Annotated in this window: 50 protein-coding genes (2 of these 50 cut by a window edge); 33 read left to right on the top strand and 17 right to left on the bottom strand. The window is 28.2% G+C overall.

Annotated features, from left to right (window positions below):
• On the bottom strand, nt 1–1,561 hold the 5' portion of the coding sequence (locus NT01CX_RS09295; RefSeq protein ID WP_011722815.1) for a glucose PTS transporter subunit IIA. 419 nt of this gene lie to the left of the window's left edge; the window shows 1,561 of its 1,980 coding nt (coding positions 1–1,561); it begins with the start codon at nt 1,559–1,561; the stop codon falls past the left edge of the window.
• A gap of 302 nt (nt 1,562–1,863) precedes the next feature.
• On the bottom strand, nt 1,864–2,703 hold the full coding sequence (locus tag NT01CX_RS09290) for a PRD domain-containing protein (protein ID WP_011722814.1): 840 nt from the start codon (nt 2,701–2,703) through the stop codon (nt 1,864–1,866).
• 224 nt (nt 2,704–2,927) lie between these two features.
• Between NT01CX_RS09290 and NT01CX_RS09285 the strand changes: the two genes are divergently transcribed.
• Complete coding sequence (locus NT01CX_RS09285) at nt 2,928–4,307, top strand: GntP family permease (protein WP_039243229.1); 1,380 nt, start codon at nt 2,928–2,930, stop codon at nt 4,305–4,307.
• Nucleotides 4,308–4,365: 58 nt separating this feature from the next.
• On the opposite strand, the gene NT01CX_RS09280 is transcribed toward NT01CX_RS09285, so the two are convergent.
• The 5 genes from NT01CX_RS09280 to NT01CX_RS09260 form a co-directional block, all read right to left on the bottom strand.
• The gene (locus NT01CX_RS09280) at nt 4,366–4,833 is read right to left on the bottom strand and encodes a hypothetical protein (RefSeq protein ID WP_011722812.1); all 468 of its coding nucleotides are present in this window, start codon (nt 4,831–4,833) and stop codon (nt 4,366–4,368) included.
• 224 nt (nt 4,834–5,057) lie between these two features.
• Nucleotides 5,058–6,242 (bottom strand): ABC transporter permease, encoded by a 1,185-nt coding sequence (locus NT01CX_RS09275; protein ID WP_011722811.1) that lies wholly within the window; start codon nt 6,240–6,242, stop codon nt 5,058–5,060.
• Nucleotides 6,239–6,919 (bottom strand): ABC transporter ATP-binding protein, encoded by a 681-nt coding sequence (locus NT01CX_RS09270; protein WP_011722810.1) that lies wholly within the window; start codon nt 6,917–6,919, stop codon nt 6,239–6,241. Before NT01CX_RS09270 ends, NT01CX_RS09275 begins: the two co-directional genes overlap by 4 nt.
• The gene (locus NT01CX_RS09265) at nt 6,916–8,004 is read right to left on the bottom strand and encodes an efflux RND transporter periplasmic adaptor subunit (RefSeq protein ID WP_011722809.1); all 1,089 of its coding nucleotides are present in this window, start codon (nt 8,002–8,004) and stop codon (nt 6,916–6,918) included. The genes NT01CX_RS09270 and NT01CX_RS09265 overlap by 4 nt, the downstream gene beginning before the upstream one ends.
• 56 nt (nt 8,005–8,060) lie before the next feature.
• Nucleotides 8,061–8,483, bottom strand: coding sequence for a hypothetical protein (locus NT01CX_RS09260; protein ID WP_011722808.1), 423 nt, complete (start codon nt 8,481–8,483; stop codon nt 8,061–8,063).
• Between the two features lie 193 nt (nt 8,484–8,676).
• On the opposite strand from NT01CX_RS09260, the gene NT01CX_RS09255 reads away from it, so the two are divergent.
• On the top strand, nt 8,677–10,629 hold the full coding sequence (locus tag NT01CX_RS09255) for a DEAD/DEAH box helicase (protein ID WP_011722806.1): 1,953 nt from the start codon (nt 8,677–8,679) through the stop codon (nt 10,627–10,629).
• A gap of 195 nt (nt 10,630–10,824) precedes the next feature.
• On the opposite strand, the gene NT01CX_RS09250 is transcribed toward NT01CX_RS09255, so the two are convergent.
• Nucleotides 10,825–11,136 carry a nucleoside triphosphate pyrophosphohydrolase gene (locus NT01CX_RS09250; protein ID WP_011722805.1) on the bottom strand — a complete coding sequence of 104 codons (312 nt, stop codon included), beginning with the start codon at nt 11,134–11,136 and terminating at the stop codon, nt 10,825–10,827.
• Nucleotides 11,137–11,228: 92 nt separating this feature from the next.
• Between NT01CX_RS09250 and NT01CX_RS09245 the strand changes: the two genes are divergently transcribed.
• From NT01CX_RS09245 to NT01CX_RS09220, 6 genes are all read left to right on the top strand, one after another.
• Nucleotides 11,229–13,733: a DEAD/DEAH box helicase family protein gene (locus NT01CX_RS09245; protein WP_011722804.1), complete on the top strand. Its 2,505-nt coding sequence runs from the start codon at nt 11,229–11,231 to the stop codon at nt 13,731–13,733.
• A gap of 130 nt (nt 13,734–13,863) precedes the next feature.
• On the top strand, nt 13,864–14,826 hold the full coding sequence (locus NT01CX_RS09240; protein ID WP_043878477.1) for an AAA family ATPase: 963 nt from the start codon (nt 13,864–13,866) through the stop codon (nt 14,824–14,826).
• A gap of 10 nt (nt 14,827–14,836) precedes the next feature.
• Nucleotides 14,837–15,250 carry a hypothetical protein gene (locus NT01CX_RS09235; RefSeq protein ID WP_011722802.1) on the top strand — a complete coding sequence of 138 codons (414 nt, stop codon included), beginning with the start codon at nt 14,837–14,839 and terminating at the stop codon, nt 15,248–15,250.
• Nucleotides 15,251–15,358: 108 nt separating this feature from the next.
• Nucleotides 15,359–15,649, top strand: coding sequence for a hypothetical protein (locus tag NT01CX_RS09230; RefSeq protein ID WP_011722801.1), 291 nt, complete (start codon nt 15,359–15,361; stop codon nt 15,647–15,649).
• Between the two features lie 166 nt (nt 15,650–15,815).
• Complete coding sequence (locus NT01CX_RS09225) at nt 15,816–16,025, top strand: hypothetical protein (protein ID WP_011722800.1); 210 nt, start codon at nt 15,816–15,818, stop codon at nt 16,023–16,025.
• A 313-nt stretch (nt 16,026–16,338) separates the two neighbouring features.
• Entirely contained in the window at nt 16,339–18,051 is a 1,713-nt protein-coding gene (locus NT01CX_RS09220) for a methyl-accepting chemotaxis protein (RefSeq protein ID WP_011722799.1), read from the top strand.
• A gap of 55 nt (nt 18,052–18,106) precedes the next feature.
• On the opposite strand, the gene NT01CX_RS12340 is transcribed toward NT01CX_RS09220, so the two are convergent.
• On the bottom strand, nt 18,107–18,259 hold the full coding sequence (locus NT01CX_RS12340; protein WP_011722798.1) for a CPC_1213 family protein: 153 nt from the start codon (nt 18,257–18,259) through the stop codon (nt 18,107–18,109).
• Between the two features lie 225 nt (nt 18,260–18,484).
• On the opposite strand from NT01CX_RS12340, the gene NT01CX_RS09215 reads away from it, so the two are divergent.
• The 4 genes from NT01CX_RS09215 to NT01CX_RS09200 all read left to right on the top strand — a co-directional run bounded on the left by NT01CX_RS09215 (nt 18,485) and on the right by NT01CX_RS09200 (nt 20,361).
• Nucleotides 18,485–18,700 (top strand): hypothetical protein, encoded by a 216-nt coding sequence (locus tag NT01CX_RS09215; protein ID WP_011722797.1) that lies wholly within the window; start codon nt 18,485–18,487, stop codon nt 18,698–18,700.
• Nucleotides 18,701–18,890: 190 nt separating this feature from the next.
• Nucleotides 18,891–19,568, top strand: a complete 678-nt coding sequence (locus NT01CX_RS09210) for a YeeE/YedE thiosulfate transporter family protein (RefSeq protein WP_141640111.1) — start codon at nt 18,891–18,893, stop codon at nt 19,566–19,568.
• A 21-nt stretch (nt 19,569–19,589) separates the two neighbouring features.
• Nucleotides 19,590–19,817 (top strand): sulfurtransferase TusA family protein, encoded by a 228-nt coding sequence (locus NT01CX_RS09205; RefSeq protein WP_011722795.1) that lies wholly within the window; start codon nt 19,590–19,592, stop codon nt 19,815–19,817.
• A 16-nt stretch (nt 19,818–19,833) separates the two neighbouring features.
• Entirely contained in the window at nt 19,834–20,361 is a 528-nt protein-coding gene (locus NT01CX_RS09200; RefSeq protein ID WP_011722794.1) for a YeeE/YedE thiosulfate transporter family protein, read from the top strand.
• 46 nt (nt 20,362–20,407) lie between these two features.
• Here NT01CX_RS09200 and NT01CX_RS09195 read toward each other — a convergent pair whose 3' ends face one another.
• Nucleotides 20,408–21,301 carry a LysR family transcriptional regulator gene (locus NT01CX_RS09195; protein WP_011722793.1) on the bottom strand — a complete coding sequence of 298 codons (894 nt, stop codon included), beginning with the start codon at nt 21,299–21,301 and terminating at the stop codon, nt 20,408–20,410.
• Nucleotides 21,302–21,577: 276 nt separating this feature from the next.
• On the opposite strand from NT01CX_RS09195, the gene NT01CX_RS09190 reads away from it, so the two are divergent.
• From NT01CX_RS09190 to NT01CX_RS09180, 3 genes are all read left to right on the top strand, one after another.
• On the top strand, nt 21,578–22,921 hold the full coding sequence (locus NT01CX_RS09190) for an alanine:cation symporter family protein (protein ID WP_011722792.1): 1,344 nt from the start codon (nt 21,578–21,580) through the stop codon (nt 22,919–22,921).
• Nucleotides 22,914–24,614 carry an FAD-dependent oxidoreductase gene (locus NT01CX_RS09185; protein WP_011722791.1) on the top strand — a complete coding sequence of 567 codons (1,701 nt, stop codon included), beginning with the start codon at nt 22,914–22,916 and terminating at the stop codon, nt 24,612–24,614. The genes NT01CX_RS09190 and NT01CX_RS09185 overlap by 8 nt, the downstream gene beginning before the upstream one ends.
• 64 nt (nt 24,615–24,678) lie before the next feature.
• On the top strand, nt 24,679–25,938 hold the full coding sequence (locus tag NT01CX_RS09180) for a YeeE/YedE family protein (protein WP_011722790.1): 1,260 nt from the start codon (nt 24,679–24,681) through the stop codon (nt 25,936–25,938).
• Nucleotides 25,939–26,025: 87 nt separating this feature from the next.
• Here NT01CX_RS09180 and NT01CX_RS09175 read toward each other — a convergent pair whose 3' ends face one another.
• Nucleotides 26,026–26,658, bottom strand: a complete 633-nt coding sequence (locus tag NT01CX_RS09175) for a TrkA C-terminal domain-containing protein (protein ID WP_011722789.1) — start codon at nt 26,656–26,658, stop codon at nt 26,026–26,028.
• A 204-nt stretch (nt 26,659–26,862) separates the two neighbouring features.
• On the opposite strand from NT01CX_RS09175, the gene NT01CX_RS09170 reads away from it, so the two are divergent.
• On the top strand, nt 26,863–28,440 hold the full coding sequence (locus tag NT01CX_RS09170; protein ID WP_011722788.1) for a BCCT family transporter: 1,578 nt from the start codon (nt 26,863–26,865) through the stop codon (nt 28,438–28,440).
• A 43-nt stretch (nt 28,441–28,483) separates the two neighbouring features.
• Here NT01CX_RS09170 and NT01CX_RS09165 read toward each other — a convergent pair whose 3' ends face one another.
• Complete coding sequence (locus tag NT01CX_RS09165) at nt 28,484–28,891, bottom strand: C-GCAxxG-C-C family (seleno)protein (protein ID WP_011722787.1); 408 nt, start codon at nt 28,889–28,891, stop codon at nt 28,484–28,486.
• 274 nt (nt 28,892–29,165) lie between these two features.
• Here NT01CX_RS09165 and NT01CX_RS09160 point away from each other — a divergent pair, with 274 nt between their 5' ends.
• Nucleotides 29,166–29,375, top strand: a complete 210-nt coding sequence (locus NT01CX_RS09160; RefSeq protein WP_011722786.1) for a hypothetical protein — start codon at nt 29,166–29,168, stop codon at nt 29,373–29,375.
• On the opposite strand, the gene NT01CX_RS09155 is transcribed toward NT01CX_RS09160, so the two are convergent.
• Nucleotides 29,372–30,100: a GntR family transcriptional regulator gene (locus NT01CX_RS09155; protein ID WP_011722785.1), complete on the bottom strand. Its 729-nt coding sequence runs from the start codon at nt 30,098–30,100 to the stop codon at nt 29,372–29,374. The two genes, NT01CX_RS09160 and NT01CX_RS09155, sit on opposite strands and share 4 nt — an antisense overlap.
• 406 nt (nt 30,101–30,506) lie before the next feature.
• On the opposite strand from NT01CX_RS09155, the gene NT01CX_RS09150 reads away from it, so the two are divergent.
• The 6 genes from NT01CX_RS09150 (at nt 30,507) to NT01CX_RS09130 (ending at nt 38,318) form a co-directional block, all read left to right on the top strand.
• On the top strand, nt 30,507–32,237 hold the full coding sequence (locus NT01CX_RS09150) for a solute:sodium symporter family transporter (protein WP_011722784.1): 1,731 nt from the start codon (nt 30,507–30,509) through the stop codon (nt 32,235–32,237).
• Between the two features lie 43 nt (nt 32,238–32,280).
• Nucleotides 32,281–33,795, top strand: a complete 1,515-nt coding sequence (locus NT01CX_RS09145; protein ID WP_011722783.1) for a sulfatase family protein — start codon at nt 32,281–32,283, stop codon at nt 33,793–33,795.
• A 423-nt stretch (nt 33,796–34,218) separates the two neighbouring features.
• The gene (locus tag NT01CX_RS09140; RefSeq protein ID WP_011722782.1) at nt 34,219–35,724 is read left to right on the top strand and encodes a sodium:solute symporter family protein; all 1,506 of its coding nucleotides are present in this window, start codon (nt 34,219–34,221) and stop codon (nt 35,722–35,724) included.
• A gap of 1 nt (nt 35,725) precedes the next feature.
• Nucleotides 35,726–35,857 carry a hypothetical protein gene (locus tag NT01CX_RS12545; RefSeq protein ID WP_011722781.1) on the top strand — a complete coding sequence of 44 codons (132 nt, stop codon included), beginning with the start codon at nt 35,726–35,728 and terminating at the stop codon, nt 35,855–35,857.
• A gap of 35 nt (nt 35,858–35,892) precedes the next feature.
• Nucleotides 35,893–37,344 (top strand): sulfatase-like hydrolase/transferase, encoded by a 1,452-nt coding sequence (locus NT01CX_RS09135; protein ID WP_011722780.1) that lies wholly within the window; start codon nt 35,893–35,895, stop codon nt 37,342–37,344.
• Nucleotides 37,345–37,364: 20 nt separating this feature from the next.
• Nucleotides 37,365–38,318: an N-acetylglucosamine kinase gene (locus NT01CX_RS09130; RefSeq protein WP_011722779.1), complete on the top strand. Its 954-nt coding sequence runs from the start codon at nt 37,365–37,367 to the stop codon at nt 38,316–38,318.
• 85 nt (nt 38,319–38,403) lie between these two features.
• Here the strand turns inward: NT01CX_RS09130 and NT01CX_RS09125 are convergent, their stop codons facing one another.
• Together NT01CX_RS09125 and NT01CX_RS09120 are read right to left on the bottom strand one after the other, a co-directional pair.
• Nucleotides 38,404–39,528 carry an anaerobic sulfatase maturase gene (locus tag NT01CX_RS09125; protein WP_011722778.1) on the bottom strand — a complete coding sequence of 375 codons (1,125 nt, stop codon included), beginning with the start codon at nt 39,526–39,528 and terminating at the stop codon, nt 38,404–38,406.
• 28 nt (nt 39,529–39,556) lie between these two features.
• Entirely contained in the window at nt 39,557–39,877 is a 321-nt protein-coding gene (locus NT01CX_RS09120; RefSeq protein WP_223316948.1) for a DUF202 domain-containing protein, read from the bottom strand.
• A 215-nt stretch (nt 39,878–40,092) separates the two neighbouring features.
• Between NT01CX_RS09120 and NT01CX_RS09115 the strand changes: the two genes are divergently transcribed.
• The 6 genes from NT01CX_RS09115 to NT01CX_RS09090 all read left to right on the top strand — a co-directional run bounded on the left by NT01CX_RS09115 (nt 40,093) and on the right by NT01CX_RS09090 (nt 46,041).
• Nucleotides 40,093–40,821 (top strand): GntR family transcriptional regulator, encoded by a 729-nt coding sequence (locus NT01CX_RS09115; RefSeq protein WP_039225893.1) that lies wholly within the window; start codon nt 40,093–40,095, stop codon nt 40,819–40,821.
• A gap of 93 nt (nt 40,822–40,914) precedes the next feature.
• Complete coding sequence (locus NT01CX_RS09110) at nt 40,915–42,093, top strand: SIS domain-containing protein (protein ID WP_011722775.1); 1,179 nt, start codon at nt 40,915–40,917, stop codon at nt 42,091–42,093.
• 31 nt (nt 42,094–42,124) lie between these two features.
• Complete coding sequence (gene nagA / locus NT01CX_RS09105) at nt 42,125–43,276, top strand: N-acetylglucosamine-6-phosphate deacetylase (RefSeq protein ID WP_011722774.1); 1,152 nt, start codon at nt 42,125–42,127, stop codon at nt 43,274–43,276.
• Nucleotides 43,277–43,300: 24 nt separating this feature from the next.
• Nucleotides 43,301–44,155 carry a tagatose bisphosphate family class II aldolase gene (locus tag NT01CX_RS09100; protein WP_011722773.1) on the top strand — a complete coding sequence of 285 codons (855 nt, stop codon included), beginning with the start codon at nt 43,301–43,303 and terminating at the stop codon, nt 44,153–44,155.
• Nucleotides 44,156–44,165: 10 nt separating this feature from the next.
• The gene (gene pfkB, locus NT01CX_RS09095) at nt 44,166–45,095 is read left to right on the top strand and encodes a 1-phosphofructokinase (protein ID WP_011722772.1); all 930 of its coding nucleotides are present in this window, start codon (nt 44,166–44,168) and stop codon (nt 45,093–45,095) included.
• A gap of 85 nt (nt 45,096–45,180) precedes the next feature.
• Nucleotides 45,181–46,041 carry an aldose 1-epimerase family protein gene (locus tag NT01CX_RS09090; protein ID WP_011722771.1) on the top strand — a complete coding sequence of 287 codons (861 nt, stop codon included), beginning with the start codon at nt 45,181–45,183 and terminating at the stop codon, nt 46,039–46,041.
• 107 nt (nt 46,042–46,148) lie between these two features.
• Here the strand turns inward: NT01CX_RS09090 and NT01CX_RS09085 are convergent, their stop codons facing one another.
• Nucleotides 46,149–47,240, bottom strand: a complete 1,092-nt coding sequence (locus tag NT01CX_RS09085; protein ID WP_011722770.1) for a glycerol dehydrogenase — start codon at nt 47,238–47,240, stop codon at nt 46,149–46,151.
• A 344-nt stretch (nt 47,241–47,584) separates the two neighbouring features.
• Between NT01CX_RS09085 and NT01CX_RS09080 the strand changes: the two genes are divergently transcribed.
• Together NT01CX_RS09080 and NT01CX_RS09075 are read left to right on the top strand one after the other, a co-directional pair.
• Nucleotides 47,585–49,744, top strand: a complete 2,160-nt coding sequence (locus tag NT01CX_RS09080) for a YhgE/Pip domain-containing protein (protein WP_011722769.1) — start codon at nt 47,585–47,587, stop codon at nt 49,742–49,744.
• Nucleotides 49,745–49,848: 104 nt separating this feature from the next.
• On the top strand, nt 49,849–51,195 hold the full coding sequence (locus NT01CX_RS09075) for an MATE family efflux transporter (protein ID WP_039243223.1): 1,347 nt from the start codon (nt 49,849–49,851) through the stop codon (nt 51,193–51,195).
• 69 nt (nt 51,196–51,264) lie between these two features.
• Here the strand turns inward: NT01CX_RS09075 and NT01CX_RS09070 are convergent, their stop codons facing one another.
• On the bottom strand, nt 51,265–52,449 hold the full coding sequence (locus NT01CX_RS09070) for a pyridoxal phosphate-dependent aminotransferase (RefSeq protein ID WP_011722767.1): 1,185 nt from the start codon (nt 52,447–52,449) through the stop codon (nt 51,265–51,267).
• Nucleotides 52,450–52,713: 264 nt separating this feature from the next.
• Here NT01CX_RS09070 and NT01CX_RS09065 point away from each other — a divergent pair, with 264 nt between their 5' ends.
• Together NT01CX_RS09065 and NT01CX_RS09060 are read left to right on the top strand one after the other, a co-directional pair.
• Nucleotides 52,714–56,085 (top strand): insulinase family protein, encoded by a 3,372-nt coding sequence (locus tag NT01CX_RS09065; protein ID WP_011722766.1) that lies wholly within the window; start codon nt 52,714–52,716, stop codon nt 56,083–56,085.
• Between the two features lie 66 nt (nt 56,086–56,151).
• On the top strand, nt 56,152–57,671 hold the 5' portion of the coding sequence (locus NT01CX_RS09060; RefSeq protein ID WP_011722765.1) for a GTP-binding protein. It continues 481 nt past the right edge of the window; only the first 1,520 of its 2,001 coding nucleotides appear in the window; its start codon is at nt 56,152–56,154; its stop codon lies off the right edge, out of view.

The following is a 57,671-nucleotide window of genomic DNA, read 5'->3' as shown; positions in this document are numbered from 1 at the left end:
TTTTTCCTGAAATAGGAGATTTTAGAGTCTGCGAATTATTAATATTCTGATTATTGTTAAAATTATCGCTATTTTTTTCAGGTGAATCATCTTTTGTTAAATCATCTAAGTTTTCACAAGAAGAAACATCTTCAGTGGAAACTATTCCAGAAGCTATTATAGATTTTATTTCATCTTTTATTCTTTCAGCTTCAGTTCCGAAAACAGCTTGAACATTATTACCACTTTCAAATACTCCAGCAGCACCTAAGGCTTTTAAAGTAGATTTGTCTACCATAGAAGGATCTTTAAGAGTGAGTCTAAGTCTAGTAATACAAGCGTCTAAAACTTCAATATTATCTTTTCCGCCAATTGCAAGTAAAACAGCTTTTGACTTTTCCATACCTTTTATATTTTCAAATTTTTTATTTGTGGAAGGATCATCATCTTCACGACCTGGAGTATGTATGTTTAGTAGTTTTATTGTAAAGTAGAAAACTACAAAATATAATATGAAGAATCCTAAACCTACAATCCATATAAGCCATGGTCTACCAGCAAATTTAAATCCTAAAACATAGTCTATAAAAGATGCTGAGAAGGTATAACCAAGTCTTATTTTTAGAAAACTTGTTAAAAGACCAGATAAAAAGGCTGCGGCAACATGAAACACAAATAATATAGGAGCTACAAATATAAATGAAAATTCAATAGGTTCTGTAATACCTGTTAAGAAAGCTACAAAAGCAGCTGAAATCATCATTGATGATATTTTTTTTCTATTTTCTTTTTTAGCTGCTAAAATCATTGCAAGTGCTGCTGCTGGAAGTCCAAACATTAATATTGGATATTCTGCTGCCATAAAGAATCCGGCAGTAGGGTCGCCATGGAAGTACCTTGCAGTATCACCTAAGTATTTAACACCATTTGAAGTAAATTCACCAAATTGATATAAGAATGGTGGATAATACATATGATGAAGTCCTAAAGGTATAAGTAAACGTTTCCCAGCTGCATAAAATGCTGGACCGAGTATAGAAGAACTAGCCCAATGAGCAAATATGTTTATTTTAGTTTGTATGAAAGGCCAGATTGATGCACCAATTACTGCAAATATTAAAGAAAATACAGAAGTTATAATTGGAATAAAACGTTTTCCTCCGAAGAAACCAAGTACCTGAGGTAACTTTATATCGTGAAATTTCTTATATAAAATTGCAGCGATAAGTCCAATCATAATTCCACCAAATACACCCATATCTATAGAAGTGCCAAGTCTTTGGCCAGTAGCTGCAAGAACAGCTTGAAGTATTAGTTGTCCAATAACAGCAGCTAAAGCTGCAACAGATTCACCACCGGAAAAACCAATAGCAACACCTACGGCAAATATAAGTGCTAGATTATTAAAAATTGCATCACCAGCAGTACCTAAGTTTTGAAATATAGGGCCGAATCTTCCAAGTAAGTCATTTTGCCCAAATCTTAATAAAAGACCTGCAGCAGGAAGGACTGAAACTGGTAACATTAAAGATTTACCGATCTTTTGTAAAATACTAAATATTTTACCTTTATTATTGTTCATAATAGATTCTCCTTTCTAAATATATTAAATTACGTTACCAATTAGGGGAGAATTAGTAACGTAATTAATAGTTAGCTATGACGTAACATAGTAAATTGTTCAAAATATATAGTAAATTGTTAACGCTATAGTAAATTATTAGACGGTTACAATGTTGTGGGAAATCGGTCAATAATATTAGGGGTATTTTGACAAAAAAAGGCATGAACTAAAATTTAGGTAACAAGATAGAACATAAATAAAATATATTTATGAAAAATCTTTACTAAATTTTAGCTCATGCCTGATAATTCAGTAACACGCTAACAATTTACTATGCTATTTAATTTCATTATATGGATAGTGATGTATCCAATTTCATCTTCTGGTACGGAGATTTGTAAAACGTTTTCTATTATTTTCGAAACGTCATATGCTATCTTGTATTCAATTATATTCCTTTTTTTCAATTCTGTCAACAAATTATTTTTCAAAATTTTATTATTTTTTATTCTATTAAGGACACCTCTTAGATGGTTTACAAATCCTTTATATTCAAAAGAATGCGGATCTAGTGTTATATTAAGTTTTTTAGAAACAAAATTTAATATAGTATTAATTAATTGTGCATTTTCTAAAGCATCTTTTTTAGATTTTTCGTTTAATCCGCCACATATATGAAGTGTTATAAATCCAATTTCAGCATCAGGAAAGTGCATATTTAATCCTTTACTTAAAATTTCTACGGCTTTTTCTGCAACAGCATATTCTTTTGGGTATAGAAGTTTTGTTTCAGTTAAAAAGGGATTTTCTAAAATCATTCCACTTTTTAATCTTTTTACAGTGAATTGAATATGGTCTATTAAGTTGACATGTACGTTAGGGTTTAAAGGTCTGGAGAATTCTTCTGATATTATTTTTAAAATGTCTTTAGTTAATTCTGCGATTTTAGGATCTAAGTTATTTGTGAATTGTAAAGAAGCATTGATGTCTAATCCTTGCAGGGAGATAAATTTAGATTCTATTCCAGAAAAATCTTTTATAATTTCACCGGATTTTTTGCCAAAACCGATGCCTTTGCCCACTAATATATATTGAATACATTCAGAATCTACAAGAATAACATTATTATTTAGAACTTTAATAATTCGACATTCTTCCAAAAGAAAAGCCTCCTTTTTAATAAGATTTACATATTTAATTATAATGAATATGATTATTTAACTCAACTATAAATTGTTTTAGCTAAGATTTACACATTGTTAAGTATTTGACATTGAGTTTAAATTTTTATATTATAAATTAGCAATAAACTTATATTTATGTTAATAAAAAGAAGTAAATTAAGAAACACAAGAAAAAAGTTAATGTGAGATGGGGGAAAAACGTGGGAGTAATTAGTATTTTAATTTCTTTGATTCTTCTTATGTATTTTGCATATAGAGGAGTTTCTATTGTTATCTTATCAATAATTTTAGCAATGTTCGCAGTAGTAATGAATGGTGAGAGTCACATTATGATTATGTATACGGAAACCTTCATGATGGCTTTTGCTATGTATGTCAAGCAATATTTCCCAGTATTTTTATTAGGTGCAATATTTGGCAAAATAATAGATGATTCAGGATCAGCTAAAGCCATAGCAAATGTTATTGCTGAAAAACTAGGAGTTCAAAGAGCAATTTTAGCTGTTGTTTTATCGGTAGGTGTATTAACATATGGGGGAGTTTCTGTATTTGTTGTAGCATTTGCAGTATATCCAATAGCTGCACAGTTATTTAAAGAAGCAGATATACCTAAAAAATTAATACCAGCATCAATAATATTAGGGTCTTTTACATTTACAATGACGGCTCTACCAGGTACGCCACAAATACAAAACACAATACCAATGCCATACTTTGGAACGGATGCATATGCATCACCTATACTTGGTATTGTAGGTGGAGTAATTATGTTTATTGCAGGAATGATGTGGTTAACTTATAGAGCTAAAAAAGCCAAAGCAAATGGTATAGGATATGGAGATTATAAAGATGAAACAATTGAGGTTGACAATAATAATACACCTCATATAGGTATTGCCTTTTTACCTATAATATTAGTTTTAGTATTAAACTTCATATTATCTAAGTTCGTATTAGTTGCTGGAAGATATGATGCTTCATATTTAGAAAAACAACCATATATGATAAAGTTATCAAATGTTTCAGGTACATGGAGTTTAGTTATAGCTTTAAGTATATCAATAGTTGTTTCCGTAGTACTTAACTTTAAAAGAATGAAAAGTGTAGTAAAAAGTCTTAACGAAGGAACAGCTGGAGCGCTTTCTGCAATAATAAATACATCTTCTGTAGTAGGGTATGGAAATGTAATAAAAGTGTTAGCAGGTTTTGTTATAATTAAAAATGTAATTGTGAATGTTTCAAGTAATCCTTTGATTTCAGAGGCTATATCTGTAAATATATTATCAGGTATAACAGGTTCTGCATCAGGAGGAATGAGTATAGCATTAGGTATACTAGGAAAACAATACTTAACTATGGCAACTCAAATGGGGATAAGCCCTGAAGTTTTACATAGAGTAGCAACTATAGCAAGTGGAGGACTAGATTCACTTCCACATAACGGGGGAGTTATTACATTGCTTGGCGTATGTGGAATGACACATAAAGAAGCATATAAAGATATTGCTGTATGTTCTGTAATAATACCAATATTAGCATTAATTGTTGTAGTTGTATTAGCTAATTTTGGAATAGTTTAAAACTTTATATTAAATTTGTTTTAAATAAACTCCAAGAAAGTTTAAACTTTCTTGGAGTTTATTTGCTTGCTCTATAAATCATGCCTCTTACGATTTTTTTGTAACTTTCAGAAACATCAGGACAAGCTTCAAGTATAGAATCTATTATAAGGTCTATATTAGAGTCATCTACTTTTTTAGATTTTATATCTGAATTAACAATTTCTTCAGTATCAAGTGCATCATATATTTTTTTAACAACAGGAGATTCCATAACAGTGTCTTTTTCTAAACATTTTTCAGAGAAATATAAATCATCATTAATCACTAAAAATTGACCGTAAACATACTCTTTATTAGAGTCATTTTTTAAATGTTCAACGTGTTTTATATCAAGTCTGTGATTATCTTTATCCCTTGTTAGAACGCATCTTATTTCTAAATCTAGTAATCTTTCTTTTATGTGTTTAGAAAAACTTCCTCCAAGTTCAGAAATAAATCTTTTTGTCGATATAGTTTTACGAATTTTATAAATTTGTCTTGCCATATAAATTCTCCTTTTTATTAGTATTTTTGTGTCAATTAAAATTGGACAATAAAGCATAACATAAAAACCACCTTTATAAAGGTGGTAAAATTATTTTATGATTTTTATTTTTAGTTAGAATATAGAGTTATACAAAAAAGTTTAATAGCTTGTTGGTATATAATAATTAATATGTTACTTATAGTATACCATAATAATTAATAATTAACAAAAAAATATATTTTTTACTCATAACTTAAAGCATCAATTGGATTAAGTTTAGCTGCCTTCATTGCAGGGCTTATACCAAAAACTACTCCCATAAAGGTTGCAGTACCAAGTCCTAAAGCAATAATTGAAATAGAGGTTTTTGCGTGAATTTTTATTATTGCAGCTATTAAGTGAGCAATTCCAATTCCAAATAGAACTCCAATAATTCCTCCAATTAAACAAATAACTATAGATTCAATTAAAAATTGAAAAAGTATATTTTTGCTTGTAGCACCTAAGGCTCTTCTTATTCCTATTTCTCTAGTTCTCTCTATTATTGCCATATACATTATATTCATAATGCCAATACCACCTACAACTAGTGAAATACTAGCAATACTTGCTACAAAGCCAGTTAAAATAGAACTAACTTTTCCTATGGATTTTGCGATTTCCTCCATATTTAAAACTTCATAAGTACCATCTAAATTTGATGTATTATTAAGCTTGTCTACAATTATCTTTGAAACTTCCTTAATATCATAATCTTTTGCTATACATATTTTTAATTGTTTTGCAGAGTCGTCTCCAAAGGTTATGCTCCAAGTAGGGCGTGGAATATATATTGAGTTAAAACTCATAAAAGAAGCACCGGATTCTTCCATGACACCAACTACAATCATAGGTTTATCGGACACTTGAACTATTTCTCCTATAGCATCATCGTCTTTAAAAAGTTTATCTTTTAATGTTTTATTTATAATACATACTCGTGATACATTAGAAAATTCTTTTTTGTTAAAGGTTCTTCCACTTATGATTTTCTCTTTACCAATATTACTATTTTCATTACTACAATTTATACTTATCATTTCTGACTTATTATCAATTTCCATTTGAGTCATAGATGAAAACTCTTTTTCTACACTATCAACACCTTTAGTGTTTTTGATTTTACTAATAACAGAATCATTAAATGCATCTAAATTTTGTTCCTTTGAGGAATCTTCTCCTGGAGTAAACATTAAAGAAATAGAACGAGTACCATCACTACTTATTATGGATTCCTTAATATCATCTCCAACACCATTTCCTAGGGAAACGATGGCAATTAAACTGCTAATTCCAAGTACAATGCCTATAAGAGTTAAAATGTATCTAAGCTTATTGTCTATAATAGAGGAGAAGGCCATCTCTAAAATTCCTTTTAAATTTTTCATTTTAACACCTCATCTTTAAGAATTGTTCCATCTAATATAGTTATTAATCTATCAGCATAGCTTGCAATATTTTTATCATGTGTAACTATAATTATGGTTTTACCTTCACTGTGAAGTTTTACAAACAATTCCATAATAGATTTTCCTGTTTTAGAATCTAAAGCACCAGTAGGCTCATCTGCTAGTATAAAAGAAGGTCTGTTTACTAATGCTCTAGCAATGGCTATACGTTGTTTTTGCCCTCCTGACATTTCCTTTGGAAGGTTATTTTTATGGCTTATAAGTTCAACATTTTCTAGTGCCTTTAATACTCTATCCTGTCTTTCGGATTTACTTATTCTAGGACCATAAAGTAGTGGAAGTTCAATATTACGAAATGCATTAAGTCTAGGTAGTAGATTAAAACTTTGAAATACAAAACCTATGGATTCATTTCTATATAGAGAAAGTTTTTCATCGTTGTAATCTTTAACTTCAACGTCATTTAACTTATAAGAACCATCAAAATTTTTATCTAAAAGTCCTATTATATTCATTAAGGTAGATTTACCGCTACCAGAAGGACCCATAATAGCGACAAATTCACCTTCTTTTATTTCAAGGTTAATATCTCTTAGAGCTTGAAATTTATCCTTACCTTTACCGTAATATTTACAAACATTGGTGATTTTTATCATTGTTTTAAAGTCACCTCATCCTCTTCTTTTAAGTTTTTAGGAGCATCTACAACTAAGGTTGCACCTGCATCTAGTCCACTTACAAGAGTATAGTTTTTTTCATCTTCTTTAACTTCAATATTTTTTGAATAAACTTTTTTAGCTTTTACTACCCACACAAGTTTATGAGTACTATCTACATCTTTATACACAGCATTTTTAGGAATAGTTATTTTTTCATCAACAGTTCCCATCTTAATTAATGCGTGGAATCCATTTTGTATTTTATCCTTAAAATTATCTGGAACTTTAAACAAAATATCATAGTTAGATACTTTAGGGGATGCACCAATTCCGTTTGGCATACCAGTAGAAGCATCATTTGAAGGATTATTATTGATTTTTAATATTTTGCTAGTGTAATATTTTTTATCAATTGCTTTAAAATTCACTTTACATGGTGTACTAGTTTTAATGTTAGGTAATTCATATTCTGTTAAGGAACCTTTTATTATTTTATCAATACTTTCAATTGTAATAATAGGGTTAGAAGGATTGTTGTTGCCTAAATTAATAGTAGCGACTTTTCCATCTATAGGGCTTTTTATAGTTAAGTTTTCTTTTTGTTTTTTTAATTCCTTTAGCTCAATTTCAGAAGTTTTTATAGTATCTTTTATTACTTTAATTTTTTCTTTAATACTTTCGTTTGCGGGAGATGGGATTTTCTTATATTCTGACTCTAATAAGTTAATTTGATTTTTATTGTCTTTGATTTGAGATTCAGAAAGAGAAATTTTACTATTTAAAGTATCTCCATTATAGGTTATTAAAGTATCTCCTTTTGATATAGTGTCACCTTCTTTAACTTTAATTGAATAGTCATTTCCTTTAGTTGGATCTAAATATATATGTTCTGTTTGTTTTGAATAAACAACACCATTTATTATAGAGCAATTATCCGCATTGTTAGATATAGTATATGTAGTTACTTTATTTTCTCCTTTTTTACTAACTAAAAAGGAGATTAGTGGTACAGTTATTAAAAAAATTATTAATGCAATTATTAAAATTAGTTTTTTCTTTGATTTTTTAGAGTTATTACTCATTTAATTTCACCTCTTTTAAAGTTTTATAATAAAAAATAACCTATAGAGAATATGTTCTATAGGTTTATATCATCTTTTACTGGTTCAGCATCTTCATTGGAACATTGAATTTCTAGCTTTTCAAATAATCTAAAAAGAGCATAAGACGCCCATAAGTTTAGTAAAACTCCTATTAAAGCACCAATAAACATAGAAATTTCAAATTTTTGACCTATAAATGCAGTAACAAAGCTAAGTAATGTAGCCCCTATATATCCATAGGTAAAAACTTTTTTCCAGCGAAGAATTCCAATAATACTTACAAAAAATATTATGTTTATAATTGTTGAAAGTATTTGTTGCATAGAAGATGCTTCAGGAACACCAGGAAGCTTTCCAGAAGGTATAAACAAGGTTATAATTATACTTATGAAACTTCCGATAAGTTCTAACCACAGCCAACCAGATAATATACAGCCTCTTTTTAATTTTTCCTCCATAATAACACTCCTTTTTAATTTTGTAGAAAAGTAAATTTTTTTGGATATTGTTAATTAAAATACAATATAATAACAATTAAAATTATATATTAAAAATATTATAAGAAATGATTTCTTTATAAATTCTTTATAATTTATTGTGTTATAATATTCATAAATAGGTATTATATGTTTAGGAAAAGATGGTGATATTATGGCAACAATGATTCCAGAAAGCATTAGTGCTTTAGATAATGTTACAAGTGGAGAAAAAAAGGTATTTAAAATATTAAAAGATTTATTACCAGAAAATAATATTGTATGGTTTGATTTAAGAGTAAATAGAAGATATCCGGATTTTATAATTTTATCTCCTAAATTTGGAATTGTAGTGCTTGAAATTAAGGATTGGGAGAGAAAATCTATAGAATCAGCAGATATAAACGAATTTAAATTAAAAACACTAGGAAATTGCGTAAATCCTATAAAACAAGCTAGAACATATATGTTTAATATTATAGATGAACTAAAAAAGGATAAAAAATTAATTAATAATCAGGGTAAGTATAAGGGAAATTTAAATTTTACATATGGACATGGGGTTATATTTACTAAAATCACTAGAAGTCAGTTTAATTTTGAAGGAGTATTGGATGAAAAGTCTGTTATATTCCAAGATGAATTAAATTTAATAGAAAAAAATCAAGATAAGGACATGCTAATATCTAGGCTTGAAGCTATGATACCTATAAAATTTGATTTTGATGAACTTAAATTAAATACAATAGATAGAATAAGAGGAAACTTATTTAAGGAAGTAAAGTTATCAAAGGATAATGATGAAATTTTTAAGGTTATGAATTTAGAACAAGAAAAGTATGCTAAGGGACTTGGATATGGACATAGAGTAATAAGAGGGGTAGCTGGAAGTGGTAAAACTGTAGTATTAATATGTAGGGCTAGATACTTAAAAGAAGTACATAAAGATTGGAATATATTAGTGCTTTGCTATAATAAAACTTTAGCTGCATTTTTGAGAAAATCTATAAATGGTGATGACAAAGATAGCAAAGTTGATGTAATTCATATTCATGGATTAATAAATAAAATATGTAAAGAATTTGGAATGAAAACAGCAATATATGATAATCAAGTTACAGAGAATATTTCAAAAATAACAGATGAAATGATGGAAAAACTTAATAAATATGATGCTATTTTGATTGATGAAGGACAAGATCTTGAAGCTGAATGGCTACAGTTTATTGTAAAAAATTTAAGAGACAGGGAGCATAGTCATTTATTACTTGCATCAGATGGGGCGCAAAATTTATACAGTAGAAAATATACATTAAAATCTGTAGGTATAAAAGCAGTTGGAAGAACAGTTATTATGAGAGAAAACTACAGAAATACAAAGGAAATTTTAAAACTTGGAAATGATTTGTTGTTAGATCATGAGGTAAATAATAATAACGAAGATGAAAATGAATTTATAATAGAAGCCAATTCAGTTTTAAGAAGTGGACAAATACCAAATGTTATAGAAGTAAAAAGTTTTGATGAAGAAGTAGAAAATATAATAAAAGGAATTAAAGATTTGAAGTATAAGGGGCTTGAGTATGGAGAAATTGCAATTCTTTATCCTTATGGTAAATATAAAGGACTTGAATATGTAAAAATAATAAAAGAAAAATTAAAAGAAGTTTCTATAGATTATGATATTTTAAATAAAGATTACAATAAATATGAATTTAAATATGATAAGGATAGAGTAAAAATATCTACAATATACAGTTCAAAAGGATTAGACTTTAAAGCAGTATTCATATGTGGAATTAATGATGGACTTATGAAAAGAAAAGAAGAATCTAAAAAATTACTATATGTAGGTATAACAAGAGCGAGAGATATTTTAAATGTTACATATAGTGTAAAAAATGAACTTACAGATGTAATGATGAAAAGTTATAAAGCAATGATAGAAGATAAATCTAATGAAATTTCAAAATCAATTCCTTCAAAAGAAATTGAAAAAGAAACTAATCTAAATAATATAAATTCAAAGGATATAGAAACATCTCAAAATCAAGATGCTCAAACTGTAGAAGAAAGTCCAGAGAAGAAGGGATTTTTAAGTAAGTTCTTTGGTGGAATTTTTAAATAAAAAAGTAGTGTAAAATAAATATGTTATACGAATGGGTTAAAAAATATGATGTAAAAATTCCCCTTACTATAAGATAGTAGGGGAATTTTTATATATTTATGCAATATGCTAAGTACTACTTTTGTAAACATATAGAATAAGAAAAACAAGTTATAATATGGTAAAATGTATTAAAATAGGAATATTGGAAGAAGGTTATTCGTAAACTTTATCTAAAACAATATTTTGGTCAAAACCACCACGAGCTTCACGTTTTTCTAATCTTTTATTTAAAAGATCATCTTCAGTATAGCCAAGCTTTTTAGAAAGTGCGAAAATAACTTCTAGTATGTCTGCTAATTCTTCTAAATTTTTATCAGCGTGAAATTCTGCAACTTCTTCATCTAATTTTTTATGAAGTAGTTCAAGCACAGTTTCATTATCAACTATATGAGAATCAAAATTTTTATTATCGTCTCTTATTATTTCAGGAATTTTATCACGAACAAGTTTATTATATATTTTCATTTTACACGCTCCTTTATATGTAATATATATAAATTCTAACCTTAGAAGAAGTTAGTGTCAAAAGTATTAAATGATAGTTATGAGGTAATTATATGAAAATACAAAATTTAAAAGTTGAAAAACAAAATTTAAATGAACAAATAAAAATAAAAGAAATACAACAATTATCTAAAAATTGTATTACTGGAGATAAAGATTTTTTATATACAAGACTTAAAAAATCCTTAAAAGAGGCAAAGAGTATTGATATAATAGTGGCTTTCTTAATGGAATCGGGAGTTAGATTATTAGAAAAAGATTTAAAAGAAGTTAAGAATAAAAATATTCCTATAAGAATTTTAACAGGTAATTATTTAAATATAACACAACCATCTGCATTATATCTTTTAAAAGATATTTTAGGAGATAAGGTGGATCTTAGATTTTATAAAGAAAAAAATAGAAGTTTTCATCCTAAAGCATATATTTTTGAAAATGAAAATGGGGGAGAAATATTTATTGGTTCTTCCAATATTTCAAGATCAGCATTAACTACTGGAATAGAATGGAATTATAGGATTGATAAAGATAAAAATAAGGAAGATTTTAATTATTATAAAAGTGTTTTTGAAGATTTATTTTTAAATGAATCAATAATAATAAATGATGATGAACTTAAAAAATATTCAAAAGAGTGGAAAAGACCAAGAGTATATAAAGATGTAGAAAATTTAGATGATGATAACAAGGAAGAAGAAAAAATAATCACATATCCACAACCAAGAGGTGCGCAAGTTGAGGCTTTATATGAATTGAAAAAAGCTAGAATAGAAGGGTTAGAAAAAGCTATTATAGTTGCGGCAACAGGAATAGGAAAAACATATCTTGCTGCATTTGATTCACAAAGCTTTAAAAAAGTTTTATTTGTAGCACATAGGGAAGAAATTCTAACACAGGCTGAAAGAAGTTTTAAAAATATAAGACCAGATGTTAAAACAGGATTCTTTATGGGAAACAGAAAAGAGGCGGACAATGATATAGTATTTGCAACAGTACAAACTCTTGGAAAAAAAGAATATTTAAATCAGTATTTCAAAGAAGAAGATTTTGATTACATAATAATTGATGAATTTCATCATGCAGCAGCAGGAAATTATAAAAATATAATAAATTATTTTAAGCCTAAATTTTTATTAGGGCTTACTGCAACGCCAGATAGACTTGATAATAAAGATGTATATTCTATTTGTGATCACAATGTAATATATGAAGTTCGACTTAAAGATGCAATAAATAAGGGATGGCTTGTTCCTTTTAGATATTATGGAATATATGATGAGAGTGTAAATTACGAAAATATTGAATATAAAAACGGAAAATATAATGAAAAGGAATTAGAAGAGGCTCTTAATATAAATAAAAGAGCAAAACTTATATTCAACAACTATAAAAAATATAAAAGTACAAGGGCATTAGGATTTTGTACATCTAAACAACATGCAAAATTTATGGCAGATTATTTTAATAATGCAGGGGTTAGGGCTTGTGCAGTTTATAGTGGAAGTGAAAGTGAAGAATTTGATAGAAAAGAAGCAATATCAATGCTTGTAAAAGGAGAAGTGCAAGTTTTATTTTCTATAGATATGTTTAATGAAGGATTGGATATACCTTCTATAGACATGGTTATGTTTTTAAGACCTACAGAATCTCCGACAATATTTCTTCAACAATTAGGACGTGGACTTAGAAAATATCAAGATAAAAAATATCTTAATGTACTAGACTTTATAGGAAATTATAAAAAAGCAAATTTAGTACCATTTTTATTAACAGGAGGTAAGCCACCATCAGTAAATAAAAATGGGAAAAGAGGTATGCCGTCAAATGAAGAATATCCAGATGATTGTATAATAGATTTTCAGTGGCAGTTAATTGATATATTTAAAAAGATGGATGAACAAAATAAAAAGATTAAAGATAAAATAGTTGAAGATTTTAAGAGAGTTAAAGAGGAGTTAGGAAAAGTACCAACAAGAGTGGAAATGTTCACTTACATTGATGAAATTATATATGAAAATATGAAAAATAATAAGAAGAATAATATATTTAAAAATTATTTAGGATTTTTAAATGAAATAGATGAATTAACGGAAGAAGAAAAAGAATTATTAAATACTGAAGCAGAACAATTTATAAATATGATAGAAGAAACGAGTATGACTAAAACTTATAAAATACCTATTCTTTTAGCTTTTTATAATAACGGAAATTTTAGAATTAAGATAAGTGAAAAAGATATTTATGAAAGTTTTAGAGATTTTTATAATTACGGTTCTAATGGAATAGATCTTTTAAGACATACAGGAACTTCAGATTATAAAAGTTGGGATGAGAAAAGATATTTGAAATTAGCTTTTGATAATCCAATTAAGGCATTTTTAAACACACATGATAAGTTTTTTTATAAAGATGGCAACTATTTTTGCATAAATGCTGATATAGAAAAATTTAAAGATAATAAAACTTTTTTAAAACATCTAAAAGATGTCATAGAATTTAGAAAGGTACAGTTTTATAAGGAGAGATTTGAAAAAGAGATAAATAAATATAATGAATAAATAAAAGTCATCTAAATCCGAGGACTTTTATTTATCTTAAATCATCTTTAACCCCTAACCACCTTAAAAATCTATTCTATAAAGTTTTATACATTAATATGAATAATAATGTAAGAGATTTTAGGGGGAGATTTTTACGGCAAAAGTAATTAGTATTATAAACTGGAAGGGTGGAGTAGGAAAAACAACACTTACTCATCATTTAGCAACAGGTATACAACATATGAAACTAGAAAAAGTTGAAAAACTGTTCAAAGTTAAAGGGTTTCCCAGAATATTGTTGATTGATGCTGATGCTCAATGTGATCTTTCAAGGTTGTGCTTAGGGGAAGATATTTTTGAAGAAAAAATAATGGGGCAAAAGGATGGTACATTGAATGAACTAATAGCAAAAGTATTAGTAAGTGAACAGCCTGATTTATATGTGGATAAACACATTATAAAACGATCAGTAAGAATAGATGAAAAAAACACTTACAACAATATAGATATAATTTCATCACATCCTAATTTAATATTTACAGATATGGACATTGCTGAATATTCAAGAGATAAACTAAAGCGTAGTAGTCTTGTTAATGATGAAATGTATAAGTTTCAAATAATAGATAATATTTTATGGGCTATAAAGGATAATTATGATTTAGTGTTTATAGATTGTCCGCCTAATTTATATTACATTACTCAAAATGCTTTATATGCTAGTGATTATTATTTAATTCCTACTATACCAGATAGACTTTCATGTTATGGAGTGCCATCAATATATAAAAAAGTCAATGAATTAAATGAAGTTTTTAAAAGAAATTACCACAGCTATGTGGATACAAAATTATGTGGAGTTGTTGTAAATAAAGTTACTGAATATAGCAAAGAACCAAAGAAAACTCAAGCTAGAGCACTTACAACATTAAAAGAAAGCTTTGATGATAAAGTATTCAAATATTATTTAAATGATGGCGATGGAATTCCTATGGCATATGAACATGGATATTCTGCATTTGAACTAAAAAATAAAGGTTCAAGTGTTAAAAAGCAGAGAAAGCAAATCATAAACATAATTGAGGAATTTGCATCAAAAATATATTTATGAGGTAAAGTGTATGAAAGTAGAAGAGTTAATTAATATATTATGTAAAACTGAAAAGATTATGAAGTTATATAAAAAAAGCACTATAAATGAGATGTTAGATGATATATATGAGAAAGTTAGTATAAGAAATGCAAAGGATAAAATACATAAAAAACCTACACAAAATATAGATAAACAGTATTATGAAAAAATAATTAACAGAATAAAAGGTAAAAGAAAAGATGAAATAGTAAAATTACTACAAAGATTAAGAAAAAAAGATATTTTAACTATAGCAAGTTTAATTGACTTAAAAGTTGATAGTAGCAGTACAAAAAAGAGTTTGAGTGAAGTTATTGCAAGTCATTTTATATTTATTAATAGGGTTAACAGTAAAGATAAAGATAGTGTCTCTGAACTCACAGAACTTCTAAAGTTAAAATAAATACTTTATAAAGGGTGAATTATATTGAAAAAAAGTTAAAAGCAGTATTATCAATATTATTTATGAATTTAAAGATAACAAATTAAAAAAATTTCAACAAAATTTAAATTGACTAATTATAGTAACGAAAAAAAGGAATTTTATATAAATATAGATAGTCCGTTTTATAGAAAAGAAGGAACTAAACCTATTGAATTTTACGATAAGCAAGATGAACCAGTGAAATTTGTCTTAGAAGGAAATGAAAGTAGGGACTTTTTATTAACTTCAGATGAATTTAAAATTGTAGGTGGAAGGCAAAGATTTACTGGAAGTGATTATGAAGGTATTAGTGAGCTAATATTAAGTAATGATTTAGGACATAGATTTATATTGAGATGGGATGAATTTTTAAAATAAAGAGATAAATTTAAATGTTATGAAAATAATCATGTAAACCTTACAATTCATAGTAAAGAACTCGGGTTAACGTATTCATGATTAAATACCAACTTTGTAATAATAATACATTGAAGATACAATGTAACTGTAAAGAAAATAAAAAACAAATAAGGAGCTGGTATTTATGGCATTATCAATTAAAAACAAAAAGGAATTTAAAAACTATGTGGTTAATTCACTAGTAGAAAGATTTAGTTTAAATAAGGATGTTGCAAAAGATTTAGTTTTTAAAAGTGGAGTAATACAAGATCTTGAAAACAATCCTGATAAAGTGATGAATTTTGATGCAGAATTTATAGCAGAAAAATTAGTAGCAAAGAGCAAACTAAATTAAAAACTAGTAATACAAACTAAATAGTATTATTAGTTACCAAGCACTTGAGAATAGAGAATGTGTTTGGAACTAATAATTTTTTTTATTACCTTGAAAATCAAGGTTTTTTTATTTTTTGAGAAGTACATATACTATATAAAAAAACTCTGTTATTTTACAAAGACTTTTAAAATTTGCTATATTTTGATATAATAAACTGAGTAATGCAAAAATTTTCTAATAATAAATTATGACATTAAATAATATTCCAATAAAGTAAAAATAATGATTTATTAATTATTAGATTATATTAGAATGCTGAGGGGGAATATATGTGAATTTTTATAAAAACTTGAAGTTATCTACCCGTTTAATAATTGGTTCTTTTATAGCTATATTTTCAATGGTGATTATAGGTTCTATGGGAATACTTAATATGAATAAAATTAATAAATCTACTAATTATTTATATTACACTACTATAAAATCAATTAATTCCATTAACAAAATAGATAAGAACTTATTAAATATTTATGAAGCTGAAAAAGTAATGATGTATATTAAAGATCAAAATGAAATAAGTAAATTAATAAAAGAAATAGATAACTTTATGCAAGAAAATCTCAAACAAATTGAGATTTATAAATCGACTATTGATGATAATGAAGAAAGAAAGCTTTTTACTGAATTTGAAAATAAATTACATAAATATAGAGAATCTGGACAAGCATATGAGAAGTTAATTCTTAGTGGAAGAGCAGATGAAGCTATGATTAAATCTTCTAATATTGCAAAAGAAAGAAATGATATGAGGACTAAATTAGACAAATTAGTACAATTAAATGAGGAATGGGCAAAAGAAGTTATAGAGGATAATACAGATACTTACAAGAAGTCATTTTTAACGATTATAAGTATTATTGTTGCTTTAGTTATATTAAGTGGTTTAGTTGTTGGTTTAATAGGAAAAAATATAAAGAAATCTTTAGCTAGTATAAAAGGATTATCAGATAGATTATCAAATTATGATTTATCAGAACCAATTATAATAACTAGTAATGATGAATTTGGACAAATAGGTAAAGGATTAAACAGGGTACAAGAAAATATTAGTTCTCTTATAAAGAACATTATAGATAGTACCCGAGAGATGAATGCATCAAGTGATGAATTATCATCAACTGTTCAAAAAATGGCTTCAAAATTTCAAAATATAAATACATCAACAAAAGAAATTAACTCTCAAGTACAAGAAACAAGTGCAACAGCAGAACAAATATCTGCATCGGTGCAGGAAGTAGATTCAAGTGTTTCAGTATTATCAGGTAAAGCTATTGATGGAAGCAATAGTGCAATTGAGATAAAGACAAGGGCAGCTGAAGTTGAACATAATAGTAAAATTGCATCTGAAAGCTCAAGGGATTTATATATTCAAATGGAAAAAGAAGTTTTAAAAGATATTGAGCAGGGAAAAGTTGTTGAGCATATTAAAGTTATGGCTGATACTATTGCTAGTATAGCAGAACAAACCAATTTATTAGCACTTAATGCCGCTATAGAAGCTGCAAGGGCTGGAGAACAAGGAAAAGGATTTGCGGTAGTTGCTGAAGAAGTAAGAAAGTTAGCAGAGCAGTCTTCTGCGGCAGTTGGAAATGTAAAATTCACTATAGAAAAGGTACAAGAGTCTTTTGAAAATTTATCCAGTAATAGTAGTAAATTACTAAAGTTTATGAATGATAGAGTAGTTTCTCAATTTGAAACTTTTGTACATGTAGGAGAGCAATATGAAAAAGATGGAGTATTTGTAAACAATATGTCTGAAGAATTGGCTACTATGACAGAAGAAGTTTCGGCAACAATAAATCAAGTTAGTGAAGCAGTTCAAAGCATGGCAGATATGGCTCAAAAGTCATCGGAAAATTTAAATAGTATACAACAAAATGTTAATGAATCTACCAAAGTTATGGAACAGGTAGAATACACAGCACAAACTCAAGCAGAACTTTCAGAGAAGCTTAATAATATGGTTGAGAAATTTACAATTTAAAATAAAAGAGCATTTCTAGATTTGTATAAATCTAGAAATGCTCTTTTATTTACTATTATCTAGATCTTTCGCAATCAGAAGGACAACCAAATACATCTCTAGCACTTTCAGCAGGGCCATGCTTTTTGTTTACTTTTTTAAAATGTCCATCTTCTTTTTTATTATTTTGAGTTTTTTTAAGTTTATTATTTGATGACAATAAAACCACCTCTTTAAATATATTAAGTATGTCCTATTAGTATAAGTAATAAAAAGATTATTATGTATTAAAAAAGTTGAAATATTATGATAATAACTGTGTAAACATTTCAATTAAGAGATTGGAAAGTTATGTAACGTATACATTATCATTTACATAAGTTGTTGGTAAATGGAATTAAGGATAAAATATACTTGTAAATAAGATATAGAATAAAAAAAGGAGTGGTTGTTAATGGCATTATCATTAAGAGAAAAAGAACAATTTAAAGTTTATGTAGTAGAGGTTTTAGTTAATAAATTTAACTATGAAAGAGAAATGGCTAAAGATTTAGTATCAAAATCAAGAGTAATAGAAGAATATGAAAATAACTTAGGAAATGAACCTGAATCAGTAATGAATTTTGATCCAGAATTTATAGCAGAAAAATTAGTAGCACAATATAAATAATTACCTTAAATAGATATAAAATATAAGCTAGAATAATACAAAATATAATAAAATAGACATTTAGAGAAACTTGACATCAAGTTTTTTTTTATTTTTTGAATAAGGTATTTGTTACTGTAATTGATTTAAAAAAGTTTATACTATATAATTGTTTAAAATAAAATTTTTTATCCAAAAGGATGATGTCATGATACCAAATGAAATAGATAAGTTAATAAATAAGCGTAAAGTTAATTATAAAAAAAAGAAAAATAATCAAATTATATATGCAATATTATTGATTTTAATAGCTATAATTTTGGGATTAGTTTTGTGGAAAAATAATCATGAATATATAGCTTGTTGGTTTATTGGAATTTTAATTGGAATTACTATAAGATACTCTAGATTTTGTTTTGCAGGTGCTTTTAGAGATCCTTTTTTAATTGGAAATACAAAACTTATAAGGTCAGTATTATTAGGAATGATGATAAGTACACCTGGTTTTGCTATAATTCAATACTTATATCTTAATAAAAATTTTATGATATACGAAAGAATTCCAGGAACGGTTGATCCGGCTGGAATACATGTAGCCATAGGAGCTTTTTTATTTGGAGTAGGTATGATTTTGGCTGGAGGATGTAGTTCTGGAGTGTTAATGAGAATAGGTGAAGGGCATTTATTGCAATGGATTGTGCTTTTAGGATTTTTAATTGGTACAATTCTTGGAGCAAAGGATTTTCCATTTTGGCAAACAAGGGTGATGAATTATGGTAAGGTTATTTATTTTCCAGAATATATGGATTTAAAAGTTGTAACTATAATTCAAGAAATAGTTTTGGTTGTTTTATATAAAGTAGCAAATTTATATGAAAATAGATATTAGTATATACATGGAGGAAGTTTTATGGCGGTAAAAGAACTTGACTGTTTATATGAGGCATGTCCAGTACCTTTAATTAAAGCAGTAAAAGAATTAAAAACAATGGATGCAGGTGATATTTTGATTTTACACTCTGATCACAGTTGTGTGGGAATAAGTGTTGAAGAATGGGGAGAAAAAAATCATTATCCAGTACGTGTAATAGAAGTGGAAGATGGGGAGTGGGAAATTTACATTCAAAAGCCAGAGTAACCATTAAGGGGGGAGTATGGTGTCTATTAAAAAAGCGTTAAAAAGACCATGGCCATACTGGATAGGTGGAATTCTTCTTGGAATACTAAATGTAGTTTTACTAGCATTAAGCGGCATTAGTTGGCAGATAACTAGTGGTTTTTTATTATGGGCTGTAGGTATTTTACAGTGGTTTGGGTTTCAGCCTTTACGATGGCAATATTTTAGTCATTTTAGATATTATTATGATTCTATAATTATAAATAATAATGTGTTTTTTAATAAATATACTATTTTAAATTTAGGAGTAATTTTAGGGGCATTAATTGCCACATTGCTTGCCTCACAATTTAAATGGAAGAAAATAAAAAGCAAAAGACAACTTATACTGGCTCTTATTGGTGGAATTATGATGGGATATGGTACAAGAATAGCCTTTGGATGTACTGTAGGAAGTTTCTTTAGTGGAATACCATCCTTTTCGCTACATGCATGGATTTTTGGCATATTTGTTATATTAGGAGCTTATGTAGGAACTAAGATTTTAATAAAGTTTTTCACGTGATAATTACATATAACAAATATAGGAGGACGCAAATCCTCCTTATTTTTTAACAAAAACCTCTTTTCCTAGAAATTATAAAGTCTACAAACATTTTTTCAAATTCTGTAAAAGAGTAATTTTTTCTAAAAGCAATATAATAATCAAAAGTTACTTTAAAATCTTTTATTTTTATGGTTTTTAAAGTGCCTTCCTTTAATTCTTGTTTAACAACAAGTCTTGGTAAGAAAGAAAATCCTTTTCCAGACATAATAGAGGATTTAATAGCTTCAGGTGAGTTTAAAGAATAAATCACATTTAAATCTTCTATTTTTAAATCATGTTTTGTTAATTCATTTTCTAATAAGTATCTTGTTCCAGAATTTTTTTCTCTCAAAATTAAAGGTAGATTTTTTACTTCATCTAAAGAAATTTCTTCAGGAGTATTATCTAAATTTGCAACTAAAACTAGTTCATCAGATATTATGGTTTTGGTTATTATTTGAGTTTCATCTAATGGGTCATACTGAATGATACCAATATTTATACTATGATCACGTAATTTTTCTATTACTTCACTTGAATTTGATACATCAAGATTTATATCAACTTTTTTATTAAATTTTTTAAAGGTGTATATGCTACAAGGTAGGGCATATTCTCCTACGCTTTTGCAAGAGCCTATAATTAATCGTTGTTGTTCTTCTTGCAAACTCTTTAAATCTCTTTCTATATTTCCCTGAATTGATAGCATTGTATTTGCATAGTCAAAGACAACTTTACCTTCTTCAGTCAGTTCTACGCCTTTATTACTACGGTTTAGTAAACTTACTCCTAGTTCTTTTTCTAAGTTTTGAAGTTGCATACTTAATCCAGGTTGAGTAACATGTAGAGCCTTAGCTGCTTTTGAAATGCTATTACATTTTACAGTCATATAAAATGATTGAAGATATTCAAGATTCACATTCTCACATCCTTGAAATTATAAAAAATAACAATTATATATCTTTACATTTTAACACTATAGTTAGTAAAAATAAATATTATTTACAGTTAAATAACAAGAAAGGTATAGATTTAAGCATAATAACAAAAAATATTGTATTGAAAAAATCTATCTAAAGTTACAAAAATACAGGGGTATAAAGAAGTGTTATGTACCATAACACTTCTTTATTATAAAAAAGACCTACAGTGTATTATAATGACATTGAGAGAAATTTAACAATTAAAATGTCAATTGGGAGGTAATAATATAGTTCAAATACTAGGAAACATAGTCGCATTTGTTAGTAAATATTTATGGAATTTGTTTTTACCGTTAATTATATTAGCATCAATATTCGTTAATTATAAAATGATAAAGTTTAGAGGGATCATAAGTAAAAAGGATAAAACAAAGTGGAAATTATCTAAGATGAAAAGTGCTCTTTCAATATCCCTTTCTTCAAAGATTGGTACTGGCGCTATAATTGGAGTTTTAGCAGCAATGTGGAAGACATCTAATAATGGTGTTGGGGGAGAGAGTATAGTTCTATGGATTTTTATAGGGATGTTTTTATTAGTTCCTTTAACATATTCAGAGGTTTTGTTTTCTCAAGTAACAAGAATGAATCCAAGAAAGTTTATAGACAAATATGTTGGAAAAAAGGCAGGAGCTATGTATGCTATTTGTTTAGTAATATTATATTCCTTTGGATTTGTGGGATTTCAAATGACAGGAATACAAAGTGTTATAAATATATTTTCTAAACAAAATTTCAATTATGAATTTACTCAAAATGGGAGACTTTTATTTATAGTTTTGCCAATTCTTTTGGTGGTTTCAATTATAGTAATAACCAAAAGTCATAAGATTTTTATAAATACATTAGGCTCATTAGTATCAATAATAATTTTACTTTATGGAATATTTTTTATATCATTTGTGTTTTCAACTAGAAGCTTTATACCTAATTATTTTTCAGAAATTTGGAAAGATTTCATTAATTTTAAATCGGCATCTATAGGAATTCCTATAGGTCTCATAATAGGACTTCAGAGAATTATTCAAATAAGTGAAACCGGACTTGGAACCAGTGCACTTGCAAGTTCTGATGCTGAAAATTCTCCAAGACGTGAAGCTTTTATACAGATGTTATCAACTATAATCACAACATTTATAGCGGTTGTAATAACCTCTTATGTTTTCATGTATGGAAGATATAATTTAGGGATAACTCTAACGGGAGATGGATTTCATAGAATATCAGGTTATTTAAGTAGCATAATTACTGTAACTGGATATTTAGGAGAGGGAATTATTATGATTTTCTTTATATTATCTGGACTTACAACAGTGCTTGGTTCATTCCATTTTCTTAATATAACAATAAACGCAAGTGAAAATAAGAGAATTTTATTCTATTTAAGTTTAATAACACTATCAGGAATTTTAAGTATTGCAAATTTTGATGTTATTTTTGATGCATCTGATCTTTTAATGTTCATAGTTGCATCTATAAATATTTTAGCCATGGTCATATTTGTATCAAAGCATATAGATAAATTTAATATAAAAACAGGAGGTATAGATAATGAGTAGAAAATTTTTAATTATAGGTGGAGTTGCAGGTGGAGCATCTACAGCGGCAAGATTAAGAAGACTTAGCGAAGAGGATCAAATAATAATGTTTGAAAGAGGACCTCATGTGTCATTTTCAAATTGTTGTCTACCATATCATTTAAGTGGTGTAGTAGAAGAAGCACAAAATTTGGTTCTTATGAGTCCAGAAAAGTTTTTAGCACAGTACAACATAGAAGCAAGAGTAAACAATGAAGTTATAGCTATTGATAAGGATAATAAAGAAGTAACTGTTAAAAATGTATTAACTGGAGAAGAGTATAAGGAAAGCTATGATAAGTTAATGTTATCTCCAGGAGCAAAACCAATTGTTCCAAATATTAAAGGTATTGAAGATGTAAATGTATTTACAGTGAGAAATGTTGTTGATATAGACAAGCTAAATAATTTTGTAAAGGCAATGGAAACAAAAAATGTATCAGTAATTGGTGGAGGATTTATAGGAATAGAAGTTGCTGAAAACTTAAAGGAAGCTGGATATAATGTAACTTTAATTGAAGCTATGCCTCAAGTTATGAAGATATTTGATTATGATATGGTACAAATTCTTCATAAAGAATTATATGATCAAGGTGTTAATTTAATTGTTGGAGACAAAGTAAGTTCATTTGAAAAAGATACTGTTGTATTAGAATCAGGGAAAAAAGTAGAAGCTGGAGCTGTTGTTATGGCAATAGGAGTTACTCCTGAAACTGAACTTGCAGTTAAAGCTGGTCTTGAACTTGGGGTTACAGGAGCAATAAAAGTAGATCAAAATTATAGAACTAGCAATTCAGATATTTATGCTGTTGGAGATGCTATTGAAGTTTATAATGCATTAACTGGCAAGATGATGAAGTTGCCACTTGCAGGACCTGCTCAAAAACAAGCTAGAGAAGCTGCGGACCATATGCATGGAATGCTTGTTAAAAATACTGGTTACATTGGTTCATCAGTAATTAAATGTTTTGATTATAATGGAGCATCAACTGGTCTTACTGAAGGAATGATAAAAGCACTTAATTTAGATATTAATTATGAAGTTGTAAAAGTAATACCAGGAGATAAGGTTGGTTTAATGCCAGGATGTGAGCCACTTCACTTTAAATTACTTTTCGAAATTCCAACAGGAAAAATTTTAGGAGCTCAAGCAATAGGAAGAGGAAATGTAGATAAGAGAGTAGATATAATTGCTACAGCTATTAAATTTAATGCAAAAATAGATGATTTAAGAGATTTAGAATTATGCTATGCACCACCATTTGGAACTGCTAAAGATGTAGTTAATTTTGCAGGATATGTAGGCTCAAACTTACTTCGTGGAGCATTTAAACAAGTTTCCGAAAGTGATGTGAGAGACTTAGTACAAAGTGGAGCTTTCATAATTGATGTAAGAGAAAAGGATGAATATGAATTAAGCCATATAAAGGGAGCTTTAAATATTCCTCTTAGTGAGTTAAGAGAAAGAGTAAATGAAATTCCAAAGGATAAACCGGTATACTTACATTGCAGAAGTGCACAAAGAAGCTACAATGCGGTAATGGCATTACAACATTTAGGATTTACTAATGTATACAATGTATCAGGTGGATTTATGGGGATTTCTTTCTACGAATATTTCAATGACCAAACAACAGGTAGAGAAAAAATAGTTACAGATTATAATTTCCTATAATAATAAATATCTACAGGGAGCTTAGCTCCTTGTAGTTTAAAAATCAAAAGAAGGGAGTAAATATATGAAGAAAAAACAAATATTTATTGGATTTGCACTTTTAGCACTTCTTATTTTATTTGCGGGTATTCAATATACAAAGGATTATAAATTAGCATTACATTTGATAATTGGATTAACAATAGGTTATGTTATGCAAAGATCAAGATTTGGATTTGCAGGAGGTATAAGAAAACTATATCTAACAGGTGATGGCACATTAACAAAAGCTTTAATGTTCTTATTTTCAATTACTTTAATAGTTACAGCAGCAATTCATTATGGAGCATATGTTAATGGAGCTGAGGTGTTTTATAAGGTTGCAGGAACAAATGCACCTGTAATACCAGGTTCTGATTATGTTGAACCAGCTAACTTAGCAACTATACTTGGAGGAATACTATTTGGTATAGGTATGATGTTTGGTGGTGGATGTGCATCAGGAACATTAACAGATGCAGGAGAAGGACAAGGAAGAGGACTTATAGTATTATTTTTCTTCTGTACAGGAGCGTTATGGGGTGCCCATGATATGCCTTGGTGGAAAGAAAGTATATTCTTTAGAATTCATAAACAATTATATTTACCAGATGTTTTTGGTTATATGGGAACAATAGCAATTTCATTATTAGGATTTTTAATAATTTATATAATAGCTAGTAAGTATCAAGATAAAAGAAGAAGAGAAAACACTCTTGCCCTTGAACAATATGAAAAGTGGGAAGAAGAAATGCCAGAATCTAAGGAATACAAATTCTTTAGTAAGGAAACTTATCATAAATTCTTTGTAAAAAGATGGTCGTTTTATACTGGGGCAGTATGTATTATGTTAATGTTTGTAACAATATTAGTTACAACAGGTACAAGCTGGGGTGTAACAGCTGTATTTGCAGATTGGGCAGCTTGGTTTTATCAAGGATTAGGAATTATAGATGTGTCTAATTGGCCATGGTTTGCATCAAGAATGGATGGAATACGTGGAGGATTCTTTAATGATCCAGGTTCTATGAGAAATGCAGGAATATTAATAGGTGCATTATTATGCCCATTATTAGCTGGACACTATAAGTTTAATAGACACTTTAAGCTTAGAGACGTTATTTATTATGCGCTTGGTGGATTACTTATGGGATATGGTGCAAGAATAGCTTTAGGATGTAACGTTGGAGCATTATATTCAGGTATTTGTAATATGTCATTATCAGGATGGGTATTCTTACCTTCACTAACTTTAGGAGGAATACTAGGAGTTAGATTAGTTAAAAAATTAAAAGTGACAATATAACTAAGAAATATAAGTAAAACAAATTATATAATAATATAAAAAATAAAAATATCTACTTCTAAATTAAATTAGAAAGTAGATATTTTTTTACTTTTTGCAAGGTTTTTTTATGTAATTGTTTATGTTATCTAAAACTTCATCTTGACCTACATAAACTAAAATATCATTTACTTGAATAGTAAAATAAGGGCCAGGAGAGACAAAAATTTCATTATCTCTTTTAATTCCTATTATTGTTGCTTTAGTATTGTGCCAAAAATTAAGTTCGCCAATACTTTTTCCAACAGCAATACTTCCTTCTTCAACAATGCTTTCAAAGTGAATAATATTTTCAACATTTTTAAGTTGAGTTGCAAATTCTACTATGGATTTTATATTGTGTTCGATTTTTTCGTCAATTAATTTTTTTTGCTTTAATAGTTCGTAAGTTTCATTGTTAATAGATGAAAAATCAGATTGGGTTTTAAATTTATCTATAAAAGTTTTAGCATTTTTTCTGCTATTTATTATTATTCCGCTTTTGTCATTGACGTTTACTACGTCCATATCCTTTAAAAGTGCTATTGATCGTCTTATAGTTTCAGGAGATACCTTGTATATACTAACTAAAGTAGTTCTACCTGTTATTTTAGTTCCCTCTAAAAATTCATTACTAACTATTCGAGATGCTATATCAACTGCAATTTTTATATAATTAGGTGTTTTAGACCTTCTTGCCATTTTTAAATACACTCCTTTGCCACATATGATTTTAACACTGTATTAAACAAATGTAAAACGAAAATAGGTTATTTGATTTTTGACAACTTATATGTTATTATTAAGTTGTTATAGTGACAACTTTAAAATGTATAAAAGTTGTCTTTTTAAATCGAAATTGTAACAACTTTAAAAAAAACAAAGGTAGTCAAATGGGGGGAGTTTATGAAAACAAAAAAAGATAATTTTATTTTTAAAAGTAGTATATTAATATCTGCATGTATATTCATTTGGGCATTATTTTTTCAACAAGGATTTAATGATATTGTGAATAGTGCTTTAGATTGGATTTCCGATAATCTATCTTGGTTTTACTCTGGGCTCATGGTGAGTTTCTTTGTTTTCTGTATATGGCTTTTCTTTAGTAAATTTAGAAATATAAAATTAGGTGATGATGATTCAAAGCCTGAGTTTTCAAATATAAGTTGGTTTGCTATGCTCTTTAGTGCAGGTATTGGAATAGGACTTGTATTTTGGGGAGTTTCAGAACCTTTAATGCATTATTTAAATCCTCTTGGAATGACAGGAGGCACCGAGGATGCTAAGATATTTGCTTTTAAAAAATCCTTTTTACATTGGGGGATTTCTGCATGGGCATGTTACTCAGTTTTAGCACTAGCTATTGCTTATATGCATTTTAGACGTAAAAAACCAGCTCTTATAAGTAGTCTTTTAATACCATTAATAGGTGAAGAAAGAGCTAGGGGAACTATAGGAAAGGTAGTAGACATTTTAACTATTTTTGCAACTATATCAGGAATTGTAACTTCTCTTGGAATGGGAACTCTTCAAATAAATAGTGGACTTAATTATTTATTTGGAATACCAGAAACAAAGGTAGTTCAAATAACAATTATAGCTATTATAACAGTCCTTTTCTTAATATCAGCGTGTACTGGAGTTAAGAAGGGGATAAAGTATCTATCAAATTTAAATATGTTTTTTGCAGTTATGCTTTTACTAGCAGCAATGATAGTAGGACCTTTTAAAGAAATGGTTATGAACCTTGGAAGTGGTATGGTTAATTACTTTGTTGCTTTAGTAGGTGAAAATAATAATATATTCTTAAATGGACCTTGGTATAAACAATGGACATTATTTTACTGGGGTTGGTGGATTGCTTGGGCTCCATTTGTTGCTATATTCATAGCTAGAGTTTCAAAAGGAAGAACTATAAAAGAATTTATAGCAGGAGTATTATGTGTACCAGCAGGGTTCTGTCTTATATGGTTTACTGTCTTTGGAACAATGGGAATGAATGTGCCTACAACTGTTGCAAGCCTAGCTATTCAAAAGATAGAAACAGCATTTTTCGTTATATTTAATGAGTATCCTATGGGATTTGGAATTTCAATTTTAGCTGTTATATTACTTTTCACATTCTTTGTAACAAGTGCCGATTCAGCTACCTATGTACTAGCTGTTATTGCATCTAATGGAGATAATAATCCTTCAAATGTAAGAAAAATAATACTTGGAGTTATTCAATCTTCATTAACAATAGTATTATTATTTGCAGGAGGACTACAAATGGTTCAAAATGCCTCTATACTTATGGCATTACCTTTTGGAGTAATAATGATGCTTACAATGATTGCATTTAGAAAAGAACTTAAAACAAGTGAAGTATATGTTAATAGAAAAGTTAGAAGTTCAGATAAGCATTTAGAAAGATATAAAGAAAGATACAAAGAAAAGGCTTATGGAATTAAGGTTACTAAACACAGAGTAAAAGAAGTTTAATATAAAATAAAAATTCTGCTGATAAGATATATCAGCAGAATTTTTATTTTAGCTCCCTAGATACTATTTCATCTAAAACTTCACCAGCAGCAAAGATTATAGAATTACATCCTTCTTCTTCTGTTCTATACATAGGTTTAAGTTCATTACAACTTTGACTTTTTAGCTTTTTTTGAAATTTGTCTTGGAACTCTATAACTAGACTTTTTAAATGAGCGCTGTTGTGTGCTGTTTTATCAGTAAACATTATACCTAAAACAGCCAGGGAACCAGAAATTGCCCCACATGTAGTGCCAGTCCACATACCACCGCTAAAAGGTGCTAAAGCTTTTAGTGTTTTGGTGTCTAAATTTAAATTGTATGCTTCATTTGCAGCATAAATCATACTTTCAGAACAACTTAAATCATACTGTGATTTATCTCTATATTTTTTCATTACATCAATAAACATCAAATACCCCCATAGAATTTAAAATATTATTTTTATATCGTTTTTATTAATATAACTAAAATAATTATATTACATATTAAATTATAATAAAACTATGTAAATTATTCAGTTTAGTCAGAATTTTATAAAAACTCGTAAAAATTAATGTAAAGGTTACAAAAGCAAGATTTTTAGTATATATAACGTATACATAGCTATATTATAAATTGTAATTATTTGTTTTAATAGATAAAATATATTTATATATAACATATAAGTATAAGGAGAGGATATTGTGGTATTATCATTAGAAGAAAAAAATGAATATAGTAGATATATTGTGAATTCTTTAGTGCAGAAGTTTAGATGTTGTGAAGATGATGCAATAGCTATGGTTAAAAATTCATGTATAGTAGATGAAATAGCAAATGATTTTGATAAGGTTATTTGTTTTAATTCTGATGAAATAGCTGCTTTATTAATTTCAAAACATAAAAAAATTTAATTTTTTAAGTCTATAGAATATCTAAATTTTTCGCCTTTTACTAAAGCTATAGTGTATTCAACAATATTTTCATTTTCATAACTAATTCTTTCTACATTCATACATGCTAAAGGTTCTTTTATGTTTGCGTCTAAGTATTTTTTTACTACATTACTAGCTAGTACAGGATAAAAAGTTTGTTTAGCTTTTGAAAAATTCACATTATAGTCATATCTTAATATATCATATAGTGCTTTTTTATTTAAGTCTATAGTTTCAAATTTTTTAAATCTTTTAGTAGGCAAATAAGTTGTTTCAAATAAAACTGGTTCGTCTTCAATTTTTCTGATTATTTCTATTTTATATACCGTATCTTGAGAATTTAAGTTCATAGTTTCAGAGATATTTTTTTTAGGAATGATTATATCTAAACTTATTAATTTATATTTTGGTATTTTGCCATATTTTTTTATTTCATCTGAAAAGTTATATAAATTACTTAAGTTTTGAGAAAATGGACGTACAGATACAAAACTTCCTTTTCCTCTCTCTTTATAAATATATCCATATCTTTCAAGCTCACTAAGAGTTTGACGTACTGTTGATCTACTCACTTCATATTGTTCTGATAATTCATTTTCAGATGGTAATTTAAATCCTGATTGAAGATTACCAGATTCTATTAGTTCTTTAAATATATTATAAAGTTGAATATACAAAGGTGTATTATTTTGTTTATCTAACATAATTAAAAGTCCTCCCTATATTGATAAATAATTTTATTATATCATTTAAATTCATTAAATTTAATATATGTTGTTATTGAATGCACAAAGTCTAATAATTATTAGAAATTTAAAGAAAATAATAGGGAAATATGAAAAAACAGAGAAAAATTATTGTATAGACTGTATTATAAAGAATAATTTATATTGACATAATTTATAAAATAAAGTAATTTATATATAATACAATATTCTAGAAAGTTGTATTTTTTTTAAAATCACTTGTACGTACAAGTGATAAGAAACGTTTCCTTAAAACTGAATATAATTTGTAAAAAAATTTTTTTACAACAACTTGTACGAACAAGTTGTTGAAGAACCTAGGTTAATGTTTATATTTATGATAGTGGAGAGAGGAGAAAATATCATGTTTTTAACTGTTAGTTCTTTTTTATTTTTTACAATTCTAGTAGCGATTATTTCTTATGTAAAAACAAAAGGTAGTGATACTACAGCTAAAGGTTATTTTTTAGCAGGAAGAGGATTATCAGCAACTGTTATTGCAAGTTCTATGGTTTTAACTAGTTTATCTACAGAACAACTAGTAGGGGTTAATGGTGATTCTTATGCATCAAATTTTTCTATAATGGCATGGACGGTAACATCTATAATACCTTTAATTATTTTAGCAGTATATCTTTTGCCTAAGTACCTTAAAGGTGGATTTACAACTATTCCTCAATTTTTTCAAGAAAGGTATGATGAAAAAACAAGAAGATTAATGTCTGTACTATTTTTAGTTGGGTACACATTTGTTATGATTCCAGGTTCATTGTACTCAGGGGCCATAGCTTTTACAAAGATATTTAATGTATCTGAGATGTTTCATTTAAGTTTTTCAGCATCCTTATGGCTTATAGTTTGGATTACAGGTATAATTGGGGGAATTTACGCAATTTTCGGTGGATTAAAGGCTGTTGCTGTATCAGATACATTAAATGGTATTGGGTTATTTATAGGAGGACTACTTATACCTATATTTGGACTTTTATTTATTGGAAAAGGTCATATAATGAACGGTTTAAATATTATTTTAACTCAGCATCCAGAGAAATTAAATGCAATTGGTTCATCAACATCATCAACACCATGGACTACAATATTCACTGGAATACTTATAGTTAACTTTTTTTACTGGAGCACAAATCAAGCTATAGTTCAAAGATCTTTAGCTGCTAAAAACTTAGCTGCTGGTCAAAAAGGAATATTAATGGCAGGAATTATGTTGCTTTTATTACCTGTTATATTAAATTTACCAGGAACTATTTCTTATATAGTATTTGGAGATACTCTTGCAAAAGCAGATTTTGCATATCCGGCGTTAGTTGCGAAAGTGCTTCCGAAATGTCTTTTAGGATTTTTTACAGCAACTATTTTAGGAGCTATATTAAGTACATTTAATTCTTTTGTAAATAGTGCAGCTACATTATTTTGTGTAGATATTTATAAGCCTAAAATAAAGCCTAATGCTACAGATGATGAAATGATTAAAATGGCTAAAATAGTGAGTACAATAATAGCTTTAATATCTATGTTTATAGCGCCATTACTTCAATATGGTACAGACGGAATATTTTTAATACTAAGAAGATTCGCAGGATTCTTTAATATTCCTATAGTAGCACTTGTATGTATTGGGTTCTTGAATAAAAATGTATCAGGAAAAGCAGCAAGAATAACTGTTTATTCTCATATAATTTTATATTATTCATTAGTTTGGGTATTTAAAGTTAAATTAAACTTTACTCATGTAATGGGAGCATTATTTGTATTTGATGTGCTACTAATGTTAACGTTATCATTAAAGTTTAAAAGAAGTGTACCATATGTTCCAAACAAAGTTAACAAATCCAATGTAGATTTACACTACTGGAAATATTCTATACTTACAGGATTATTACTAGCATTTTCATTAATATATATGTATGGTGTTTTATCACCAATAGGAATAGCAACTAAAAATCCTACTGGCAAGTTTAAGATATATTCATTAATTTATTGGTGTGTATGTATAGTATTTTCTTTAATATGTCACAAGAAATTTGTTAGTAGCTGTATAAGAAAGAATAAAAATAAAGTTTCACAAATGGCTGAATAAATAGGCCTTTTAAATATAAATGACATAATTATGAGGTGAGAATATGAAAAAGAAAAATATACTTTTAATTACTAGTGATCAGCAACATTGGAATACTATAGGGGCTTTTAACAAGGAAATAAAAACACCTAATTTAGATAGACTGGTTAAAGAAGGCACAACATTTTCAAGAGCATATTGTCCAAACCCTACTTGTACACCAACAAGATGTACTATGATAACAGGACTTTATCCAAGTCAACATGGTGGATGGTCACTTGGAACAAAGATGCCTGAAAATACTCAAACTATAGGTAATATACTGCAAGATAATGATTATAGAACTGCACTAGTTGGAAAGGCTCATTTTCAACATAATCTTCAAAATGAAAAATATCCATCTCTAGAGGCAATGCCAATTCTTCATGATTTAGATTTTTGGAGAAAGTTTGATGAAGAATTTTATGGATTTGAACATGTAGAATTAACTAGAAATCATACAGTAGAATTTTTAGTTGGACAACACTATGCTATTTGGATGGAGGATAATGGACTTAAAAATTGGAAAGATTATTTTCAACCTCCAATAGGAAATTTAGATCCAAAAGCAAAAAGAGTGTGGGAAATACCAGAAAAATACCATTATGACAATTGGATTGCTGAAAGAACAAATGCGTTATTAGAGCAATATAAGGAAAATGATGAAAACTTCTTCTTATGGTCTAGTTTCTTTGATCCACATCCACCATATTTTGTACCAGAACCATGGGCTTCAATGTATAATCCAGATGATATTACATTGCCACATTATTTAGGGGGAGAACATTTAACTACGTCACCTATACTAAAAAAGACTCAAGAAGAGAATCCTGATTTTTCACAGTATTATGAGCCAAAGGATAAGAATTGGTTGCATGGATGTCATTCACATCTGCAAGATAAGGAAGAATTAAAAAAGGATATAGCTATATATTATGGAATGATTAGCATGATGGACCATTATATAGGAAAGATATTAGATAAGTTAGAGGAACTTGGAATGGCTGAAGATACAATTGTAGTATTTACAAGTGATCATGGACATTTCTTTGGACAACATAATCTTATAGCTAAAGGGCCATTTCATTATGAAGATATGATAAAAATACCATTTATAGTTAGAGAACCAGGAGTTATACCAGCAAATAAAGTTAATAATTCACTTCAATCACTTGTGGATTTAACTCCTACACTTTTAAGTAAAGTAGGTATTGAAGTACCAAGGACTATGGCAGGAAAAGATGAAAGTAGTGTATGGAATGGTGAAAAAGATTTTTTAAGAACTTATGTAACTTGTGAAAATCAACATACGGAAACTACTGTTAATTTAAGAACTTTAGTAAATGACAGATACAAACTAACTGTATATTATAATAGAGAGCACGGTGAATTATACGATTTAGAAAAAGATCCAAATGAATTCAATAATCTATGGAATAATCCTAATTATTCTGGTTTAAAATCACGAATGCTATTGGAATTTATGTGGGCAGAAATGGATAAAGTGCCACTTTGGATGCCTAGAGTAAGCCTTGCATAAATAACAAAAATAATAATAATTACATAATTGTAAAAAAATATTTGACAAGTTAGACAATTAGATTTAATATATAAGTATAAAAATATGTAGCAATAAGGTTACTTACAATGTGGTAATAACAACATTATAAGTAACCCTATATAACTTGTTAAATAAATGATTAATTAATAATCATTTTATTTTTAAATGAACTGGTAATGACAACATTATAACATTGAGCGAAATATAAAATTATGTATTGTCTGTATCAATATTATCACCATTTAAATATAGCTTGACTTGTAATGATGTCATTACTAAATTTTCAATGGCAATATTAGTGTAAAGGTTTACTGGGGTTTAAAAACTAAATAAGGGGTGTGATATTAACTAATAAAATTTTAAGTTATTTAAAGTTATTATTTTTAGAAAGGGGAAAAATGCATGGCAACAAATTTTTTGTGGAAAATTGATGGTACCATTGTTGGAGGATATATCCTTATTACATTGATTGTAGGATTATTAATACGAAAATATGTAAATAACGTTGATGATTATTTATTGGCGGGCAGGGAAGTTGACTTATATGCAGGAATGGCATCTTTAGCAGCAACTGAATTTGGAATAATAACATGCATGTCAGCATCTCAATTGGGTGTTAAATATGGATTTTCAGGAGCTTTAGTAGGTATATTGTTTGCAACTGTAATGGTTATTGTAGGTAAAACAGGGTTTTGTATAAATCCATTAAGAAATGCAGGTGTTGTTACAATACCGGAATTCTTTGAAAAGAAATTTGGCTCAAGAGTTAGGTGGGCAAGTGGAGTTGTAATAGTTCTTGGAGGACTTTTAAATATGGGAGTATTTTTGAGAACTGGTGGAGAATTTTTAGTTTATACGGTGGGGTTAAATCCTAAGTATTTAGAAATAACTATGACAATATTATTGCTTGTAGTAGCAGTATATACAGTTTTAGGTGGAATGTTATCTGTTATTGTAACAGATTATATGCAATTTATATTAATGAGTATTGGACTAATTATAGTTACTATAACAATTATTTTCAAAGTGGGCTGGGGTAATATAATAAATGCAGCTTATGCACATAATGGGGCTGGAGCCTTTAATCCATTTGTAAATGAAGGTCTGGGATGGAAATATGTATTATATACACTTCTATCAGTTTCAGCTACAGTTCTAACTTGGCAAACAATGGTGTCACGTGTACTTTCAGCTAAAAGCACTAAAGTAGCACAAAAAATGTATACAAGAACAAGTTTCTTCTATGTAGCACGTTCAATTATACCAGTGGTATGGGGTATTTCAGCACTTGTAGTATTATCTCCAAGTGAGCTTGCAGGTAATCCATTACATGCTATGCCTAAAATGCTTGCGAAAGTATTACCAACAGGATTAATTGGAATTTTATTAGCAGCTATGCTTGCTGCAGACATGTCTACTGATTCATCATATTTACTTGGATGGGCAAGTGTAATTTATAACGATATATTGGTTTTAATTCACAAAAATTCTTGGGAACAGAAAAAAGCTATATTAGTTAATAGAGTGCTTGTAGCAGCAATAGGAATTTTCTTATTAATATATGGTCTATGGTATCCATTAAAATCTGATTTATGGGTATACATGACTTTAACTGCAACAATATATTCGGTAAGTGTATCTACACTTTTAATAGCGGCTTGTTATTGGAAAAAAGCAAATAGTTGGGGAGCTTATGCGGCTATAATATGTGGGGCAATTTGTCCAGTAGCATTTTTAGTATTGCAACAAGTACCAGCAACTACAGCTTTAGCAGAATCTATTGGACCATATATTTCAGGAATAGCTGGATTTGTATGTGCATGGATAGGAATGATTGTAGGATCAGTATTAAAGAATAAATTAGCACCAAGTAATCCCAAAAATACTTCTGTTAAGGAGGCCATATAAAATGAGAATGTTTTGGACTATATTAACAGCTGTAGCATTGATATGGTATGTATTTACAACATTAATTGTAGGAGTAAAAGGATATCAAGATTTAAGAAAAATGCTTGGAACAATATCATCAAGAAATAATTAATAGAAGAAATAATTAATAGATTGGAGTGTATAGGTATGAATAACAACAAGATTAATGTAATTTCTATTATTACTGATGATCAAGGATATTGGTCTATGGGATGCTATGGAAATCACGATGCTATAACACCTACTTTAGACAGTCTTGCAAATAATGGTATAAGATTTGAAAACTTCTTTTGTGTATCTCCAGTATGTTCTCCAGCTAGGGCATCTATTTATACAGGACGAATACCATCGCAACACGGTATTCATGATTGGCTTGATGAATGGAATAATGGATATACTACCGAAGAATATTTAAAAGGGCAATCAACATTTGTAGATATATTGGCTAAGAATGGTTATGAGTGTGCTATGAGTGGTAAATGGCACTTAGGGGTTGCAGATAAACCACAAAATGGATTTAAGTATTGGTATTCACATCAAAAAGGGGGTGGACCTTATTATGGAGCGCCAATGTATAAAGATGGAACACTTATACACGAAGAAAGATATGTAACAGACGTTATGACTGATTATGGATTAGAATTTATAGAGAAACAAAGAGATAGTGATAATCCATTTTATTTAAGTTTAAATTATACAGCACCTCATGCACCATGGAGTCCAGAAAATCATCCAAAGGAGTTACTAGATTTATATAAAGACTGTGAGTTTAAATCTTGTCCTAAGGATGGTAAAAATGATTGGAGTATAGACTATATATTTCCCAAAACAGAAGATGAGAGAAGAGAAGTTTTAAGAGGATATTTTGCTGCATTAACTTCTGTGGATAATAATATAAAAAGAGTTATAGACAAGCTTAAAGAAATGGGAGTATTAGAAAATACATTGATTATATTTACTAGTGATAATGGAATGAATATGGGTCATCATGGAATATTCGGAAAAGGAAATGGAACAAGCCCTGTTAATATGTTTGATACTTCTGTAAAAATTCCTTGTTTTATTACTAAAATAGGAGATATTAAGCCACAAGTTTCAACTGATTTACTTAGTCATTATGATATTAGACCAACTTTAATGGAATATCTAGGCATAGAAGATGAAATTGATGAAGGGGTAAAATTACCAGGAAGAAGTTTTGCTTCATTATTAAGAGGAGAAAAGTTAGAAAGAGATGATAATGAAGTAGTTATATATGATGAATATGGTCCTGCAAGAATGATTAGGACTAAAGAGTGGAAGTATGTTCATAGATATCCAGCAGGTCCTCACGAATTATATGATTTAGTTAATGATCCAGATGAAAAAATTAATCTTATAGATGATGAGGATAAGAAGGATATTGTAAAAGAATTAAGATATAGACTTAAAAGATGGTTTATACAATATGTAAATCCAGAAATAGATGGAGCTAAGCTACCTGTATTTGGAGGTGGTCAAGCTGGGCTTGCTGGACTTTGGGGAAAAGATGAGGCAACTTTTAAGAGATATGATTCAGATTTTATATTTAGTTGTGATAGAAAACTAAATAATGATTAATTGTGATATAAGGAGGAGTTATGTATTATTTAGGAATAGATGGAGGCGGCACAAAAACTGCATTCGTTTTAATTAATAATAAAGGTAATATATTGGCTGAAATAGAAAAAAGCACATGTCATCATATGCAAGTAGGATTAGATGGATTTGAAAGAGTTATAAAAGAAGGGCTTAAAGATATTTTAAATATTGTAAGAATATGTAGTATAGATATAGAGTATACGTTTCTAGGTATTCCGGGATATGGAGAAGTCGAGAAGGATGATAAATCTATAGAAGAAATTTTAAAAAGAATATTTAAAAATGATAGGTTTACTATAGGTAATGATGTTGTAGCTGGATGGGCAGGAAGTCTTGCATGCAAAGAAGGAATTAATTTAGTTGCAGGCACAGGAAGTATAGCATATGGAGTAAATGAAAAAGGAGAATCTGAAAGATCTGGTGGATGGGGTTATTTTTGTGGGGATGAAGGCTCTGCACATTGGATTGCTAAAAAGGGAATTGAAGTTTTTACAAAACAATCAGATGGAAGACTTAAAAAAGGACAATTGTACAATGTATTTAAGAAAAAATTAGATTTAAAGAAAGATTTTGATTTGATAACTTTAATACATGATAAATATAAATTTTCTAGAACAGAAGTTGCAAAGATAGCTATGCTTGTTGGTGAGGCTGCTGAACTTGGAGATGAAAAAGCTATACAAATTTATAAAGAGGCAGCAGAGGAATTTTATTTAATGATAAAAGCAGTAATGGATAAACTAAATTATAAAAATAAGATAGTAATTTCATATAGTGGTGGAGTTTTTAAAGCAGGAGATAATGTTTTAAATCCCCTTAAAGAAAAATTAAAGAATATAAATTGTGACATAAAAAATCCAATTTTAGCTCCTGGTGTTGGCTCAGCTCTTTATGCATATAAGTTAGCAGGTAATGAAATTACAGATAGTATAATAGATAATTTAAAAAAATAATTTAACTTGCATAAGGATGAAACCACAAAATGCTACTGATATTTAATTTATCAGTAGCATTTTTTATAAAATGTAATCAATATTTTTAGTGTTGTCTATAAGCTAGCGTTTTGGCCACATACGTTAATTTAGAAATGTTTTTTTCAAAGAAACTTTTAAAAGATTCACAAAATATATTATCATTAGTTCCATTTGGAAAATTAGGTTCTTTATTTCTTCTACATCCACTTCTACATAATGGATACCAGTTGCAATTTTTACATTTCACATCATGATTTAAAGATGAATCTATAAAATTTTTAGTTACATTTGAATTAAAGAGTTCAGAAAAAGTTTTTTCTTCAATATAACCTATTTTATATTCATCGAGTACATAAAAATCACAAGGATAAACACTTCCATCACTTTCTATTACGAATTCACAAGAGCAAAAACCATTCATACAACAAGATTTAGGATTGTTTCCTAAAAGTATTGATAATAAATCATCAAAATATCGTATGCTTACAAATCTACCATCTAAAAAATCTTTAAACCATAAATCAAATAATTTATTTAAAAATGTTTCATAATCTTTAGGATTAAGTGAATATGGATGACTTTCTCGAGGATCATTTATTGGGTCAAGACAAGGAATAAATTGAAGAAATCTAAAATCTTGTTTTTTGAAAAACTTATAAATTTTATCTATATGTCTTGAGGTGTTTTTATTTACAACAGTAAGTATATTATATTCAACCTTATATCTATTTAAGATTTTTATATTAGTCATTATTTTATTAAAAGATCCTTTTTTATTTGCATCTAATCTGTATTTATCATGAATTTCTTTTGTTCCATCTAAAGAAATTCCAACTAAAAAGTTATTTTCTTTAAAAAACTTTGCCCAATCTTCATTTATAGTTGTTCCATTAGTTTGAATGCTATAGAAAACGTTTATATTACGTGTATTATATTTTTTAACAAAGTTTATAAACTCTCTATAAAAGTCAATACCTACTAATGTAGGTTCTCCTCCTTGAAAAGCAAAGGTACAGTTTTGTTCTGCTTCATTAAAAGCCCTTTTTACTATAGTTTCCAATAGATTAAGTTTCATCATTCCAAAAGATTTAATTTCTCTATTATTACAAATATCATAGTAAAAGCAGTAAGTGCATCTTAAATTACAATTACTAGATGCAGGTTTAATTAGCATAGACAATGATTTCATAGTATTTTCAACACCTTACATATTGGATTTATTGTATTTTATATTCATCAGAAATATATTTTATATGCTTTAAATTTTTACTAATTTTAATAAATGTTTTTACTCCATGTATGCCTATAATAGTTCCTAAAATTATAAATATACATCCTACAATGTGTAGAACTGTGCTTTTAGGAACTTTAACTAAGGTACATCCAGCAACAATTAAACTTAAGAAGGTTCTAAGATAAGATAGAAATGTTCTTTCGTTTGCAAGAATAGTTCTATCTGTTGCTAAAAGGTCTCTTAGGATTAATTCATCTTTTTTAAAACTGAAAACTTTTTTTTCTTTTTTATTCAAAGGGATCACTCCTTAATATGCTTAATGAAGTGGCAGTACTTAGATATTTAAGGCTTGAAGTGAAAAATAAATCTTGAAAGTATATTAACATAAATTCACATAAAAGTAAAACCATTTTATCCATAAAAATGAAAAACAGTAATTGACAACAAAATTATAATGTGATAGACTTTAAATTAAGTGGTATGTACAACATGATAAGATAACAAGAAGGTTGGATGAAAATGTTGGAAGTAAACAAAAAAAGTTGTGTACCTTTGTATTATCAACTAATGAATGTAATACTTGAAAAAATCGAACTTGGAATTTTGCAAGAACATGATAAACTTCCTTCAGAAAGAGAGCTATGCGAACAATATGATATTAGCCGTTCTACAGTAAGACAGACTATGCAAGAATTAGAGAACAATGGTTATGTTTATAGGGAACATGGAAAAGGAACTTTTGTTTCATCTCAAGCTGTAAAACAAGATTTACTTAAGTTTTATAGTTTTACTGAAGAAATGAAGAAGATAGGTAAAGTACCAAAGTCTATTGTTATGAGTTTTGAAGTTGTTAAAACTTCTGAAAGTATTGCTGAAAAGCTAAAGTGCAATAGTGAGGATGATGTATACAAAGTAGTAAGATTGAGGCTTGCAGATGATAATCCTATGATGTATGAAACAACATATTTACCTGTTAAAAGATTTCCTGGACTTACAAAGGAACATTTAGAAGCAAATTCTATGTATGATGTATTTAAGAAGATGTATGGAGTACATTTTACTAAGGCCGAGGAAACATTTAGACCTGTTCATATGAAAAATCATGAAGCTAAAATGTTAAAAGCGGATGTAAAGATTCCAAGTATGATGATTGAAAGGTACACATTTGAGAACAGTACTATTATTGAGTATACTGTAGATATTGCAAGAGGAGATCGTTTTGAATATCGAGTAGTATTACAAAAATAATTAAAGAGTCATAAAAAAATAAAAATAATTTTTTTTAACATAACTGGTAATGACAACACAACAACATTATCAATGAATTAGGGGGGACAATAAATGAAAAATTTATTAGGTTATAGTGAGGATTATTTAAAGGAAAGAAAGGGTTATATAACAGCTAAGGAAATTTGTAATCAACCTAAGTTATGGAGAGAAACTTATGAAATTATTTTAAGTCAAAGGGAAAAATTAAAATCTTTTTTAGATAACTTTGCAAAGAAGCCTAACGCTAAAATAGTTATTACAGGTGCTGGAAGTTCTGCATTTGTTGGCAATAGTGTAGTTAGTTATTTAAATGCTAAAGAAAATATAAAAATAGAAGCTATAGCAACAACAGATATAGTATCTCATCCATTTTACTATTTAAAAAAAGATGAGCCGACATTATTAATTTCTTGTGCTCGTTCAGGAAATAGTCCAGAAAGTACAGCAGCAGTAACACTTGCAGAAAAAATAGTAGATGATATAAGTCACTTAATTATTACGTGTAATTCAGAAGGAAAACTTGCTTTACATGCAAAGAGAAATTATAACAGCTTCTTATTATTAATGCCTGAGGAATCTAATGATAAGGGATTTGCAATGACTGGAAGTTTTAGTACTATGCTTCTTTCTTGTTTATTGATTTTTAATTTAGATAAATTAGAGTCTATAGGAAAACAGATAGAAAGTATAAGTATGCAAGGAGAAAAGGTTTTAGTTAATAATGTAGAATTAATGAAAAAAATAGTTGGAGAAAAGTTTAAGCGAACAGTATATCTTGGAGCTGCAAATGCTTTTGGACTTGCAAAAGAGTCAGCATTAAAAGTGTTAGAACTTACAGCAGGTAAGATTGCAACCTTATATGATACACCACTTGGATTTAGACACGGACCAAAATCCATCATTGATGATGAAACATTGATAGTTATATTCTTCTCAAATGATACCTATGCAAGAGAATATGAATATGACTTATTAAAAGAAGTATATTCTCAAAATGGAAATCATAAGGTACTTGCTATTTCAGAATATGAGGATAAATTAATAGAAGATAATTCAGATTATTTTATAGCTATTAATAAAGAAGAACAAGAATATGAAGATGATAGCTTTTTGAGTTTGGATTATTTATTAAATGCCCAAATGTATGCATTTATAAATTCAATGGAACTTGGAATAGGACCTGATAATCCATGCCCAACAGGAGAAGTAAACAGAGTTGTTAAAGGAGTAATTATTCACGATTATAGATAAAAATCTAAATCAATACATGAAGGTGTTATAGATGAGATATGTAATTAAATGCAAAGAAGTAATTTTAGAAAATGATATAAAAGATAATATTTGTATATTAGTAGAAAATGGACTCATCAAAGATATAAATGAAAATATTAAGTGTGATCATGTTGTGGATTTAAGTAAATATACTTTGATTCCTGGACTTATAGATATGCATTTTCATGGTTCTATGGGATATGACACAATGGATTCTTCTTACGAGGCCATTAATGAAATTTCTAAATATTTGGCAAGAACAGGAGTAACCTCTTTTTTACCTACTACAATTACTGCACCTATGGAAAAAATAGAAAAGGCTATAGAAAATGTTGCAGATTCAATGAAAAAGGGTGTAGAAGGTGCTGAAATTTTGGGAACTTATTTAGAAGGACCATATCTAACACCTGAACACAATGGAGCTCATCCAGTAGAACTAATGAGGGAGCTTGATGTAGAAGAGTTAAAAAATATATTAAAAATTTCTAAAAATACAATAAGGGTTGTAGCAATGGCTCCAGAAAAAGAAGGTGCAAAGGAAAGCATTGAATTTTTGAAAAGTCAAGGAGTTAAGGTTTCACTTGGACACACTAATGCTACTTATGAGGAAACAATGAATGCATTTGAGGCAGGGGCTTCCATTGGGGTTCATACTTTTAATGGAATGAGAGGTATCCATCACAGAGAACCAGGAGTTGTAGGCGCAATAATGAAACATCAAGATGTTATAGGAGAACTAATTGCAGATACAATTCATGTAAGTCCAATTGCTATGGAAATACTTTATAAGATAAAGGGGTTTGATGGCATTTGTCTTATAAGTGATTGCATGAGAGCAGGTGGATTAAAAGATGGAAAGTATATGTTAGGTGAACTTGAAGTAAGCGTTAACAATGGAATTGCAAGAGCTGATTCAGGATCTCTTGCTGGAAGTACATTAAAGCTTATGAATGGAATAAAAAATATTATGAATTCTACAGGAATTCAATTTCATAAAGCGCTTCAAATGGCTACTCGTACTCCAGCAAAAGCACTTGGAATGTACGATACTATAGGAAGCATTAAGGTTGGTAAAAAAGCAAATTTAGTAGCAATTGACAGAGAATATAATGTAAAAACTACTATAGTTAATGGAAAAATTGTATTTAAAAATATAGATTAGTTTATATTAAGGGGAGGAATTTACATGTTTATTGTATCAACTAAACAAATGATTTTAGATGCGCAAAAAGGAAATTATGCTATACCAGCGTTTAATATACACAACCTTGAAACTATACAAGTAGTTGTAGAAACTGCAAATGAAATGAAATCACCAGTTATTTTAGCTGCAACTCCAGGAACAATTGATTTTGCTAAAAAGGATTATTTGCTAAGTATAATAGCTACAGCAGCTAATAACTCAGATGTGCCTATAGCATTTCATTTAGATCATCATAAAGATTTTAATATGATAAAAGAAGCTATAGATTTGGGTTGCAAATCAGTTATGATTGATGCATCGGATTTACCTTATGAAGAGAATATAAAAAAAGTACAACAGGTCGTTAGATATGCTCATAAACGTGATGTAACAGTAGAAGCTGAACTTGGAAATTTAGTTGGACAAGAAGATGATTTAATTGTAGAAGAAGGAAAATCTCAATTAACAGATCCAGCTATGGCAAAAGATTTTGCAAAGAGAACAGGAATAGATACTTTAGCAGTAGCAATTGGAACAGCTCATGGAGTATATAAATCTGAACCAAAACTTGATTATGAAAGACTTAAAGCAATTAGAGAAGTTGTTGATATACCATTAGTGTTACATGGAGCAAGTGGTGTACCAGCTGAGAGTGTAAAAAAATGTATTGAGCTTGGAATATGTAAGGTAAATATAGCAACAGAATTAAAAATACCATTTTCAAATGCAATGAAAGAATACTTTAAAGAACATCCAGAGGCTAATGATCCTAGAAAGTATTTTATGCCAGCAAAAGAAGCTATGAAAAAAGTTGTAGTGGATAAAATTCGTATGTGTAATAGCTTTAATAGAGCGTAGGTGATATTTAATGATAGGAATTATTACACTAAATCCATCTGTAGATAGAAGATATATGATAGAAGATTTAAATCCTAATTTTGTTCACAGGTGTGAAGATTATTCATTTACAGCAGGTGGAAAAGGTTTGAATGTAGCTAGAGTTGCAAAACAATTAAAACAAGATTCCATATGTTTAGGTTTTTTAGGTGGGTTTTCTGGAAAGTTTATTGAAAGTAAGCTAAATGAATTAAATATAGAAAATGATTTTAGTTGGATAAGTGGAGAAACAAGAACATGTCTTAGTTTAATAGCTGAGGGACAGGATCAAGTTGAAGTACTAGAAAAAGGTCCTACTATTAATGAAAAAGAATTAGAAGACTTTAAGATAAAGTTTGAAAAATTATTAGATAAGGTTAATTTAATTGTTGCATCAGGAAGTCTGCCAAAGGGAATCAATAAAAACTTTTATAATGAATTAATTAAAATGGCAAGAGAAAAGGGAAAAAAATTTATTCTTGATGCTAGTGGAGAAACTCTTATAGAAGGCATAAAAGCTGGACCGTTTCTTGTAAAACCCAATAAAGAGGAACTTGAGGGAATAACTAAAAGAAAAATACAGAGTTTAGAAGATATTATAGAAGCATCAAAACAATTAGTAAGTATAGGAACTGAAAATGTAGCTGTATCATTAGGCTCAAAGGGAATGTTATTCGTATCTAAAGATAGTGTATATAGAGTAAAAGTTCCTAAAATAGAAGCTATAAATGCAGTTGGTTCAGGAGATAGTACTGTAGCTGGATTTGCAACTGGATTTGCTAGAAATTATGAAATTGAAAAGGTATTAAAATTAGCCAATGCTTGTGGAGTATCAAATACAATGGAAAAAGAAACAGGAGTAATTAGAGAAGATAAAATTAATGCTATAATAGATAGCATCTTAATAGAGAAACTATCTTAAAAATACAATTTTATAATCCCACTTATAGAGAAAATTAACTATCCCATGGTTAATTTTCTCTATATAATAATGAAAGGTGAAAAAGATGATAAATATTATAGAAAATAAATTTTTAAGAGTAGCCGTAAAAACTCATGGAGCAGAACTGTGTAGCTTAAAATCATTAAAAACAAATAAAGAATATATCTGGCAAGCTGATGAGAAATATTGGAATAAACATGCACCTATTTTATTTCCTATAATAGGATTTTTAAAAGATGATGAATATGAATACAATAATAAAATATATAATTTAAATAAGCATGGATTTGCAAGAGATTCAGGTTTTAAATTAATCAATAAGAAAAAAGAAAAATTAGTATATTTACTTGAATACAATGAGGATACTTTAAAAAAATATCCGTTTAAATTTCAGCTATATGTGAATTATATTTTAGAAAATAGTAAACTAAAAATAGTTTATGAAGTTGTAAATAAAGATAATAAAGAAATTTATTTTTCAATAGGAGGACATCCTGCTTTTAATTGTGATATGGAAAATAAAAGACAATATATACAATTTGAAAAAGATGAAAGCCTAAATACGTATCTGTTAAATCTAGAAACAGGACTTTTAGAACATGATAAAAAAACAATATTAAAGAATAAAAATATATTGCCTTTAGAATATGACTTATTTAATCAGGATACATTGGTATTTGAAAATATTAATTCAGATTCACTATATATAATGGATAGGGATGAAGAAGAAAATTTAAAAATAACAATTAAAAAATTCCCATATATGACATTATGGAGTCCTAAAGCACCATTTATTTGTATTGAACCGTGGTATGGTATTCCGGATTTTATTGATTCAAAAAATAAAATTGAAGATAAAATAGGTATAAACAAATTAGAAGTTGAAAAAATATTTAAGTGCAATTATGATGTAGAAATCATATAAAGAATAGTGGATTATATTAAAAATATGCTAAAATATTAAAGAAATGCTATTAATGAAAGCAATGTATATTATATCTTTTATATACATTGCTTTTATTTTATAAATAATTATGATAAAGATTGTCCAAGTGAATCTGCTGCAAGTATAGCTGCATATACATCGTTAGAAGTTACTTCAAAAGGCATATTATATATAGTTTCTCCTTCTGCACAAGATATTTTGGATACTTCCATAAGCTTTTCTTCATTTATTTCATTAATTCCAAGTTGTTTTAAAGTGACAGGAAGACCAAGTTTTATACAAAAGTCTAAGACTTCTTGAATTTCTTCCATTGGACTATTTTCAAGTATTAATTGAACTATTGTGCCAAAAGCTACTTTTTCTCCATGATATAAGTGATGACATTCTTCAAGAACTGTAAAACCATTATGAATAGCATGAGCAGCTGCAAGTCCAGCACTTTCAAAGCCTATTCCACTTAAATAAGTATTAGCTTCTACAATATTTTCTACAGCTTTTGTACATACTTTCTTTTCAACTGCAAGTTTAGCTTTCAAGCCATCTTCCATAAGAGTTTCATAACAAAGAGTTGCTAGTGCTAAGGCAGCTTTTGTTATTTTTCCACCAGACATATTATTTGCATTTGCTCTTGCACAAGCTCTAGCTTCAAAGAATGTTGCAAGTGCATCACCCATACCAGCTACTAAAAGTCTTGCTGGGGCTTTAGATATAATTTCTGTATCCATTAAAACTATATCAGGATTTTTAGGAAGAAATATGTATTCACTAAAAATTCCGTCTTCAGTATAAATAACAGATAAGGCACTACAAGGTGCATCTGTGGAAGCTATAGTTGGAACAATAACAACAGGAGATTTTTCATAATAAGATACTGCTTTAGCTGTATCCAAGATTTTTCCACCACCAACACCAACTACAACATCGCAATGATTTTCTGCAAAAACTTTTTTTAGTCTTTGAATTTCATTATGTGAGCATTCACCATTAAAGATTTCAAAAGTTATTTGTGAATTAGTGTTTTTAAAGCTTTTCTTTATTACATCACCTGTTCTTTTAAAGCCACTTTTACTTACTATAAATAAAAATGATTTTCCAAGATTGCCTATGTGATCATAAATTTTTTTTAATTCCCCATTACCTTGTACATATTTTGAAGGTGAAATAACTATTTTTGCCATTTTATATCACTCCTTATTAAAGTAATAGAACTTATATATTTATATATTAAAGTAATAATATATATAAGTACATAAATAATCTACTATAATATTAGTGTACTACAAGTCTGTAAAAAAAGATATTATAAGTATTTATATACCATAAAAACCATATTATAAATGCAAATAAATTTTAACTATAATATTATAAAAGTATGAAATTTTGCGACTCATATACAAATGTAATTAAATAAACTACTAAATGGAAAATAAATACTTATATTTTAAAAAATTCATCTTGTATTTATCTATAGTATTTATTTATAATTATTATTTATATAGAACAATCAAGAGAGGTAAAATTTATGAAGAATGCATTTAAAGTTTATAAACGAGATGTAAAAAAAGTGGTTACGAATTGGGTAGCCTTAGTAATAATTATGGGGCTTATGATTTTACCATCACTTTATGCTTGGTTTAATATTAAAGCTTCTTGGGATCCTTATTCTAATACTAAAGGAATATCTGTTGCTGTAGTAAATAAGGACAATGGAGCTAATTTCAAAAATCTTAGAATAGATGCAGGAAGAGACATAGTAAAGGAACTTGAAGGCAATGATAAAATAGGATGGAAATTTGTTGATGAAAAAGAAGCAAAATCTGGGGTTGAAGATGGTAAGTATTATGCAAGTGTAGTTATACCAGAGGATTTTTCTGAAAAACTATTATCAATAGTAAAAGATAAACAAGAAAAGCCTAGTTTAATTTATTCTGTTAATGAAAAGGTTAATGCCATAGCTCCTAAAATTACGGATAAAGGAGTAACTACTGTTCAAAGTGAGGTTAGTAAAACTTTTGTAAAAACTGTTAATAAAAAAGTTTTAGATATTATGAATCAAGTAGGAGTGGAACTTGATAAAAGTAAGCCTAAACTTAAAGAACTAATTACAATGATACTTTATGTAGATGACAGAATGCCTGAAATAAATATGGGAATTGATGAACTTGAAAAAGGTGCAATTACTGCAGATGAATTTTTAGTAAAAATAAAAAAAGATATTCCATTGCTTCAAGAGACTATTATTAAAGCAAATGGTATAGCAAGTACTGGTTCGGTATTTTTAAACAAGACAAAAGATGGTCTGCAAAAAACAGCGCCTTATATAAAACAAGATTTAATACTTGCAAAGGATTTAAGTAGTTCAGCAGAGGTATTAACAAAAGAAGGAGCTAATGTTATATCGGAAAGCGCTCCTAGAGCAAAAGAGCTTTTTACAAAGGCTAAAGACAAGTATATAAATGTACAAGACAATTTAAATAGTGTAATAGATTTGCTAAATTATTTAGATAGGAATAATAGTAGTAAAGTAATAAGTAATCTTAAAGGAAAACTTAATTCTATAAAAACAAAGATTAATAGTAAGGTAAGTGATTTAAATACTATAATAGCTGCAATAGATAGAGGGGAGAAACCTTCTGTAAGCATATTAAATAGACTTAGTGATAGAGCAACAGATATTACACCGGTATTAAATGATATAGTAGGAAGATTTGATTATGAAATACTACCAGCCATTAATCAATTTATTGGTGAATTAACAACAGTTGCTGATAATACTGTTACAATATTAAATAATGCTAATGCAAAGATACCAGAGCTTACAGGATTATTAGATAAAGCAGGAACTGGAGCTGTAAAGGCTAGTGATATTATTAAGTTATTAAAAGAGAAGCTTCCACCTATAGAAAAGTCTATTCATGAAGTAGCTCAAAAACTTAGAAAATTAGATGCAGATAAGCAACTAAATGAAGTTATAGGGTTATTAAAAAATAATGCTATAAGCGAAAGTGAATTTATTGCTAATCCTATAAACATAAAAGAAAATAAGGTATTCCCTATTCCTAACTATGGATCAGGTATGTCACCATTCTTTACGACTTTATCATTATGGGTAGGGGCATTATTATTAGTGTCACTTCTTTCTGTTGAAGTTAAGGAAATTGAGGGAGTTGAATTAAATACTTCTGATATATACTTTGGAAGATATTTAACATTTATGACTATAGCTCTGTTCCAAGCGTTAATAGTAAGTTTAGGAGACATATTCATATTAAAGACTTACGTTGTGGATAAAGTACCTTTTGTGCTTATGTCATTGTTTATAAGTATAGTATTTTCTATAATAATATACTCTCTAGTTTCTATTTTTGGAAATGTAGGAAAAGCAATGGGAGTAATACTTTTAGTGCTACAAATATCAGCATCAGGTGGTACTTTCCCAATTCAAGTAACACCTGCATTCTTCCAAAGATTAAATCCATTCTTACCATTTACTTATGCAATTGGTGGTATGAGAGAGACAGTTGGAGGAATACTAAAAAGTGTATTGTTTAGAGATATATCAATCTTATGTGTGTATGCGGCAGTACCTTTACTTGTAAGTGTACAGCTAAAACATAAACTTAGAGGTATGAATAAGAAGTTGGTAAGTAAGCTAAAAGAATGTGGTCTTGTAGGACACTAACAAAAAAATAAAAAATTTATTAATAGATTTTATGAATGTATTAATATATAATTATTATGATATGCCTATATTTTATAGGCATATTTTTTTACGGGGGTGATAAGGTGAAAAATAATTTAACAGAAGGAAAAATATTTCCGACTCTTGTAAAGCTTGCTATACCAATTATGGGTACATCATTTGTGCAGATGGCTTATAATATGACTGATATGATATACATAGGCAGAATAGGAAGTGGAGCTGTGGCAGCGGTTGGTACTGCTGGTTTTTTCACGTGGCTTGCTATGGGGTTAATTTTAATATCTAGAAGCGGAGCGGAAATAGGAGTATCTCAAAGTATAGGTAAAAGTAATATAAAGGATGCTAAAGGATATGCTAAAAATTCTATAATATTAAATATCTTATTAGCTATAATATATGGAATTTTCTTGATTTTGTTTAGAAAACATCTTATAGGATTTTTTAATTTAGGTAGTGAAGATGTTATCCAAATGGCGATAAACTATTTAGTTATAGTTGCAATTGGAATGAACTTTTATTTTATAAATCCTGTATTTACGGGTATATATAATGGTTCTGGAGATAGTAGAACTCCATTTAGATTTAATGTTGTTGGACTAGCTGCCAATATGATATTAGATCCAGTTTTAATTTTTGGAATAGGACCATTTCCAGCATTAGGAGTTAAGGGTGCTGCAATAGCTACAGTATTTGCCCAAGTTGTAGTAACTTTCTTGTTTATATTGTCAGTTAGAAAATCAACTTTAATAAAAGGTTTTTCATTTAGAGATTTTCATTTAGATTACATGAAAAATATATTTAAATTTGGTTTTCCAATTGCGGTGCAAAATGCATTGTTTTGTGTTTTCTCAATGATGATTGCTAGAATAATTTCTGTTTGGGGAAATGTTGCAATAGCAGTACAAAAGGTAGGTTCTCAAATAGAATCAATATCATGGATGACAGCTGGAGGATTTCAAACTGCCATAAGTGCATTTGTTGGACAAAACTATGGTGCTAAAAAGTGGGATAGAATTGATGAGGGTTATAAAACAGCTATGATGATAGTTGGAACTATAGGTATCTTTTCTACTTGTCTTTTAATGTTTGGAGCAAAGCCTATATTTTCTTTCTTTATACCAGAGGCAACTACAATACCTTATGGTGTTGATTATCTTAGAATTCTTGCAGTATCTCAATTTTTTATGTGCATAGAGATTGGAACTGCTGGAGCATTTAATGGAATGGGTAAAACTATGCCACCTGCTATTGTAGGAATAGTATTTACTGGTCTTAGAATACCATCAGCTTTAATAGTATCAAAGTATTTAGGGCTTAATGGAGTATGGTGGTGTATAAGTATAAGTAGTATTATAAAGGGTGTTGTTTTAACATCGTGGTTTTTAATACTTAAGATTAGAAGAAAGAAAAGAATAAAACAGATAGCTTAAAAATAATATTTTAAAAGTAAAATGGACTGGCATATCTAGAAACATCTCTAGATTTAACAGTCCATTTTTTTATTTATTAAATTCTTTAACTAATTTCTCAAAGGCTTCAATAGAATTTTTTATCATGTTGAAATCTACACAATATGAAAGTCTAAAGTATCCAGGACAACCGAATCCACTTCCTGGTACTAAAAGAAGGTTGTATTTCATAGCTCTTTTTACAAACTCTACATCATCATCAATTAAAGCTTTAGGGAAAAGATAAAAAGCACCTTCTGGTTTTACACATTGAAAACCTAGTCTTGTTAAATTTTCATATAAAAAGTTTCTTCTTTTTTCGTACGCTTCAATATCAACCTTTGCATCTAAAGAATCAGAGACAACCTTTTGGAAAAGTGCTGGTGCGTTTACGAAACCTAATGTACGATTACAAAAGCTTAATGCATTTATAAGAGTATCTACATTTTCTATTTTACTACTTACTGCAATGTAGCCTATTCTTTCTCCAGCAAGACCAAGTGATTTACTGAAAGAATTAATTATTATAGCATTTTTAAATATAGAAAGTATACTTGGAAGTTTAGCGTTATCATAAACAATTTCACTGTAAGGTTGGTCAGATAACACAAATATAGTTGTGTTAAATTCTTTTTCTTTTTTAGCTAGTATAGATTCTATATTTTTTAAAGTTTCTTCACTATAAATAACACCAGTTGGATTATTAGGATTATTTATGATAATAGCTTTAGTTTTTTCTGTAATACTATTTTCAAAAGTTTTTAAGTCTGGTTCAAAAGTTGATGTATCAGGAGGGACAACTACAGTTTTACCGCCATGATTATCTGTATAAAAGTTATATTCTACAAAGTATGGTGCAAAAACAATTACTTCTTCATTAGGATTTAATAAAGATTTTAAAACAACATTTAATCCACCTGCAGCACCAACTGTCATAACTATATTTTCTTTTGAAAGTTCAATTCCACTTTCTTTTTCTAAACTTTTAGCTATATTTTCTCTAACTTCTGGATAACCTGCATTGCTCATATATCTATGAAGCCCTTTTTCTTTTCCAAGAATGTGCTTCTTTAATGAATATGTAACTTCAGCAGGGGGTTCAGCATAAGGATTTCCTAGGCTATAATCATATACTTTATCCTTGCCATATTTTTTTTCAAGTTTTGCCCCTTCTTCAAACATAAGTCTTATCCAAGAAGAATTACTTAGATTTTTTACTACTTTTTCTGAAAACATAAAATCGCCCCTTTGTTAAAATTAATCTGCCAAATATGATATGTAAAATAGCATTAACTTTATTTTAGAATAAAATACAATATTATGCTACAGTAATTATTTCAAAATATACATAATAACGTTTACAGTTAAAGTTTAATATTAATTTATATGAATTTATTTTTACCTCATTAAATGGACAATGAAAGGAAACACTATAAATTAGAAGTTCAATATGTTTATTAGTTATTAATTTTATAGATTAATTTGAAAGGTGGATTGGAATTGAATAAAAAAATAAAAAGTAAAATAGGACTTACACTAGCTACAGTTATGACTTTTCAGACTTTAATGTTTAGTTGTCCAAAAGAGGTTTATGCTGTAGATTTAACTTCTAAATTAGTTTCAGTGTTCAAGGATAAAGATTCATTAGGAGGATTTAAGCTTGTATCAAAAAAGCGTATAAAAGATTTAAATTGTAATTCTTATGAATATAAACATGAAAAAAGTGGGGCAAAGCTTATATTTTTAGATAATAAAGAAGAAGATAAGATGATTTGTATAAATTTTAGAACACCTACTAAAGACAGCACAGGAGTAAATCACATTATTGAACATTCAGTTCTTCAAGGTTCTAAAAATTATCCCATAAAGGATCCATTTATTCAAATGAGTAAGCAGTCATTAAGTACTTTTTTAAATGCTATGACAGCAGATGATATGACTATGTATCCTGTTTCAAGTAAAAATAATAAAGATTTTAATAATTTAATGAGTGTATATTTAGATGCTGTTTTTTATCCAAACATGATAAAGGATGAGAGGATATTTAAAGAGGAGGGTTGGAGATATGAACTCCAATCTAAAGAGGGAGAGTTAAAGTATAATGGCATTGTATATAATGAAATGAAAGGCGTATATTCTAATCCAGCTAGAGTTTTATCAAGTGCCATATCAAAATCACTATTTCCAGATACGATGTATAAAAATGAATCAGGTGGAAATCCAGATGATATACCAAGTTTAAGTTATAAGGAATTTGTTGATACATATAAAAAATACTATAATCCATCAAATAGTTATATTTATTTATCAGGAAATTTAAACATAAAAGATACATTGAAATTTATCGGGGAGAAATATCTAAATAATTTTGATAAGGTAGAGGTCGACAGCAGTATTCCACTTCAAAAACCCTTTGAAAAAAGAGTAGAATATGTTTCAGAGTATTCATTGCCCAGTGGAGCTGATACAAAAAATAAAGCTTATTTAAGCCAAAACTATGTTATAGATAAATCTCCAAACAAAGATATAACATTAAAATTTTCGCTTTTAAATATGTTACTTACGGGAACGCCTACATCTCCAATTTGTAAGGCTATGCAAGAAAATGGGTTAGGGGAAAATGTAGTATCAGATTTTAACCCAAGCTCAGCTCAATCAACTTTTAGTATTGTTGCAGCAAATGTAAATGAAGAACAAAAGGAAAAATTTAATGAGGTTATAGATAAAACCCTTAGAGATATAGTGAAAAATGGTTTTGATGAAAACTTAATTCAATCATTAGCTAATCAATTTAATATTTCAAGTAGAATGGGAAATGGTAATAGTCCACTTATGTACAATATATTAATAATGAGTAGTTGGTTGTATGGGGGAGAGCCTACATTATATTTAAACATGAATATTAATAATTTAAATAAAATCATTAAACGTGGAGAATTAGAAAAAATCATAGAAAAATATCTTCTAAACAATAATCATTCATCTTTAGTGGTTTTAAAACCTTCCCCAGGACTTCAAGAGAAAAAGGAAGCAAAATTAAAAGAAAAATTAGAAGCGAAAAAACAATCTTTGTCTAATGAACAATTAGATAAGTTAATAAAAGATACTGAGGAACTTCAAAAATGGCAAAGTACCCCTAACTCAAAAGAGGAATTAGCAAAATTACCTACTCTTACTCGTGGTGATATAGATAATAAAATAAAAGAATATAAAACTATAAAGGAAGCTAAAGATGGAATTACTATGCTTAAACATCCTGTTTTTACAAATGGATTAAATTATGTATCTTTATATTTTGATACATCTAAAATTCCACAGGATAAGCTAGGGTATTTAAGTTTATTAGAAACTATATTTGGTAAGGTAGATACGAAAAATTACACAAAAGAGCAATTACAAAACTATATTATGATTAATTCAGGTGGAATTAAAATAAGAAGCAATATATTTCAAGACGTAAAGAATAATGATAAGTATTACCCAAAGGAACATGCTACTATATTATGCTTAAATAATAAGATGGATAAAAATTTTCAGCTGTTAAATGAGATAATTTTTAATAGTAAGTTAAATGATAAAGAGAGATTAAAAGAAATTATAAGTAGTACAAAAATGAATTTAGAAAATCAGTTTATGAATAATGGTTTTAGATTTGCAAATGAAAAGATACTTTCATATATATCAGAAGCAGGTAAATATAATAATTATCAAAGTGAAGGATTCTATAAATTTCTATGTGAATTAGATAAAAATTTTTCTAGTAAAAGTGATGAAGTAATAAAAAGTCTAGAGAATGTTAGAGATATGGTATTCAATAAGCAAGATATGATAGTTAGTTATACAGGTGAAGAAAAATATTATAAAAATTTTATTAATAGTTTCAATGGATTTTCTAAGAATTTAAAAAATAATGACCTAAAGGTTCAACAATACAAGTTTGATGATTCTAATATAAATGAGGGAATAATAGCACCCTCAAAAGTACAATATGTCACTAAGGGTGGAAATATAGAAAGCACAGGATATAAAGATACAGGAAAACTACAAGTTTTAGCTAATGTACTTGGAAGTGGATACTTGTGGAATGGCGTAAGAATAAAAGGTGGAGCATATGGCGTCAATGTATTTATTAATAGTGGAAATATATTATTTTCATCATACAGAGATCCAAATTTAAAAGAAACCATAGATATATTTGATAAAGTACCAGAGTATTTAGCTAGTTTTAATGCAGATGAAAAGGAAATGACCAATTATATAATCGGAACTATAGGAAAACAAGAAAGTGATATGAATGAATTAGTAAATAAGCTTGGACCTATATCAGAGGGAATTATAGCAGACGATATGTATATAAGTGGTGTTACTAAGGAAGATATACAAAAACAAAGGGAAGAAATTTTATCAACTACATCAGATGATATAAGAAATTTTGCAAAGCTTGTAGATGGTGTATTAAAACAAGATTACCTATGTGTTGTTGGTGGAGATTCTAAGATAAATGAAAATGAAAAAGAGTTTATGGCTATAGAAAACATTTTAGACTCTAATCATAAAAAAGACTTGACTATGACCATGGAAAAGAAGGAAAATGTACCTGTAGATAAAATTTTTACAGTTAGTTTTTCTAGAAATTTAGATAAGGGCACAGTAAATAAATCAAATATTTATGTATTAGATGAAAATAATCATAAAGTAAGCACAGTTGTTAGTTATGATGATGTAAATAAATCTGTTGAAGTAAATCCAAATCATAACTATGAAAGTGGAAAAAAATATACTTTATTTATAAAGGGGATTCAATCAGTTAAAGAAAGTGGAAAGGTAGTTAAGTTGAAATCTCCAATAAAAATGGAATTTATAATAAAATAATAACATAACTGTAAGCCAGGTTCTAAAGATGAATCTGGCTTATAATTTAGGGGGAAATTTTTTAGTATGAAAAATATAAAAAATATAGGACTAGTAGCTCATGTGGATGGTGGTAAAACAACTACCACAGAACAAATGCTATATATTTCAGGTGCAATAAGAGAACTTGGAAGTGTAGATAAGGGTTCCGCTAAGATGGATTATAATAGTATAGAGAAAAAAAGAGGGATTACTATATTTTCAGACCAAACAAGTTTTACTTGGAAGGATGCTTGTATAAACTTAATAGATACTCCTGGGCATATAGATTTTTCTTCAGAGCTTGAAAGGTCATTAAAGGCATTGGATGGTGCAGTGCTTATAGTTTCAGCAGTAGAGGGAGTACAAGCTCATACAGAAACTATCTGGAATCTTTTAAGAAAAAATAATATACCAACTTTAATATTTATAAATAAGTTAGATAGAGTTGGAGCAGATATAAAAGAGGTTTTTAGTCAAATAGAAAATAATTTAACTGAAAAGTATTTAAAAATACAAAGAATTGATGGATTAGAGGAAAATTTTAATGAGACAATAGATTTATTAGTAAATGAACAATTTTATAATGATTCAAAAGAGAAGATAGAGTTAATAGAAAAATTTGCTGAAATAAATGAAGAAGTTTTAGAAAAATATTTAGAAGGGGAAGAAATCACAAGAGAATTTTTTATAGATAATCTAAAAAAATCAGTGGAGGAAGGAGAAGTATTTCCGGTATTATTTGGCTCAGCTATAAATGGAATAGGCATAAAAGAACTTTTAAATTCTATAGAAGAACTTTTGCCATATAGTAGTGGAAATGATGAGGATGAATTCTCGGGAGTTGTTTATAAAATAAAATATGATGATAAAATAGGTAAACTTGCTTATGTAAGAGTTTTAAATGGAGAAATTAAAGTAAGAGATACCATAATAAATAATTTAGGAGAAGAAGAAAAAATAACACAAATACGAAAATATAATGGAGATAAATATAATACGGTTGAAAATTTAACTTCAGGTGAGATTGGAGTTATTTGCGGAGTTAAGGATATAAAGGTTGGAGATGTTATAGGCAACAAAGATGATATAAATATTATAAATGAAAATAATGAATCAGCACTTATTTCAAGGGTAGTACCACAAAATGAAGAAGAATTACCATCACTATTAAAGGCATTACAAATTTTAAATGAAGAAGACCCTTCACTTCAATTAGAGTACAATCCTGAGAACAAGGAACTAAGTATAAGTATTAAGGGAATAATACATATGGAAGTATTAAAAGAGCTTATAAAAGAAAGATTTAACATAGAAGTTGAGTTTTTAGAACCAAAGGTAAATTATTTAGAAACAATAGGGGAAATAACAAATGGATTTTGTCATTTTGAACCTAAAAAGCATTATGCAGAAGTTGAAGTTGAGATAGAACCAAATGAAAGGGGGAAGGGAGTAGAATTTATATCTGAAATTAATGGAGACATACTTCCATATCAATATCAAAATAATATAGAAAAAGCATCATATGAAGCGGTACTTCATGGTCCGTTAATAGGAGGAAAAGTAAC

This window comes from Clostridium novyi NT, from assembly GCF_000014125.1.
GTDB lineage: Bacteria > Bacillota > Clostridia > Clostridiales > Clostridiaceae > Clostridium_H > Clostridium_H novyi.
The sequence above is the reverse complement of the archived record's forward strand: the minus strand, read 5'-3'. Positions and strand labels throughout refer to the sequence as shown.

Bases quoted from the DNA above. Each gene is read 5' to 3' on its own strand.
- NT01CX_RS09280 (WP_011722812.1), bottom strand. From the start codon at position 4,833: ATGGCAAGACAAATTTATAAAATTCGTAAAACTATATCGACAAAAAGA.
- NT01CX_RS09275 (WP_011722811.1), bottom strand. From the start codon at position 6,242: ATGAAAAATTTAAAAGGAATTTTAGAGATGGCCTTCTCCTCTATTATA.
- NT01CX_RS09270 (WP_011722810.1), bottom strand. From the start codon at position 6,919: ATGATAAAAATCACCAATGTTTGTAAATATTACGGTAAAGGTAAGGAT.
- NT01CX_RS09265 (WP_011722809.1), bottom strand. From the start codon at position 8,004: ATGAGTAATAACTCTAAAAAATCAAAGAAAAAACTAATTTTAATAATT.
- NT01CX_RS09260 (WP_011722808.1), bottom strand. From the start codon at position 8,483: ATGGAGGAAAAATTAAAAAGAGGCTGTATATTATCTGGTTGGCTGTGG.
- NT01CX_RS09255 (WP_011722806.1), top strand. From the start codon at position 8,677: ATGGCAACAATGATTCCAGAAAGCATTAGTGCTTTAGATAATGTTACA.
- NT01CX_RS09250 (WP_011722805.1), bottom strand. From the start codon at position 11,136: ATGAAAATATATAATAAACTTGTTCGTGATAAAATTCCTGAAATAATA.
- NT01CX_RS09245 (WP_011722804.1), top strand. From the start codon at position 11,229: ATGAAAATACAAAATTTAAAAGTTGAAAAACAAAATTTAAATGAACAA.
- NT01CX_RS09235 (WP_011722802.1), top strand. From the start codon at position 14,837: ATGAAAGTAGAAGAGTTAATTAATATATTATGTAAAACTGAAAAGATT.
- NT01CX_RS09225 (WP_011722800.1), top strand. From the start codon at position 15,816: ATGGCATTATCAATTAAAAACAAAAAGGAATTTAAAAACTATGTGGTT.
- NT01CX_RS09215 (WP_011722797.1), top strand. From the start codon at position 18,485: ATGGCATTATCATTAAGAGAAAAAGAACAATTTAAAGTTTATGTAGTA.
- NT01CX_RS09205 (WP_011722795.1), top strand. From the start codon at position 19,590: ATGGCGGTAAAAGAACTTGACTGTTTATATGAGGCATGTCCAGTACCT.
- NT01CX_RS09200 (WP_011722794.1), top strand. From the start codon at position 19,834: ATGGTGTCTATTAAAAAAGCGTTAAAAAGACCATGGCCATACTGGATA.
- NT01CX_RS09185 (WP_011722791.1), top strand. From the start codon at position 22,914: ATGAGTAGAAAATTTTTAATTATAGGTGGAGTTGCAGGTGGAGCATCT.
- NT01CX_RS09180 (WP_011722790.1), top strand. From the start codon at position 24,679: ATGAAGAAAAAACAAATATTTATTGGATTTGCACTTTTAGCACTTCTT.
- NT01CX_RS09175 (WP_011722789.1), bottom strand. From the start codon at position 26,658: ATGGCAAGAAGGTCTAAAACACCTAATTATATAAAAATTGCAGTTGAT.
- NT01CX_RS09170 (WP_011722788.1), top strand. From the start codon at position 26,863: ATGAAAACAAAAAAAGATAATTTTATTTTTAAAAGTAGTATATTAATA.
- NT01CX_RS09165 (WP_011722787.1), bottom strand. From the start codon at position 28,891: ATGTTTATTGATGTAATGAAAAAATATAGAGATAAATCACAGTATGAT.
- NT01CX_RS09155 (WP_011722785.1), bottom strand. From the start codon at position 30,100: ATGTTAGATAAACAAAATAATACACCTTTGTATATTCAACTTTATAAT.
- NT01CX_RS09150 (WP_011722784.1), top strand. From the start codon at position 30,507: ATGTTTTTAACTGTTAGTTCTTTTTTATTTTTTACAATTCTAGTAGCG.
- NT01CX_RS09145 (WP_011722783.1), top strand. From the start codon at position 32,281: ATGAAAAAGAAAAATATACTTTTAATTACTAGTGATCAGCAACATTGG.
- NT01CX_RS09140 (WP_011722782.1), top strand. From the start codon at position 34,219: ATGGCAACAAATTTTTTGTGGAAAATTGATGGTACCATTGTTGGAGGA.
- NT01CX_RS12545 (WP_011722781.1), top strand. From the start codon at position 35,726: ATGAGAATGTTTTGGACTATATTAACAGCTGTAGCATTGATATGGTAT.
- NT01CX_RS09135 (WP_011722780.1), top strand. From the start codon at position 35,893: ATGAATAACAACAAGATTAATGTAATTTCTATTATTACTGATGATCAA.
- NT01CX_RS09130 (WP_011722779.1), top strand. From the start codon at position 37,365: ATGTATTATTTAGGAATAGATGGAGGCGGCACAAAAACTGCATTCGTT.
- NT01CX_RS09125 (WP_011722778.1), bottom strand. From the start codon at position 39,528: ATGAAATCATTGTCTATGCTAATTAAACCTGCATCTAGTAATTGTAAT.
- NT01CX_RS09115 (WP_039225893.1), top strand. From the start codon at position 40,093: ATGTTGGAAGTAAACAAAAAAAGTTGTGTACCTTTGTATTATCAACTA.
- NT01CX_RS09110 (WP_011722775.1), top strand. From the start codon at position 40,915: ATGAAAAATTTATTAGGTTATAGTGAGGATTATTTAAAGGAAAGAAAG.
- nagA (WP_011722774.1), top strand. From the start codon at position 42,125: ATGAGATATGTAATTAAATGCAAAGAAGTAATTTTAGAAAATGATATA.
- NT01CX_RS09100 (WP_011722773.1), top strand. From the start codon at position 43,301: ATGTTTATTGTATCAACTAAACAAATGATTTTAGATGCGCAAAAAGGA.
- pfkB (WP_011722772.1), top strand. From the start codon at position 44,166: ATGATAGGAATTATTACACTAAATCCATCTGTAGATAGAAGATATATG.
- NT01CX_RS09090 (WP_011722771.1), top strand. From the start codon at position 45,181: ATGATAAATATTATAGAAAATAAATTTTTAAGAGTAGCCGTAAAAACT.
- NT01CX_RS09085 (WP_011722770.1), bottom strand. From the start codon at position 47,240: ATGGCAAAAATAGTTATTTCACCTTCAAAATATGTACAAGGTAATGGG.
- NT01CX_RS09080 (WP_011722769.1), top strand. From the start codon at position 47,585: ATGAAGAATGCATTTAAAGTTTATAAACGAGATGTAAAAAAAGTGGTT.
- NT01CX_RS09070 (WP_011722767.1), bottom strand. From the start codon at position 52,449: ATGTTTTCAGAAAAAGTAGTAAAAAATCTAAGTAATTCTTCTTGGATA.